Raw genomic sequence first — 57,671 nt, forward strand, 5'->3', positions numbered from 1 at the left:
TCATTAGTATTAACAAGACAAAAGTTACCACTATATGATGGATGTCCTAAGAGAGCATTAAAGGGTGGATATATCCTTAAAGATTCAAAGAAAGAAACTCCAGATGTACTACTAATGGCATCAGGTTCAGAAGTAGAATTAATCTTTAAAGCAGCTGATGAGTTATCAGCAAAAGGAATTGATGCAAGAGTAATAAGTATGCCAAGTTTTGAGTTGTTTGATGCTCAAGATGAAGCTTATAAAGAATCAGTAATGCCAAAGAGCGTAAGAGCTAGACTAGCTGTTGAAGCTTTAACATCCTTTGGATGGCACAAATATGTAGGTCTTGATGGTGACGTTGTATCTTTAGATACTTTTGGAGCATCAGGAAATGCAGATGCATTATTTAAAATGTTTGGATTTACTGTAGAAAATGTTGTTGATAAAGTAATGGGAATAATTAACAAATAAAAAGCCCACAACTAATCTATAAATATATTAAAGTGAATAGCTAATTTGTTTTAAGTTATGTTAAAAAGATGTGTATATAGTGTGTGTTAAATAAATCAGAAAAAATTAAATAAAATTAGAAAGTAGCTTGAAATATATTTATAGGTTATTAATAAATATAGAGAGGACGATAAATTTGACTATTAAAAGTGTTATGGACAAGGAGTTCAAAAAATATGGGCAAGTATTAAAAAATTATGATTGCTCAGAAATAATTGAAAAAATGAATGATACACCATTACCTAAAGATGTAATATATGAACCATCAATAAAAGAACTTGAAGCATTGGAAATAGCTAAAGAACTTCAAGCTAGAGAATATGGTGAATTACCTATTCAAATAGGATATTGTAATGGAAATAATTATTTGCTAAATGCTGTTGAATACCATAGATCATCTGAAATAAACATTGCAGCAACTGATCTTATTCTTCTTTTAGGATTACAGCAGGATATTGAAGACGATTACTCATATGATACGTCTAAAATTGAAGCTTTTAAAGTACCAAAAGGAACTGCAATAGAAGTTTATGCAACTACACTTCACTATGCACCATGCAATGTTTCAGAAGATGGATTTAGATGTGTTGTTGTTTTACCAAAAGATACAAACTTAGCTTTAGAAAATAAGCCAGAAGTTAAAGGTGAGGATGCATTGCTCTTTGCTAAAAATAAATGGTTAATTGGTCATAAAGATACAGACTTAGGTGCCCAAGGAGCATTCATAGGCCTAGTGGGAGAAAACATACACCTATAAAAAAAAGCGCTTTAGCGCAACCAAGATCATAATATTAAAGTTACAACGCATGTAAATAGTTTTAGCAAATTGATGAATAGTTTCTTATTTAATTAGTCACTACTCAATTTTCAAAATAGTGAAAAGCACAATTAGGAACTTTTTCAGCGCAACCAAGATCATAAACAAAAAATATAAATAAGCTTTAAATTTAAATTTATTATAAATTGGAGGAATATAAAATGAATAATACACCACAAGTAAAATTAGGAATTGTAGCAGTTAGTAGAGATTGTTTCCCAATGGAACTATCAGTTAATAGAAGAAAGGCAGTTGTAGAAGCATACAAAAAAACTTATGGAGATATTTATGAATGTCCTACAGCAATTGAAAATGAAAAACATATGCTAAAAGCATTGCAAGAAGTTAAAGAAGCAGGAGTTAATGCACTTGTAGTATACCTTGGAAACTTTGGACCAGAAACTCCAGAAACTTTACTTGCTAAAGAATTTGACGGACCAGTTATGTTTGCAGCAGCTGCAGAAGAAACAGGAGATAATTTAATTGGAGGACGTGGAGATGCTTATTGTGGAATGCTTAATGCAAGCTATAATTTAGCACTTCGTAATATTAAAGCATACATTCCAGAATACCCAGTTGGAACTGCAAGTGATGTTGCAGATATGATTAAAGAATTTGAACCAGTAGCTAAAGCATTACTTGGATTAAAGAACTTAAAAATTATTTCTTTTGGACCAAGACCTCAAGACTTTTTAGCTTGTAATGCACCTATAAAACAATTATATAATTTAGGTGTTGAAATAGAAGAAAATTCAGAACTTGATTTATATGCAGCATTTAATGCTCACAAAGATGATGCAAGAATTCCAGAAGTTATAGCTAGTATGGAAAAAGAATTAGGCGAAGGAAATAAAATGCCTGGAATCCTTCCAAAGCTTGCTCAATATGAAATCACATTATTAGATTGGATGGAAGAACATAAAGGTTCAAGAGAATATATTGTATTTGCAAATAAATGTTGGCCTTCATTCCAAACTCAATTTGGATTTGTACCATGTTATGTAAACAGCCGTTTATCTGCAATGGGTATACCAGTTGCATGTGAAGTAGATATTTATGGTGCTTTAAGTGAATACATTGGAACTTGTATAAGTGATGATGTTGTAACTTTACTTGATATCAACAATACTGTACCAGCTGATATGCATGATACTGAAATCAAAGGTAAATTTAACTATACATTAAAAGATACTTTCATGGCTTTCCACTGTGGAAATACTGCAGCTTGTAAATTATCTTGCGGTACAATGAAAAATCAAATGATCATGGCTAGAGCATTAGAACCAAATCAAGAACCAAATATTACAAGAGGAACACTTGAAGGAGATATCGTACCTGGAGACATCACATTCTTTAGATTACAAAGCAATGCAGATGCAGAACTTACTGCTTATGTTGCAGAAGGAGAAGTATTACCAGTTGCAACACGTTCATTTGGAGCTATAGGAGTATTCGCAATTCCTGAAATGGGAAGATTCTACCGTCACGTATTAATTGAAGGAAGATATCCTCACCATGGAGCAGTTGCATTCGGACATTTTGGTAAAGCAATGTATAATTTATTTAGATATTTAGGAGTTAAAGAAGTTGGCTTTAACCAACCTAAAGGAATGCTTTATAAAACAGAAAATCCTTTCAATAGATAATTAAATTAATGACATAAATCCTTTAAAGAGAGTAAAGTATAAAGGAACGTACAAAAAATTATAGTACGTTCCTTTTTTTATTAATATGCTCTCATTTTATTTTTATGAAGAATAGCATTTCATAGTATACTGAATTATTACTGTATTAAGCTTGTACCTATTTTATATGCTTTTTCACAATCTAAAGGAAATTGCTTTGCCCTATGAGCTGCTTTTTCCTCTTCAGAAAAGGCATCAGCTTTATATTTCGAGTAATCATCAAATTGATAAGTATTGTTAGAATACATTACTTTTGGCTTTGTAAATATACGTTCTATAGGTGCAGCTAATGTATTTAATATTAGGTTATAATTAAGTTGTTCCATAAATTCTTGTGGAACATTCATTGTATAAATAAAGGCTGTAGGCATTTTTTTAGGAGCAATTGAGGAATGGTTCTTATCATATACCAAATATGGGAAAAGCAATCGTTCTAAAAAAGCTTGTAATTGACCTGTTATATTGCTGAAATATATTGGAGAGCCAAAAATTAGTCCATCAGCTTGAGAAACTTTTTCTAACACTTCTTGAAGATCATCTTTTATAGCACATTTTCCGTAATTTTTACTTTCGAGTCTTTTACAAGCAAAGCAGCTTTTACATCCAGTGTAGTTTAAATCATACAAATTTATTATTTCAGTTTCTATTTCACTATCCTTTACAGAGTCTTTTACTCCATCTAAAGCTTTTTGAAGTAGAGTGGCTGTATTTTTATTTTTTCTTGGACTTCCATTAATTGCATAAACTTTCATTTTAACACTCCTTGTGCGGTTTATATTTTTGCATTTATTATTTTATGTTATAATTATAAAACATAAAGTTATGAATATAGAAGTATGCAGTTTTTTCTGTGTTAGTATAAAAAGTATACTATAGAATTTACAAGAGGTGTAATTATGAATGATGATGTGAATTTTGGTCAAGGATTTCCAAACACTAACGTTTATGATAATCAGTGTCTAACTATGTATCTATTTAATATTTTAGGTCAAAAGTGGAAATTGCCTATCATTTGGTATTTAGCAGAAAAAGATACTGCTAGATATAATGAATTAAAACGGAGAATTAAAGGAATTACTAATATTATGCTTACTAAATCCTTACGGGAATTAGAAGAACTTAATGTTATTCAAAGAACACAATATAACACTATACCTCCTAAAGTTGAGTATTCCTTAACTGAAAGTGGAAAATCGCTATTACCTGCTTTAAGTGAATTAAATGTATGGGTAGGGGAACATATGAAAATAGATAATATAAAGAAGAAAGAGCAATAGGTTAATATAGTAACATATTGGTGGGAGGAGATACAATGAAAAAGGAAGAACAAGTTTTAATTGGTTTTAGGGAATTATATAACAAGATGGCTTGGCTTAATAAATCTAAGATGGAAGATAGTCTAAAGGGCTATAAGTCTTCAGAAGTGCATTACATAGAATGTATTGGAAGAAATGTAGAGCCAAATGTCACAAAACTTGCTGAATCCCTTTATATGACAAGGGGAGCCATAAGCAAAATGACTAAGAAGCTTATAGAGAAAGGTATTATAGAAAGTTATCAAAAGCCAGATAATAAAAAAGAAATTTATTTTAAACTTACTGAGCAAGGACAAAAAATTTATAAAATTCATGATAAACTGCATAAAGAGTTTCAAGAAAGGGATAAAGTTGTATTTGAAAAGGTAACGGAGGAACAATTTGATAGTATGCTTACGTTTATTAATAAGTATAGTGAGCATTTGGATAAAGAAATAAAGAAACTGGACTTAGACATAAAATCAGAATAAATGCGAACATCGAATTACGAGCAGCTAAATTCTATGGAGAATAGGCTGCATTTTTATTGTTTATTATTTTGTTGACTAGGAAACAAAAAGGTGGTATGATAAATATGTTTCCTGGGAAACAAAATAAATTTAGTTAGGAGAATTAAATGGATAAATTTAAATCACACAAAGAAAATAAAATAGAAGAAACTGTAGATAAACATGCTTTGATTTTTGGCCTTATATCTGTATTTTTATGTGGAATAGGCTTCAGCATAATAACTCCTGTTATTCCATTTTTAGTACAGCCCTATGTAAGTAATGAAGGAGAGCAAGCAATAGTTGTTACGCTACTGATGTCTGTTTATGCAATCTGCGTGTTCTTTGCAGCACCTGCACTTGGAGCTTTAAGCGATAAATATGGGCGTCGCCCAGTATTAATAGTATGCCTTTTAGGTTCTGCAATTGGGTACTTAATTTTTGGGATAGGGGGAGCTCTATGGATACTATTTGCAGGCCGAATAATTGAAGGCATAACAGGTGGTGACATAAGCACTATCTTTGCATATTTTGGAGATATAATTCCTCCCCAAAAGAGAACTAAATACTTTGGATGGATGAGTGCAGTTGTAGGTGTAGGAACTGTAATTGGTCCTACTCTAGGAGGAGTACTTTCAAAGTTTGGTTATTCAGTGCCAATGTATTTTGGAGCAATAATAACTTTATTGAATGTTGCATACGGATTCTTCTTTATGCCTGAGAGCCTTGATAAGAATAATAGATTGAAAGAAATTACATTTGTAAGACTAAATCCATTTACGCAGCTTGCAAATATACTTTCAATGAAAAGCTTAAAAAGGTTGCTTATTTCAGCTTTTTTACTTTGGATACCTAATGGTTCATTTCAGGCGGTTTTTTCTCAATTTACAATGGATACTTTCAATTGGAAACCTACATTAATTGGACTAATGCTTTCAATTATTGGATTTCAAGACATCATTTCACAAGGTTTTATAATGCCAAAGCTTTTAATAAAACTTAGTGATAAACAGATAGCAATTCTTGGAATGCTCTCAGAGATTATAGGTTATAGTCTTATTGCACTATCAACTTTAAGTTCGTTTTATCCTCTTTTTATCGCTGGAATGTTTATATTTGGCTTTGGTGATTCAATCTTTGGACCTTCCTTTAATGGTATGCTTTCTAAGTCAGTAACTTCTAGAGAACAAGGAAGAGTTCAAGGAGGAAGCCAGTCCATTCAGGCTTTAGCAAGAGTAATTGGCCCGGTGATAGGAGGTCAGATTTATGTATCACTTGGACACGCAGCCCCAGCATTTATGGGGATGATTTTAATTGCAGGGGCTATAAGCGTTTTGTATAAGGGTACAAATGCAAATATGTAATTAGAAGGATGATATTTTATATTGTTGATATGATGGTTTGAAATATTATTTATGTCTTGGTTATTTATAGTGGACAAGTTTATTACATAATCATTTGTGAACTAGGTAAATTAAGAATTACAGCATTATAATTTCATAGAAGATATATTTTTGTTAAAGTATCTTCATACAGAAGAACAAATGGAATTTTTCAAGCAGTGGTTGAATAAATATTTGTAATAGATTAGCGAAATAGGAGTGAACTATAAAATGTCTAGACTGGAAAAACTAATTATTACAATGGAAACAATAAAAGCAATTGAAGATATGTCTTATTTTACTCATGTACTGATATTTGATGATTTACTTATAGTTGCACAAAAAGAAACTAATTGTTTTGTTTTGAAAACAACAAAAGGATTAATTATAATAGATGCTATTTGGCCATGTGAAGAGGCATTTAATGCAATTATTTCTGCAATTAAAGAGGTTGGGTGGAAGCCAGAAGAAATAAAAAAATTAGTATTAACTCATGGACATGTTGACCATACTGGATGTGGAAAATGGATTGTAAATGCTTTTCATGCTAAAACATATCTATCAAAAAGAGATGATATATTTTGGGAAAAGGAACCAGCAAAAAAGAATAGGCCTGAAACCTGGAAGGACTATAATATAGATGTTTATGTGAAAGATGGTGACATAATTACTCTTGGTGATAAAACAATTTATGTTTATGGGACTCCAGGGCATACACCAGGAGGTCTTAGCTTTATATTTAATGTAACAGAAAACAATAGTATATATCAAGCAGCCTTATGGGGAGGTCCTAATCCACCAAGAAACTTACCAGATATTATCACTTATATGAAGTCCTTGGATTACTTTATGGAGCAGGCAGAAAACAAAAATGTTGAGATAGCACTTAGTAATCATACAGGGGTAGATAATGGAATGGAACGTATTGCATATTCACAAAAAAGAATGAGTTATATGCCTAATATTTACTTAATTGGGCAAAGTGGATTCCGTAAATATTGTCAGGTGTTTCGGAATCTATGTTATGAAAAATTGGAAAGTATATAAGTCTTTTTGGTTAACAGGAAGACAAATTGCTTTAGATTTTAATAAATTAATGTTATTTATTTACTTTGACGCGACGTAATATATTATACTAGTGTTGAAGGGGGATTTGAAATGGAACTGCAGACCATTAGTCAAGTATCTAAGGCATTTAAAATTTCAACAAGGACCTTAAGATATTATGAAGAGATTGGATTAATCGAGAGCTTAAAAAAAGAAGGTTATGCGTATAGAACATATGATGATAGTGTTATAAAAAGACTTAAGCAAATTATGGTTTTGAGAAAGCTTAGATTGTCATTGAAAGAAATTGAACAGATATTAAAAAATAATGAAATGTCGTATGCTATAGAAGTCTTGAACGATAAATTACAAGAATTAAACCATGATATTAATGCTCTCGATAATGTGAAAAATGCAATGTTAATGTTCATTGATAAATTAATGGTTATAAATGAAAAAAATATGCTTGAAAAGGTATTAGATGATGAAACCCTTATTCATACTATTTTAGCTATAGCTGATATAAACAAATCATTTATTGCAAAGAAAATAGGAATGGAGGATTTGAAAATGGCTAATAATATATTAAATACCTTAAAAAATGTAAGAATAGTATACTTACCACCTATAAAAGCAGCTTCAATTTGTGCATATGGGAAAGAACCTGAAGATATGGCACTGAAAAAGCTTATAGAATTTATTGAGAAAAGTGAATTATTAAAATATAAACCAGATGCAAAGCTTTATGGTTTTAATAACCCTGGACAACAAGATTCAGAAGGAAACTATGGATATGAATATTGGATTACAATACCAAAAGATTTTAAAGTAATGGCACCGCTAGAAAAAAAGAGCTTTGCTGGAGGCTTGTATGGAGCTCACTGCATTAAATTTGGAAATTTTAGCGAATGGCAGCAATTAGAGAAATGGGCAAATAATAATGATGAGTATGAACTAGATTATAATAGAGAACCAGAAGGCATGTGTGGCTATCTTGAAGAGCATATGAATGTATATGAATATTTTACTACGCTGGATTCAAAAGATAAAAAGTTTGATCAAATAGATTTATTTATACCCTTGAAAAGAAAAAATAGATAGGTTTTATTTTTAAAGCAACTTTGAAAATCGTAGTTCATAATGAATTGCGATTTTTTATTCTTTACGAGGAATTTATAATGCAGCAAAATCTGTGGATAATATATGAAAAAGGCTATTTAAGTGAGTTGTGTATAAGAGAAGAATAAAAAACAAATCATATTCGCCTGCATAAAATGTTCTGATATGCAGCATAGCTGCCATTTCTAATGTGTATATTTTATCAAAATCAAATTAACCAATGGTTAATTTTTATGAACAAAAAATGATAATGCTTCAATTGTTTAAATTAGGTAGCTTTGTTATGATTTAATTAACGAAGTTAAAGTTAATTAAATGTATATATATGATGCAAAAAGAATCATTCAAGATATAAAGATTTCCAAAGAAAATCAACATTCATTGATCAGTGAGTATTGAACATTGATAATTGCAATATATAGATAAATGAGGGAGTTATTATTATGAAAATAGGTGAAATTATTAGACAATGTAGAAAGAAAGAAAATCTTACTCAAGAGCAAGTTGCTAATTACTTAAATATTAGTGCACCAGCAGTTAATAAATGGGAAAATGGAATATCTTATCCAGATATAACGCTTTTGTCACCGCTTGCACGAATTTTAAAAATTGATGTTAATACTTTATTAGCCTTTAATGAAGAGTTAACAGCTTCAGAAGTAAATAAATTTGGAAAAGAGATTAGTGAAATGGCATCAAAAGAGGGATATCAAAAGGCTTTTGAAAGAGGCAGTGATTTAATTAAACAATATTCGAATAGTGATGATTTAATATTAAGAATAGCATCAATATTAAGATTGTTTTTAGTTACATCTAAGCTTGAGGAAAAAGATAAATATGAAAGGAAAATTATTGCTTGGATTGAGTTAGTAACAGCAAGCAGCAATGAAAAAGCAGCATCTATGGCAAAGATATCATTAGCTGCAATATATAGAGAGAGAAAAGAGCATGAAAAAGCTCAAGAAATTTTAGATAAAATTCCAGACCTTGAGTTAGACACAGAGAAAAAAATACAACAGGCACTAATACTTGAAAGCAGTGAAAAAATTGAGGAGGCTTATGGAATTTGTGAGGACATACTGTTTAAGGATGCACAAGAAACAATATCTGCTTTATTTTTAATAATAAGGATGTTATTAAAAGAAAATAAATTTAGTGAAGCAGAAGAATATACAGAGCGAGCTAAAAAAGTAGCTGAAGCATTTGATTTAGGGGGATATCAAAAATATAGTTTTGATTTATATTTAGCCAAAGAAAAAAAGGATAAAGAAAAAACTATAGAACTTATTATAAATATGGTAAATGAAGCTGACAGTATGGATCATATCAAGAAAAGGCTATATAGGCATAGGAAATGGAAGTCTCTCAATAGTTGGAGTAAAGATAAGTATGAGAACTTAGCCAAAATGAGAATAAAAAAAGATAAAACTCTTGATTTTGTAAAGAATGATCCTAGAATAAAATTCCTGTTAGAATAATAGTGAAATTAGTTGGGAATCAATTATAGAAAACTCGTTCTTTGAAAATTAATAGTGTAATATTTTATGAAAATGGTATAATTAGATTAATATGGATAGTAATTTGAAATATAGATTGAAAAATAGTGTTTCACGAAAAATTATTATTTATATATTCTATTGTTAAGGAAGGAGTTGATACATATGAAATTGAATAAACTTATATTTTTTAAAAACATGGAAAGGGTGATTATGTTTTAACCTTTCTAAAAACAGGAGGATATGATGAATAATATTAAAAATGAAGTGTTAATTTTGTTGACAGAGCAATGGAATGATTGGGAAGCAAGTTATGCCATTGCAGTTCTTAATTCTTTTTCAGATTATGAGGTAAAAACAATTGCAGTTGATGATATGCCAAAGAAATCAATGGGTGGCATTAATGCATCTGTTGACTGCATCATAAATGATTATCAGAGCTTTAATAACCTTGCTATGGTTATTCTTCCAGGTGGTCTTTCTTGGGAGGAAAATGATTATGATGAGATTGCAGAATTTATTAAGAAGATAATGAAATTACAGATTCCTGTGGCTGCCATTTGTGGTGCAACCACTTTTTTATGTAAGCATGGACTACTTAATAATGTTAAGCATACAGGTGATAATCTAGAATTATTTACAAATCAAGAAGGATATATGGGAGAAGCATTTTATATTCCAGCACAAGTAGTTGTTGACAATAAAGTTATTACTGCAAATGAAACTGCAGCGGTTCAATTTGCTTATGAAATTTTTAAATTATTAGAGATTGACAATGAAGAAGAATTGAAGCAGTGGTATGATAACTTTAAAAATGGAGCAATTCGCTAGAATATAAGTAAATTCATATATATAAATTAATTTGAATATATGTTATTATATCTCAAAATTAAATGATAAAGTAAAATATCGCACTATTCGTAATGAACTGCCACTGTTTAATTGACAGGAAGCAGCTCAAAACAGAATAGATTTGCGATATTTTTTTGAAAATATTGCTTTCTACTATTAAAAAATAAATATACCAAAGGATTGAATTTGAAGGGGTGAAATATATGAAATTTAGGAATCCTATGTTAGTTGTAAATGATATGGAAAAATCAAAAATATTCTATAAAGATGTTTTAGGATTCTTAAAATATTTCATAATAGCGAATAGAAAATATATTGATAGGAGAAGAAATGAAATGATTGATTTATTTAGAGCATTTACTACAAAGGAAGATTTTTTTTATGATGGGGCATTTATTGCTAAAATAAAATATCAACAGTTTCAACCTAAATCACATAAAGAAACTTATAAAAATGAAGTTATAAAAAGTAATAGGCGACTTTGTGTAATCAACTGTAATGGATATATTGATAATGAAATTGCAGAATCATTGACAGTTTATTTAATGATGAATGTAACAGTTAAAGACTCTGTTCAACCAGAAATTATTAAAGATACTGGAACTTTATGGCGTAGTTTTTCAAAAGAAGAAATTGCAGATTTTAGTCATTTAACAGGAGATACAAATTCCATTCATCTTACAGAAAATCCAGTTGTACAGGGAATGTTTATTCTAAAAGAACTTTGTGATACAACTAAAACTAATGAAATAGAAGTGAAATATATTTACCCTGTATATGGATGTACACCAGTGTATATAAAACATGAAGGAAATCTTATCAATGGATTTAGTAATGGTATATTATGTTTCCAAGCAACTCTGATTTAAAATATTATTAAGTTTATGTTTTTTAGATGGAAGTTCGAAATTATTTTTATTGAAAATCAGATGTTGCGTAATGTTATTAAAGTATGAATCACTAAAAATAAATAGCAAATTGTAAAATCGTATTATTCAAGAGATTGAATTTACGATTTTTTTAATACGTAATTCTACTAAAGCGTGCTTAATTTATATCAAATCTAGAGACTGTACTATTAATAAATGGAGAAAAGAATTAAAAAAGGAATGATATTTAGCTGGAAAATTATGTTGTGATGAAATAGATATAATCATAAATAGAAAACAAAAGCAAGTATATCATATGAATAAAACTAAATGGCCCACTTTTAATTAATGGAGGTTTCAAATGAGTGATTTTTTAAAATATTGGTTTAGTGGTTTTGAAAAAGGATTAGAAAATTTAAACGAGGATGAGCAGTGTAAATTATTATCGGAGTGTGGAAGAGCATGTTCTGAATCATAATGATAAAACGCTAAATTCAAAAATTGGGTGGACAATTGATGGGAAAAAGCTTAAATCAAGAAATTTATCAACAGATTATACTATTGAACAAGCATTAAATGATATAAATAAGTTTCAATTAAATACTATAAATATACCTGTAATTGTTGAAGTAAATGATATTGATTCAAATAATATGTTAATTAATAAAACAAGTGAAAATAAAGCAATAGATTTAATTAAACAGTTAAAGAATAAAAATTCAAATATAAATATAATTCTAGAACCATATCCTTGGATAGCTCAAGGAGCAAAAGCAGAAACTGAATGGAAGCCAAATAATATGAATGATTTCTTTACTAATTGGAGGAAAAATAAGTAATTATGTGCATTTTGAAATAGAAGTATGCTAAAAATGGATAATGTTGTATAATAAATTATATAAATATGTGAAATAATATTATAGAAAGTGGTGAATGAAATGAGGAGATTTAGATCTTATGAATTTAAAATAAGTATATTTATACTTATAATTGCTTCGTTTATTATACCAGCTAATATAATAAATAATGGAACTTCAATAGTATATAATTTTGGATTTCCATGTAACTATTGGTCAATATACCAAGGGAATGAAGGCAGTTATCAACTTTTTAATAATATTTTTAATGGAAATAGAGGAATGTATATAAATATACTTGGTTTATTCATTAATTTAGTTGTTATTTATGGATTGGTGATGCTATTAAAGAAAATATATATTAGAGTTATTAAAAACTAAAAATAAATTATAAAAATTAAGGCTATAAACCTTGTAAAAAGTGTTTATGGCCTTTAATTAAATTTTTATTGACTCTGACCTTAGGGAAGAAATTAAAATAATTATAAAAGGAAGTTTAATAATTTTAAATGATTTTATAGGAGGTTAAAGAATGATAACAGGATATTACATTAGCAAAGACAAATCAAAATTACAGATGGATATGATAAAGAATTTATTGAAACAAACATATTGGGCAGCTGATCGTCCAGAAGAAACTATAATTAAATCAATTCAAAATTCTATATGTTATGGAATTTTCAAAAACAATGGAACTCAAGTTGGCTTTGCAAGGATTATTACAGATTATGCTACTACTTATTATTTATGTGATGTGATTATTGACAAAGAACATAGAGGAAAGGGGCTAGGAAAAGTACTTATTGAATTTATTACTAATGATGTTGATTTGAAAAACTTGCGTGGACTATTACTTACAAAGGATGCACATGGATTATATAAACAGTATGGTTTCGAAAGAGATACAGAAAAATTTATGCAAAAACCTATACTGTCATAATAGTCAGTTATGTTAAAGATAGGAGACAAGAAATTGAAATTAAAAGTTTTAGTAGATAACAACACTTATATTGATCAATATTACTGTGGAGAACCGGCTGTTTCTTATTATATTGAAGATGGAAATACAAAATTATTATTAGATGTAGGATATTCTGACTTATTTATTAAGAATGCATATGAATTAGGTGTAAATTTAAATGAAATAAATACTATTATTATTTCACATGGTCATGATGATCATACAAGAGGACTACAATATTACTTTAAAGAAAATGATAGAAAAAATATTAATGTTATTGCTCATCCAGATGCGTTTAAAGAAAAAATAAATGGAAATTTAAAAATTTCTTCTCCTATTTTACAGGAGGAATTAAAAGAGAAATGCAAATTGATTCTTTCAAAAGAACCTACAAGAATAAGTGAAAATATGATTTTTTTAGGAGAAATCCCTCAAAGCAACAATTTTGAAAAGAGGAAAGCTATTGGTAAGCAAATAGATGGGGAAACGACAGTAGATGATTATGTAATGGATGATACAGCGATTGTATATAAATGTAATAATGGAATCTATATTATTACAGGATGTTCCCACAGCGGAATTTGCAATATAGTTGAGTATGCAAAACAAGTTTGTAATGAAGATAGAGTTTTAGGAATTATAGGTGGCTTTCATTTATTTGAAGTAAATGAGCAAGTGAAGAATACAGTAAATTATCTGAAACAAAATAAAGTAAAAGAACTATATCCTTGTCACTGTACATCTTTTGCTGTTAAAGCAGAAATACATAAAGAAATACCAGTTAAAGAAGTTGGAGTTGGATTAGAAATACATTGGTAAAGAGGAATTCATATTAATATTAAATTTAATATTTGTCGAGAGGACGTGATATTTTGGTTTTTTTAATAATACTATTAATATTTGCCTCTTACATTATAATTCAAATGGCAATTGATAAATCAATAAATACTAAATTATTAAAAGAAAATAATAAGCTTTTAGTTGAAATAAGGAATTTACTTAAAGAGCAAAACGAGAAAAATAAATAGACAATAAAAGCTTATAATAAGAATATGCTTGTTGTATGTGAAGAATTTAAGGTTATCTGGAAAGAATAGATAATAATATTATTTAAGTATAATTGTAAAAATCGCAGAAAATATCAAGTATGTACGTTTGCCTTATCTTATAATTTTTTTTGAAAGATGAGGTGCTTATTATGAAAAAAACTAAGTCATATTTAAAGAATTTTGTAGGAACAAGTTATGAAGTTGGTACAAAGATTGGAAATTGGGTTTTAGCACAGCCTAATTTATTGAAAAAGGTGATTTTACCACCAAAGGCTTATCCTCAAAGTAAATTAACAGAAATATTCAATTTGCTTGACCAATATAGCAGTGGTGTAAATGAGGAAATAAAAGGTTTTGCAGATACAATTGGAATTTCAAAAGAGCAAGCTGTTTTTTATGCTATGACATATTTAGAGCGTGGATGCAGTTTGATTTCTGCAGCTCCAAACAAAACTGATTTTGGACACACTTTGATGGCACGAAACTATGACTTTAATGATGAAATGGAAGAAATGTGTTTTGCATATACAGCTATTAGTGGAAAGTATAGTCATATTGGTTCTACTCTCAACTTATTTGGTAGATGTGATGGAATGAATGAGCATGGGTTAGCAGCTTGTAAAGCTAGTAATGGATTGCCAGTTGGTAACTTTGAAGGAGGAGAAAAAGCAGGTGTGACTGGTTTCTCTTTTTGGGTTGTTATAAGAAGTATTTTAGAAAATTGCAAAAATATTGAGGAAGCTATTTCTTGGGCAATTGATGCACCTATTGGCTATAACATAAATTTAATGCTTGCAGATAGTAGCGATAATATTGCACTATTGCAGTGTATAAATGGTCATAAAGCATATCGGATTTTGCATAAGGACTCTGAGCAAAATTTTTTAATTTCTACAAATCACACTGTTTTACAGGAAGTAAAGCCATATGAAAAGATGATTATTGAAAATTCAGTAATTCGTTATAAAACAATAGAAAAAATGTTTTCTGAAAAAGAAAAAGTATCAGCAAATGACTTGAAGAATATACTTTCAACCTCTTATCCACAAGGATTGTGTTGTCATTATTATCCTGAGTTTTTTGGGACTTTACGTTCTATGTTGTTTGATACAACTGATAAAAAAATAGAAATGACATTTGGTTCGCCAAAAGCAAATGATTGGAAAACTTTTATGGTAGAAAAATTACAAGAAGAAGAAGTTATTGTAAATCTTCCATGTGAAAAGGCAGAAAAAGATTTTTACAATATTACTTATTAAAAAGGAGGAGACTGCATTGAAGGATAAGCAAATCATTGGAAGAGCAATTATATTTATTGAAACAAATTTGTATGAGCCTTTGACTGTAGAATCAGTTGCTAATGCAGTTTCCTATTCTTACTATCATTTTCATCGTTATTTTCAAGCAGTTATGGGAGAAACTATTGGCAATTATATTAGAAGCAGAAGATTGACTCAAGCAGCAAGTGAACTTATATATAGCAACAAAAAAATTTTAGATATTGCAATTTCACTATATTTTGAGTCGGCAGAAAGTTTTACAAGAGCTTTTAGAAAGAGGTATGGAATTACACCCACTGAATACAGAAAAAATGGTGTTGATAGGTTGATTGGGTGTCATCAGCCTATTGAAATTAATAAAATAGCAGAATTAGACTATTCGAATCTGTCACCAGAAATAGTGATGCTTGAACCTAAATATATTGCAGGATTTAGATTTTGCATGAGTATTGAAAATAATAACACAATTAATATGTGGGAAAAGCTAAATGCACAATTGGTGAAGCAAAATTATATTTCAATGAATAATAATAGGTATAGTATTTATGAAACAGGTGATACATGCTCCCAAAATACATTTAATAAAAATAGTGAAGCTACTTTATTTATAGGAATTGAAACAACACCTGATAATCATGTCCCAAAAGGTATGAAGTTAAAAGAGATTAGTGGTGGAAAGTATGCTAAATTTATACATAAAGGTACAGTTGAAAATTTGATTTATACTTATTATTATATTTGGGGTATTTGGTTACCTAATAGCAATTTTCAGCTTGATGATAGAGATGATTTAGAATGTTATACAGAAAAATTTTTAGGAGCTGAAAATGAAGCATCACAAATTGAAATTTATTTTCCATTAAAATAAATATTAATAATACCGACTTATAGGTATATTATAAAATAAAAATGAAAGGTGCAAATTATGGGGAAAATAAAAAAAGTATTAGTTTCATATTATTCTGGAACTGGAGGAGTTGAAAGAGTAGCTAAGGTATTTAAAGAAAGTTTAATTGAAAGAAAATGTGAAGTAATAATTCACTCAATGGACCTTTCAAAATTTACTAATTACAAAGATAAATATCAGGATATAGTGAAGGAAGTAGACCTCATTATTGTTTTATATGCAGTTTATGCCTTTGGGGCGCCTAGACCTGTGGATAGATGGGTAGAAAATTTGCCAAAAACAAATAAATTACCTGTAGTTGTTGTTTCAGTGTCTGGTGGAGGAGAGATTTGGCCAAATACATCATGTAGAGTAGCAACTATAAAAGGAATAGAAGGGAAAGGTTATGATGTCATTTATGAAAAAATGATGGTTATGCCTGCAAATATGCTTTGTAAAGTAAATGATGACATGGCAATGCATCTTATTAATAGTATACCTATGAATATTAATAATATCTTAGAAGATGTTTTTTCAGGTAAAAGGCATAGAAGCAGATTTAAAATTAGTACAAGAGTTTTGATGCCGATAACAAATGTTGAGAAAAACGCTGTAAGAAATTTTTCAAAAGACCTTATGGCAAATGAAGTGTGTACTGGTTGTGGCTGGTGTTCTTCAAATTGTCCAATGGGGAATATAGAACTTAAAGAGGATAAGCCTATGTTTAAAAATAATTGTATAATGTGTTTAAGATGTTTTTATGGATGTCCTAATAAAGCTATTCAAAATGATAAAGTAAAAGGTTTATTATTTAAGGAAGGCTTTAGTCTTAAAGAAATTGAAAAGAGAATGGAAGGAAAAGAGCTTAAACCAATTAATGAGTGTTGTAAAGGGCTTGCATGGATTGGTGTAAAGAGATATTTGTTAGGAAGAGAATAAATATTTTTTGTTATCTTTAAAACTAAAGAAATATTGAATTGGAAAGGATATCGAAATAAGATATCCTTTTTAATTGTCCGTGAAAGTATAAAAATTTCGATTATTTAAGCCAGTTATATAAACGCTTAAGAATGATATGGCTTGTAAAAATGTGATTAAAAGAGAGCTTGGCGCAGCCACTTTTGTTCTAAAAAAATATTAACAAGGCAATTTGATAATAAAGGTAGAGCCTTTTCCTAATTCGCTATTAACTTCTATTATGCCTGAGCATAAGTTGATAATTCTATTTACTAGGGCTAGTCCTAAACCATTACCCTCAGAAGAATGGGACTTATCACCTTGATAAAATTTATCAAAAATATGTTTTTTAACCTCTTGTGTCATTCCAATACCTGTATCAGAAATGGTTATCGTAATCCAGTTAGAGGAATGTCTTAAGGTACAAATAATCAATCCATTATGAGGGGTAAACTTTATTGCATTATCTAATATATTTACCCATACTTGCGACAGTAATTCTTCATTTCCATAAAAAATAGCTTCATCTAAGCTAATATCCAGGTCAATATTTTTAGATGACCATTTTGGCTCTAGAAATAATAAGGTTTGCCTAAACTGCTCATCTAATTTAAAGTTACTTTTTTCTGTGATAATTCCTTGATTCTCTAACTTTGAAATTTGTAAAATAGTATAAACCAAATTGGATAGTCTTTTTGTATTTCCAAGTATTTTCTCAATATACTCATTTCTAGTTTCTTCTGTCAAAGTATTATCTTGCAAAAGCATAGTATAACCATCTATAGAAGCAATAGGGGTTTTAAACTCATGAGAAACATTGGCAATAAAATCATTACGAAAAGTTTCAATATTATTGAGCTCACCTACCATGATATTGAAGTTATGAGACATATTTTCTAGTTCTTTTACAAGATGTTCTTCTTCGTTTATTTTGATATTAAAATTACCTTTTGCAACTTCCATTAAAGCATCACTAATTTTTAAAATTGGAAGTAATATTATTCTTCCTACGATAGCTACAACAAATATTCCAATAATCAAACTGACAAGATATATATTAATAATTGGCCAGATTACTGAAGTGGAAGTTTGGATAGGAACTAAATTAAAATAATTATTTAAACTAAAAGAAATTATAGTTGATATTAACATAATCACAAAAATTATTATTGAACAAATAAATAATGGCTTTAAAGGTTTCTTGTTATTCATGTTTATGCACCACCTTATATCCAAGGCCCCTTACAGTTATTATTTCAAAATCATCATTAAGCCTAAAACGATCTCTAAGTCGATTAATATGTACATCTACTGTCCTAATATCTGTTTCTGAATCAAGTCCCCAAAATTCATCCATAAGTTCTTGTCTTGTGAAGATACGCTTTGGATAAGAGGCTAATTTATATAGAATATAGAATTCTTTTTGGGGGAGTACGATTGATTCACCATTTTGAATTACAGATAAAGAATCATATTCTAATAAGGTTTTGCCAACATATTGCTTTTTTTCGTTTATAATTTTTGCTCTTCTAAGTAATGCACCAACTCTAAGAACCATTTCATTAACATTAATAGGCTTAATCATATAATCATCTATTCCAAGTGAAAAACCGCGCTTAATATCTTGAAAACTTTCTTTAGCTGTAATCATAAGTACTGGAAGATTGAATTGCGCATCTCGAATAGATTTAATAAGTTCAAAACCATCCATATTAGGCATCATTATGTCAGAAAGAATTAAGTCAATATATTCTTTATCTAAAGCATTGAGAGCTTCAATGCCATCATTTACACAAGTGGTTTTATATCCATTTTTAAGTAGAACAGCACTAAATAACTCGCAGAGTTCCTTATCATCCTCAACTATTAAAATATGAAACATTTAGATACCCTCCTTAATCATATTAATTATACTATATTTTAAATATGCTTTTTGGTAAATTGAAGTATACACAATTATAACTAACAAATATTAATTGAATGTAAACTCATGAAGTTAATATATTTAAAGAATTTTTAAGTTGCTTAATTTAAAATTAACATTAAAGTTTAAATTGAGTTAATAATCCTATGTTAAACTCCCCAATAAGTAATTGTGGTAGGAGGAATATTAATGGAGAAATTAAAAAATTTTAAAATAACTAATTTAATGGGATTATTAAAACAAGTTTTTACAACAGTAGCATTATTATTAATATCACTAGCAGTGATTATTGGTATAATTTCAGGTACAATACTAAAGGAGGTTACCCATTTTGATAATTCACTAGATTTGATTTTTTTGTGTATAATATCAAATATATGTATTGAAGTTATGATTTTTATTGTATTTACAGTATTTATAAAGAAGACAGTTGATGATTTTGGAAATATAGCTGATTTAATCCATTCGGGTGATCTTTCTGTTAAATTGGATTTAAAAGATAATAAATTGTTGAAAAATGCTGGTACATACTTAAATTCTATAACTGCAGAGATGAAAGGAATTATAGAAGGAACCTATAAGCTTACGAAAGCTATTGTTAGTGCGTCTTTTAATATGTCAGATAAAGTAGAACAAGCTATGAGTTCAGTAACAGAAATAGAAAAAACAATTGACCAAATTGCAGTAGGAGCTACAGAACAAGTAACTGAAATTCAAAAAAGTGTTGATAAGATAGAGAATTTATCTGATCATATAATACTTGTTAAGGATCGTTATAATGATGTAATTTTAGAAACAGATAATGTAAATAAATTAAATGGAGCTGGAATTTCCAGCGTAAGAGACCTAAGAGAAAAATCTGATGATTATAATGTAGCTTCTGAAGAAATATTTGTAGCAGTAGAAAATCTAACAGTAACTCTTCAAAATGTAGATTTGTTTGTAACAACAATACAAAATATAGCTGAACAAACTAATCTTTTAGCTCTTAACGCTAATATTGAAGCTGCAAGAGCTGGGGATGCTGGTAAAGGCTTTGCAGTAGTAGCTGATGAAGTTAGAAAACTTGCAGAAGAAAGTAAAAAATCAACAGAAGAAATAAGAAATATGATGGGAAACATAAAAAAAGATTCTGATCAAGCAATGAATGCAATGAAATTAATGCAAAATGTTTCAAAGGAACAGCTTTCATCAGTTGATCAAACTGAGAATTCTTTTAATAGAATAGCAGAGGCAATCAAATCAATTACATACAAAATTCAGGACACAAGTGAAGTAATAAATAAGATGGAGATATTAAAGAATGAAGCGTTAAATAGTATTGAACATACAGCAGACGTCTCTGAGGAAACTGCAGCTGCTAGTGAAGAATTAGCGGCAAGTGTTGAAACACAATCAATAATTTTTGGAGAAATGTCAGTATCAGCAATAGAATTAAATAGTATAGCAGCAAACATGGATAACAGCTTGAAAAAATATAAAATTAAATAATTATATTATACCTATTATTGCCTATCAGGCAGATGGTTTCAAAAAAGCACCTACAGAATAGAAAAAATCACTAGAAATATTCTAGTGATTTTTTAAACATATATGATATTATAATAAAACAATGCAAATTGTGGGTTGGGAATGTTGAGAATGTAATAGGATTTAATTACCTTTATGAAGAGTACCTAAAAATATGTTATAAAATAATATTATAAACTAATACTTCTATATAATATGCTATAATTAATTTATGAGAATTTTATATAGTATATAAAGGAGAATTTAATTATGATTGTAAAAAGTGTAACACTTTATGTGAAAACAGAGCATATAAAGGAATTTATTGAAGCAACTAAAGAAAATCAAAACAATTCATTAAAGGAAAAAGGAATTATATGCTTTGACTTTTTCCAATGTAAAGACGATTCAACGAAATTTTTACTTTATGAAGGATACAAAACAGAAGAGGATGTAAATGAACACATTAAAACTCAACATTTTAATAAATGGATAAATACAGTTGAACAGTGGTTTTTAATGCCAAGAGATAAAGCTACATATATTCCTGTTTCCTAAATAGAAGAAGATTTAAGGTGAAATAATTACTTAAAGGTTATAAAGGAAGTGATTCAAATAAGTAAACGATGTGAGTGGGTTACAAAAGAAAATTTATATATTGAGTATCACGATAAAGAATGGGGAGTACCAGTATATGATGATAGAAAACTATTTGAAATGCTGTGCTTAGAAGGTGCTCAAGCTGGTTTAAGCTGGTGGACTATTTTACAAAAAAGAGAAAATTATAAACTAGCTTTTGATAATTTTGAGGCGGAGATAATTGTAAACTACACAGAAGAAAAGTTAGAAGAATTGATGGAGAATAAAGGTATTGTTCGTAACAGAAGAAAAATTGAAAGCGTTGTGACCAATGCAAAAGCTTTTCTAGAAATTCAAAAACAGTATGGCTCTTTTTCTAATTATATATGGAAGTTTGTAGATAATAAGCCAATCATTAATTCCTGGAACAGTATAAAAGAGCTTCCAGCTTCAAATGAATTAAGTGATAAAATGAGTAAACAATTAAAAAAAGATGGTTTTAAATTTATAGGAAGTACAATTTGTTATTCTTTTATGCAAGCAGTAGGAATGGTTAATGATCACACCACTGATTGCTTTTGTTATAAAAAATTAACTTAGAGGAGGAAATATTATGAGCTTTAAAGAAGGATTTTTTTGGGGCGGAGCTACAGCTGCAAACCAATGCGAAGGTGCATGGAATGTAGATGGACGTGGACCTGCTATGACAGATGTTACAACTGGAGGTTCTGTAAAAGAGTCTAGAATGATAACTTATATTGATAAAGATGGAAAGCCGGGAAAAGCAGGAAGAGGTATGAAAATTCCTGAAGGAGCAAAATATGCTGTTTTAGATACTGAATTATATCCTAATCATGATGGAATTGATTTTTATCACTATTACAAAGAAGATATAGCTTTATTTGCTGAAATGGGCTTTAAAATGTTCCGTATGTCTATCTCTTGGTCCCGTTTATATCCAAAAGGAGATGAAGAAATTCCAAATGAAAAAGGTATTGAATTTTATCGTAATGTATTTAAAGAATGCCAAAAACACAATATTGAGCCATTAGTTACAATTTGGCACTTTGATACACCACTTTATTTAGAAGAAAATTATGGTGGATGGACAAATCGTAAATTAATTGAATTCTATGAAAGATTTGCGCGTACTTGCTTTAATGAATACAAAGGACTAGTTAAATACTGGTTAACCTTTAACGAAATAAATAATACTGTAATGTTCCTAGAGATGTTTGGCAATAAGGCTACGGATGAAATGTATAAAGATGGATATCAAATTTTACATAATCAACTTGTTGCAAGTGCTAGAGCAGTTCAAGCTGGTCATGAAATAGATAGTGAAAACATGGTTGGATGTATGATTTGTGGAATAACCTTCTATCCAGGAACTTGTGATCCAAAAGACATCTTACTTAATCGTCACACTTGGGAAAAAGGCATATTCTATTGTGGAGATGTTCAATGTAAAGGAAAATATGGAACTTATGCAAAGCGTTTATGGGCAGAGCATAATGTGAAATTAGATATTACAGAACAAGATTTAATTGATTTGAAAAATGGTACAGTAGACATGTATTCATTTTCTTACTATATGTCAAACAACGTTACAACTCATGATACTAAAGACATGGTAGGAGGAAATTTTTCAGCTGGAGCACGTAATGAATATTTGACTTATTCTGATTGGGGCTGGGCTTTAGATCCAGATGGACTTCAATATTATTTAGAAATGATTTATGACCGTTATGAAAAACCATTATTAGTAGTAGAAAATGGTTTAGGAGCTTTTGATACAGTAGAAGCAGATGGTTCTATTCATGATCCATATCGTATTGATTACTATCGTGAGCACATTAAAGCTATGGAAAAAGCAGTTAATAATGGTGTTGACCTTATTGCTTACACAACTTGGGGCTGTATTGACTTAGTTAGTGCTGGTACTGGAGAAATGAGAAAGCGTTATGGCTTTATCTATGTAGATAAGCATGATGATGGAACAGGTACCATGGCCAGAAGTAGAAAAGATTCTTTCTATTGGTATAAAAAAGTAATTGGATCAAATGGTGCAGATTTAGAATAATAAAAGAGAGTATATTTCTGTATTGGTAATATAAGATGAACTTGTAAAGTCAGTTGATATTCAATACAAATAGTTAAATGAAATTTTAGAGTGGGAGGAATCTCACTCTTTTTTAGAAGTTAATCATAATAATAAGAAAGGTAGGAGTATATGAAAGAAGTACTGGTCAAACATATACAAGCATTGTACTAAATTAATGTATTTGGTGCAGTGCTTTTTTATTTAGCAAAAATTAAAGAATATATTTAAAGGCAATGTAAATTACGGAGAAAAGAAATATTGTTTAGAGAGAAAATTTAAATTTTATGTTCACATTTTGTTATATGTGGAAGTTATATATATGTGGTACCATTAAAAGTAAAAGATGTGGGGGGATGAACATTAAGGATGAAGTATGTAATTTGATAAAAAAATATTTATCACTAATATATAAGTATTTGATTTCAATAGGAGCATCCAAAGAAGATGCAGAGGATATTATTCAAGAAACCTTCATTAAGACTTATGAAAATATTGATATATTAATTGATGGAAATATTAAGGCATGGATGTTTAAGGTTTCTATTAATAGGTTTTACACATTGTATAAAAAGAGTAAGGTTAATCTAAGCCTAACAGATGAATTGTCAGCTACTATTGAAAGTGATTTTAAAATAATGCATATAGATAATGCTTTGGAGGTTAATAGAGTTCTATCATTAATGAAAGAAAGTGAAAAAAATCTATTAGTTTTAAAATATAGTATGGGCTTATCATATAGGAGCATGGGAAATATTCTTAATATTGAAGAAGGTTCAGCTAAGACTTTATGTTATAGGGCACGAAATAAGTTTAAGAAAATATGGGAAGGTGAAAAGTATGAGTAAAGAGATTGATGATATATTTTCAGATAATATGGAAGATGAAATAAAGAATGAAGTGAGGAAGAAAAGAAACAAATTAAATTTGAAGTTAATTATAATTGCAATTATTTCAACGTTAGCTATAGTCATTGGCGGTAGTATACTGTTAGAATTTGAAAGCGATAAGTATATTGAAACTTCCTATGCTAAAGATAAAAAAATGCAGGAATTGGAGTATATTGTAAGATATCCCAATGAATATATAGGGAAAGAAAGCTGTAGAGAAATAGGATATTTTAAATATGAAAGTACTTATGACATATCAAAAAGAATAGGAGGCAGAGTTATTTTTGCTGGTTCTTCAACCGATTCTTCAAGTGGACTTGGTAACAAAGGCTTTTATAATAAAGAATCACATATTATAAGTAATATTCCTTTAAGTCAGGATATAAATAAAAGAGATAGCAATGCTTATGGTTTAAGAGAATTACACTTTTTTTATCCATATGTGCATTATGGTAAAGATATATATAATTATGAAACAGATAAAAATAAAGTTACAGAAGATGAATTAAAGACAGGGAAAGAAAATATTATTAATGATTTTCATTTTCTAAATGAAATAGAAGATAATAAAATAGTAGAAATGGGGTTGTCTTTTGATAAACAATACACTTATGAAGAAGTAAATAAAATGCTTGATAGTAATTTGATAACATTTTATTGGGTTGATAATAATTCAGAAGAAGAAAAGAAACATATAATTGAATACGTTAATCCTGCTTTTGATGTTGTTGGAATAAAATCAATGGATATGGCTGGAGAATATCATGATAATGTAGACGAAAGAATGTTACATTTCAAAGACGCAATTAACCAATTAAGAAATTTAGGAGATACAGAGTATATTAATAATATTGATGAAAATAATATTAAAATAATAGGAGCTGTAGTGGTAGGAAGTTCAAAAGAACTTAAAGCTATTCAAAATAATCCTATGATAAAACATGCAGTGCTTGGAACTGTAGTTGATAAATATTAATGGGGACTGCCCTATGGTGATACTTACCAGGTGGCAGTCAAGGTAGTCTATCTTTAAAAAAAGGTATAGACTACTTTTTTTCTAATTCATTATTAAAATAAGCAATTTCTTTAAATCAAATATTTCACTAGTATTAAATATTTCTTCAAGATCATAAAGGGTCTTTTCTGAATTTTCTATTTCTTTAGAATACATATGTGTTATGTCTATTTGATCATTTATATCAAAGTTATAATTATTATCAATCCAGCGTACAACATTTAATTCTTTAATAACAAGATAGCTCATGACAGCTAATGTAACTTTTGAGTATAATTCTTCATCGAAAATAGCTTTCATAAAATATTGGAATATGAAATATACCATTATATGTTCATATTCGTAAGTTTTATTTTTATAGTATTCATTAAAAGCATTATATTGTTTTTCATAAAAAGTAACATCATTTATTTTATAAAAACAGTTAATAGCGTTTTCTATTATTTTGGGCCAGTTATCATTAATAGGATTAAGCTTTCTATATATATTCATGCATTTACCCACATTATTATACTTATCAGCTTGTTTGGTTTTATACTTATTAAATTGACTAATAAGCTCTTTTTGATAGAGCTCCTTAGAATAGTTATTTACTATCTCAGTAATCTTAGTTAAATTATTTTTATTTAGTTCTCCCTGTATATCATGAGCAAAATTAATTAATAGTGCAATTCTACACTTAAAAGCTATAGAATGATTTTGAAGCATATCTAAGGCCACTTTTCTAGCTGACATTAGTTCCATGGAAATATCAAAATTTATATCATCATATATATCTATCATTTCATTATCTTCTGAAACGTCAAAAGTAATTGGTTTTGAATCTTTAAGAATTAATCTTGCAGCCTCAGGACAGGACAAAGATATTCCTATCTCACGGATATCACTATACTCCTCTATGAATCTTGGGTATGTCTTACAGGTATAACATAAACTTTCTTCTCCAAGTTCAGTATAGATATCGCAGAGGTTATTTTTATTTAAAAATGGACAATTATTATTTTTCAATATAAAGCCAGACTCTCCATCTTCATATAAGGTTAAGTTAGCTTTTAGCCTTTCACCAAACTCACCACATACCTTCTTATAATGCTTATTGGTCTCTTCATCAATTATAATTTCCCATCCGGCACAACAAGTATCGGTACATTTTGAAGCTATGCATTTAAAATCTTTATAGTAATGGGGGACTATTGTTTTCATGTAAATTACCTCTTAGTTTTTTAATTAAGGCATACACCTATAAAAAGAGCAGCTATGCTGCAATACGGATCATTTCGCCTATAAAAAGAGCAGCTATGCCACAATAGGTCACTCTTTTGCATATAAGAACATCTCATAGCATATTTGCTTGATATGCTTATTTAAATATGTCAAAGTTCCATTATAATATAACATTAAACCTAACACTTAGAAAAGTATTTTAAAATCACAAGAACAAATTGTGGTTTATTATTTTTGGAATTGTATAATTATAGTAAAGATATATAAGTACGCAAACCTAAATTTATGATATAATCGAGGTAAGAAAATGAGGCAGATAGAACTATTCAGGAATGGAGGAAGTTTAATGAATAATACTATTACAAGAAAAGAAGCAGTTGATTTATTGAAAAAATATAATAAGGAGCAATTTCATATATTACATGCTCTTACAGTAGAAGGGGTTATGACATGGTATGCTGAGCAATTAGGTTACAATAATGAAACAGAATATTGGGGAATTGTAGGACTTTTACATGATATTGATTTTGAAATGTGGCCAGAAGAGCATTGTGTAAAAGCACAAGAATTATTAAAAGATGCAGGAGTAAGCAATGAAATGATTAATTCTATCTGTAGTCATGGATATGGAATCTGCGTTGATATTAAACCTGATCATATAATGGAAAAAGTGTTATTTGCTATAGATGAATTAACAGGGCTTATAGGTGCAGCTGCAAGAATGCGCCCATCAAAAAGTGTTATGGATATGGAACTTTCAAGTTTAAAGAAAAAATTTAAAGATAAAAAGTTTGCTGCTGGATGTTCAAGAGATGTTATAAAAAAAGGAGCAGAAATGCTTGAATGGAGCTTAGACGAACTACTAGAAAAAACAATTATGGCAATGAGAGCTTGTGAAGATACAGTAAATGAGAGTATAAAAGAGTTTGAATAGCAGGCAATAGTACAGAGAGGAAAAGTCTTAAAATGAAATTTAAAGTTACTGATAAAATAAAAAAACAAGATGAAGAAAGTATTTTTAAGAATTTGTTAGAATACAATTTAGCTAGGATTGAAGATAAAAATCCAAAAGATTTAGGAGTTTATTTAGAAGATGAAAAAGGTGAAATGATAGGAGGCTTGATTGGAAATACTCATGGTAATTGGCTTACTATAAAATTTTTATGGGTAAGTGAAAATGTGAGAGGTCAGAGCATAGGAAGCAAGATTTTAAAAAAGGCAGAAGAAACAGCTAAGGAAAGAGGCTGTAAGTACGTTTTCTTGGATACATTTAGTTTTCAGGCACCAGAGTTTTATAAGAAGTATGGTTATGAAGAAAAATTTGTACTCGAAGAATATCCAATAAAAGGCAAACGGCATTATTATACAAAAACTTTATAGAGTAAGTTGAGATATCCAAAAGGAGAAACTAATGGAATAGAATATTATACAAAAACTCTATAGATTAAAAAGAATTTTAATTTTATAAAAACAATAGAGGAAAGTGATTTATTTGGAATAGCAAAGTATTGCTGTTTTTCTTAAATTTATGAGGGAATTATGATTAGCTTATTATTAATGAAACAAATTGTTGTACTTTTTTTAATTATGATTATGGGAATAATATTAGTAAAAACAAAATTGTTAAAAGCAGAGGAAAGCAAAAGTCTTTCAATTGTTTCAATTTATTTGGTAATGCCTTGTGTAATTATCAATGCCTTTCAGATTAAATATACTGAAAGTATACGTAATGGATTGATTCTTGCTGTTATTGCAGCTGTATTGATTCACATTGCATTATTGATTTTAATAACAGTACTTGGAAGGATATTTCGCTTAGATGCAGTAGAAAAGGCATCAATAATGTATTCAAATTCTGGAAATCTTATTATTCCAATTGTAACTTCTATATTGGGGAAGGAATGGGTGATTTATTCTAGTGCTTTCTTGTCTGTACAATTAGTTCTTTTATGGTCGCATGGAAGAATGCTGCTTTGTGGAGAAAGAAAAATAGATCTTAGAAAAATTTTTTTGAATATAAATATGATTACTATTTTAGTTGGAATAGTATTATTTGTTACAGGGATTCAATTACCGGAAATCATCTCAAAGACTATGGAATCAGTAAGTGTGATGATAGGTCCTATTTCAATGATCATGATTGGTATGCTTATTGGAAATATGAAGTTTAAACAAATATTTGCTTATAAAAGGATTTATATAGTAACTTTTCTTAAGATGATATTGTGCCCATTTATAATTCTGCTTCTACTTAAATATAGCGGAATGCCGAATTTATTAACGGATGGTAAGGTGATTTTGCTTATAAGTCTGCTGGCAACACTTACGCCTTCAGCAGTAACAATTATTCAAATGGCTCAAATTTTTGGGAAGAATGAAGAATATGCTAGTGCTATAAATGTTGTTACTACTATTGTTTGCATTATAACAATGCCAATTATGGTGTGGATCTATCAGCTTTAGGACATGTTGATTGCTCTGATATTTTGAGGTGATGATAACAAGTGTGTTAGAATAGACTAATGGAATGTTATTTACATAAACTATGAATTAAAGCTGGGGATGTGAGTTACTTTGATTAAAGATATAATTTGGGATTTTGATGGGACATTATTTGATACATATCCAGGAACGGTTAATGCATTTATAATTGCTCTAAAAGATAGTGGTATAGAAGAAACAAGTGAAAATGTATTAAATAACCTTAAAATATCTGACAGCTATGCAGTTACATATTTTAAAAAGTTATATGATTTAGATGAGGCTTTCAATGATAAATATAATGCTTATAAAAAAGATATAAAACCAGAAATGATTAGACCATTTCCATTTGCAGAGGAAGTATGTCGGCAGTTTACAGTGTTAGGTGGAAGGAACTATATTATTACACATAGGGGTGAATCAACCTTAAAATTCCTTGAGCATTACAGTATGAGACAACATTTTACAGAAATAGTTACAAAACAGCATGGTTTTAAACGAAAACCTGACCCTGAAGCATTTATATATCTAATTGAAAAGTATCAGATTAATAAAGCCTCAGCAATGGTAATTGGTGATAGAGAATGTGAAATTTTAGGCGGAAAATCAGCAGGAATTAGTACCTGTTTATATAATACTAATAATATAGAGATTAGTACAGAGCCTGATTTTTATATAGAATCTCTGGAAGAAATAATTAATATAATAGACTAAGTTGATATGTGATATTTGACTTATGAATATAATGGAACCAAACATAAAACGAAGTCAAGCAACAAAATTTAAATGAGTTTAAAGGCGATAAACATTTACAAACCAGATGTTTATCGCTTTATTATGTTATGTCGGTTTATGAGGAGTGAAGCTTGGTTTTAATAAAAATAAAAAATTACTTTAAAATAAAGGATGAAATTGATCGGTTATGTTAAAAATTATGTCAATTTGAATATAAATGTATATTATGGTAGAATAATGTTTGCGGGATTTATTATGCCCAAGAAATGTAAATTAATAAATAGGGGAAGTATTATATGTGGGGAGAAGAAGGAACAATTAAATTTGATTACGATTCTGTTCAGAAAGCATACACAGCTATGCATAAAATTTATGATGAAGCAGCTAAAGTTTTAGAAAAATTAGTGCAAGATAGTAAAAATGCTGAGGAAAAAATGAAAGGTCAATATAGAGGCGCTTATAGTGATAAAAGTGAAGATATTTTCAAAGAATTAAAAAAGAGTATTGAAAATATAAACAAGCTTAGTAAAAAAGTAGAAGAAACCTCTAAAGACTTTTTAAAGCAGGATATGATTTTAGCAGATTCATATGGAAAAGCTGAGTAAGGAGAATCGTTTATGTCAGATCATCATAAAGAGAGAATACGAAGAGAAATTCGTGAGTGTAGAGCAGAAGTAGAAAAATATTCTGAATATGAATATGAAATGAGATGCGCAGAAGATTACTGTAAACAAGCAGGAAATGGAATAAGCTTATTAATGAGTGAACAATATGAAAATGTTAAGATGCATTGTATTGAAGCAATTGGTGAAGAGGATGATTTACTAAGTGCATTAAAGGTTAAGCACAGTAATTTGCATGATATCAATTTAATGCTTTTGGAAGACATACAAGATGGAATACATGGTATTCAAGAAAAAATAGAAGAACTTAGGGAACGAATCCAAATGTTACTGGAAGAGTTATAGAAGGAGCTAATATTATGGCAGGGATTTTAAGCAGTAATTTTTATATTGATAATTCATCACTAGATAGCCTTAAAGATAGCTATAATACTTCAATAAAAAGTTTAACTGATTTGTATTTTGATTTTGAAAATGAAGTAAACAATTTAGAAAGTAATGAATTATGGAAAGGTGAAAGTTTCGATAAATTTAAAGAGAACTTTGATAGCTGGAAAATGGAGTATTTAAAAAGTTTAAGCGAAGTAGTTGAATTGAAGGAATTTATAGAAGAGGTAAAGGCAACTTCTGAAGCATTAATTAATCAAAGGGACAATTTGAAAACTTCATTGGAGGTATAAATATATGTCAAAAGACGTTTTTATGGCTAATTACAGTGAGTGTAGGGACACAAATAGAGAAATTGAAAGTAATCTTAATTATATTGAAGAGATTCTAGCAAGGTTAAGAAAAATGGACAATTGTGTTCAAAAAGTAAATGTGCCATCAAATGTATGGAATAGTGGAAATTATGAAAGTGATTATTCAACAATGAAAAGATACTTAAATGATGAAACCACAAGGTATAATAATTTTCATAAAGCATTTGATGGATTTCATACACCACTTGAAAAGATAGATGCAGGTTTAAAATCAAGGTTAGAAAATTCGCTGAATTTTATAGAAGAAAATAAAGAATATGGAATTTATGTATCTGTTATTAAGGGAAGCCAGATAGATGAGCTAGAAAATGGTATTTATAATGAACTTATAAGCAGAGGTGTAAGTAAAGAAGAGGCTATAAAACTTTCAGCTCTTACAAACGAGAATACACAAAATTTACTAAAAGAATTATTGGCACTAGATGAAAGTGAGCTGCAAAGTAAGATAGATGAAATAAAGCATAAAACCAAACAAAGTCCAAGTGAATTAGTGCTTTTAGATATTTTAAGCTTAAATCAGCCAAATACTTATAGTGATACATTAAAAGATTTAGCAAAAGAATTTGCTAGAGGAGGATTTACAGGAGTTCTGCAGAGCGGTATGCTTGGGAAAGCTCTTGATAAATATAATCTTGATATAAAATCCTTATCAGGAGAAATTAATAAACTGGATAGGGAGATTATTTCGAGTCAGTTGGGGGCAAAAAAGATTAATCTTAAAACAGAAGCTATGGATCAGTTAAAGGCAATTAGAGATTCTAAATTATCAAAAGTAAGTAAATTTGAAACAACACTAGGAAATATGGCTACAATTAGCAAATGGTTAGGAAAAGCTAGTACAGCGTATAATATTGGAAAAATAGGTTACACAGAGTGGAAGAATGTTACTGAAAATGGCGCTGAATTTAATGATGCTGTTGTTGATGCAGGGATTGAATGGGGAAGTGTGGCATTTAGTGCATATGCAGGTGGAAAAATAGGAGGAGCAGTTGGAACCGCAATGGGTCCTGGTGTAGGTACAGCAATAGGAGTAGGAGCAGGTTTTGCTGGTGGGGCTGCAGGCGGATTCTTATATGGAACTCTTGTTAAACCAACTTTAAATACTGCGTACAAGGATGTTGTAAAGCCAACTAGAGAATGGATTGTTGAAAAGGAAAATAATGTTAAGGATTGGTGGGATTCATTATGGTGGTAAAGAATATTTTCCCAAAAGTTAATTATCCCGATGATAAAAATGATATTAAACATATTATAAAGGAATATGATAAGGTTCTAGAATATAAGTTATATGGATCAGTGTTAAAAAATCAAAAATCTGGAGGATATATTATACAATTAATTGTGGCAATGGCTATAATTTATATTTTTAAGTGTTCCTGGATCTCTTTTTGGATAAGATCTTTGTATTTTATTCCTTTGATTATTTCAATTGTATATAATATTTGGATAGCAATAAAAGCTAAGAAGAACAATTTTAATGAAGAAAAAATGTTATATAAATTTAAAATGTCTGAAATAATATTGATAATTGCATTAATTTACGGAGGAACATTTTGTTATGAGACAGTGATATTTGACAAATGGGATAATAAAAATTACTTTGTCTATTTTAGTATATTAGTTTTATTTTCAGTATTAACTTTTATGAAATTTAGAGTAGAAGCACCAAAAAAGTTTATTAAGCAATATCAATATACAGATAATAAAATTAATTCATATAATATGATAATAATTCCAATTGTGCAATTATTAGTGAGTATAGCATATTTTGAAAAACCGTATTTTTTACTTTTAATAGGATCTTCTGTTTTTTTAGTGTTTTTTTTAGGAGTGATTTCATATACATTTTTTGAATATGAACAGTATGACAAAATACAAGAATTAAAAAAAGAAATTAATTATATACCTAAGGAGAGAAAGAAATGAATAGATTGTTACCGGTAGGTAGTGTAGTAATGCTGGATTTAGATATAAAAGAAAAAGTAATGATTATAGGGCGACTTATGAAAATGACAGAAGAGGATGGTACAATTTGGGATTATTGTGGATGTATAATTCCCCAGGGATTACAAAACCCTGAACAAATTAGGCTATTTAATCACAAAGATATAAGAAGGCTTCTTTTTGTTGGATATCAGGATGAAGAAGAATTAGGATATTCACTAGCACTTTCAGAAGAGAAAGAAAAGAATAAATAGAAGTATGTAATTTGTAACAAAGCATTATACTAAAACTAGGATTTGCATTAATAGAGGAATACAGGTACTAATATTATGAAGAAAATAGTGATAATAAGTTTTTTAACAATAAGTTTATTTTTAAATGGGTGCAGTTCATTTTCTCAAAAACCATCTAGTAATTTAAAGGAAAATACGGAAAGTGTTTCAGAAGAAAATAATAAAAAAGAATTAAAGTTAAAAGGGATGGTAGTAGAACGGACAGAAGATGAATTTGTATTTGCGGCTATATCTGAGTCGGGTATGAATACATATATGTTTAAATCACCTGAAGATGATAAAAGAAGATTAAGTAAACTAAGAAAAGGAGATGAGATAATCGTAGAAGGGACTGTTGATGGAACTAGTACAGAAGGGAAAATCACATTTTATCTGAAAAAACTTGAAATAGACACGAAAAAATCATATAAAAATGAAGAGGAGTCAGAAAAATATAGACAAGAAAGTCTAGTAGCATATGCTGATTTAATAAAAGAAATAGAAGATGAATATCAAAATATTAAAGTTAGTTATATAGTAGGGAAAAATCAGAAAAAGATTATGTCAATTGAAATGCAGCAACTTTTAAATCAAGAGTTGACATTAGAAGAAATCGAAAAATTAACAGTTGAAAAGGAAATTAGACTTAAAGATGATAATATACATATAATACTAATATCTGTTAAAGAAAAAGATAAAGATGTTAGAATTATCTCGTTTTCATTAGAAAATGGGATATATGTTAAGATATTGGATCAATTTACATAGAGTTACTAAAGCTAGAAGATTTTTTATGTAAATTACAAAAGAGGATAAAGAATGGGTGAGATTATGTTAATAAAGCATGTTTTTCAAAAAGTGGATTATCCAAGAGATAGAAAAAGTATAGAACATATTATAAAAGAATATGATAAAAATTTAAATCATTTATTAGTGGTAAAAGAATCAAATAAGCTAGGAAAATATGTGTTATATATTATGAGTATTTTAATAATATTTTATGTTTTCAATTGTTCATGGGTTTCAATTTTTGTTAGACTTCTATATATAATCCCTTGTGCATTAATAATAATTTGTAATTCAATTTTGATTTTACAAATAAAAAAACATAAAGAAAATAAAAAACTTCAATATAAATATAAAGTTTTCGAGCTTATATTTATTAGCATGTTTATTTATATTGGTACATTTTTTATTGAAAGTATTCTTTTTAGTAGAAAATGGGGAGATGAAAATTATTTGGAGTGGTTCTATGTTTTAGTAATATTATGTATAGTAACTTTTTTAATGGCAAGGGTTAATGCTCCTAAAAAATTTATAAAAAAGTTTCAATATCAAGAAAATAAATTATATACTCCAAGTTCGATTTTGACAAGTATTACATCGTTACTTATTTGTATATCATATTATAATAAACCATATTATCTTGTATTAATAGTTTCGTATATTATTTTGATTTTAATGTCTGGCTTAGTAACGTATATCTTTTTTGTTTATAGACAATATGACAACATCCAGAAACTAAAAAATGCTGATTACAAATTTTAAAGTTTATTTGTAAGCAGCATTTTTTATGAACACATAATAAGGTATTGTAAGACTTGTTTGTATCAAGATAACCATTAATCTAATAAAACTATTTTAATAGTAATGGAGAAATAAAATTAAAAATCTTTTTTAAAGTGAGTTTTTTCTTTAGAATAGCAGTGGAATAGCACATGCTTTTTTGACTTGCATATTTTTGGAGGGTATTGTTTTTAAAGAATACAAAATCAACAAGCTCCATTTCATCTTTTGTTAAATTTTTTAGAGCTAGTTTTAAATCTTCATAATCACATTTCTCACAGAGGAGATCTTCTAAAGATATGTCCTCAGAAGGCAGTTCTTTTTCAAAGTCATCACAAAAGCTTAATGTTTCATAACCGTTTATAAAGCTCTTAGATTTAATCTTTCTTATTAAATCATTCACGTTATTCTTTATAGCATTAGTGGCATAGGCAACAAATCTGTGTTTCTCAAGATTGTACACGGAGACGCATTTGAACAGTGAGTGATAACATTCATTTTGGATATCATAAAAGTCATATCCATCAATGAAGGTTCTTTTAGAAATATTAAGAATTAAAGGTCTAAATTCCGAAGCTAATTTTTCTTTTGATAGCTCATCATTGTTTTTGCATTTGATTACTAAAGTTTCAACATAATCAAAATCCATAGAAATCCTCCTTTTTGGTTCAGTTACGAGTTATAATTCACAAATATTGTCAAAAATGTTAATATTATAAGTATATATAGTATATATGGTTTAGTTTGGATGTAATATAATAAAATTTAAAAAAGTAAAAAATATTAAAATCAATGGATTATCTTTAATAAATCATTTAAAATTGATATTAATCACAATAAAAATAAAATAAGCAATATATGAACTACTTGGGGAGGAAACTTAATGAAATCAAAATTAATAGATCTTTTAAATAAGAGAATTTTAGTCTTAGATGGGGCTATGGGAACTTGTATTCAAAATTATAAATTAGAGGAAAAAGATTTTAGAGGGGACTTGAAATTTTCTTGTAATCAAAAAGGAAATAACGATATTTTAAATATTACTAATCCAAAAATAATAAGAGAAATTCATGAGGCTTATTTAGAAGCTGGGGCAGATATAATTGAAACTAATACTTTTAATAGTACGAGTATATCGCAAAAAGATTATGAAATGGAAAATAAAATATATGAACTTAACTTTGAAGGGGCTATGCTTGCTAGAGGAGCTGCTGATAAATTTACAGCAGAAAATTCAGATAAGCCTCGTTTTGTAGCAGGGTCTCTTGGGCCTACAAATAAGACTGCGTCTTTATCTCCTGATGTTGAAAATCCAGGGTATAGAAATATAAGTTTTGATGAATTGGTAGAAGCTTATAAAGAGCAGACAGAAGGTCTTTTAGATGGAGGCGTAGATTTAATTCTTATAGAAACAGTTTTTGATGCCTTAAATGCCAGGGCGGCACTTATGGGAGCAAAGGCTGCATTTTTAGAAAAAGGTAAGAATTTACCTATAATCATATCTGGGACTATAGCTGATAAAAGTGGAAGAATTCTTTCAGGTCAAACTTTAGAAGCTTTTGCAAATACTATGGTAGATGAAAGCATAATTGCCATAGGTTTAAATTGTTCCTTTGGTGCAAAGGATTTAATACCTTTTGTAAAATATTTATCAAAAACACAAAATAGATTTATAAGCATTTATCCAAATGCAGGTCTTCCAAATTCCTTTGGGGAATATGATGAGAAACCTGAAGAAACAGCTGCTTTAATAGAAGCTTTAGCAAAAGATGAATGTATTAATATTGTTGGAGGCTGTTGTGGTACAACGCCAGAGCATATAAAAGCAGTTAGTGAAGCTGTAAAAGATAAAAAGCCAAGAAAGATGCCTGAGATTGAAAGGGAAACAGTTTATTGTGGGTTAGAAGCCTTTAGAGCTAATAAGGAAAATAATTTTATTAATATAGGTGAAAGAACTAATGTTGCTGGTTCAGCAAAATTTGCAAGATTAATTAGAGAAAAAAACTATGAAGAAGCTTTAGCAATAGCTAAAGATCAAGTTGAAAATGGAGCTCAAGTAATAGATATAAATTTTGATGATGCTCTCTTAGATGCTAAAGAAGAAATGGATAATTTCCTAAAGCTTTTAGCAAGTGAGCCTGAAATCTCAAAAGTTCCAGTAATGATCGATTCTTCTAAGTTTGAAGTTCTTGTAACTGGACTTAAAGCTTTGCAGGGAAAGCCTATAGTTAATTCTATAAGTCTTAAAGTAGGGGAAGAAGAGTTTAAAAGACAGGCGTCTATTATAAAAGCCTTTGGAGCAGCGGTTGTAGTTATGGCTTTTGATGAAAATGGGCAGGCAGATACCTATGAGAAAAAAATAAGTATATGCAAAAGAGCTTATGACCTTTTGGTAAAGGAAGTTAAATTCCCTCCAGAAAATATAGTTTTTGATCCAAATATCCTAACAATTGCGACAGGTATTGAAGAGCATAATAATTATGCCGTGGATTTTATTAATGCTACAAAATGGATAAAGGAAAACTTACCTTATGCAAAAGTAAGTGGTGGTGTAAGTAATCTTTCCTTTGCCTTTAGAGGAAACAATGTAATAAGAGAAGCTATGCATTCAGTGTTTTTATATCATGCAATTAAAGCTGGAATGGATATGGGGATTGTTAACCCAGGAATGATACAAATCTATGATGAAATAGATAAAGGATTATTAGAAAAAGTTGAAGCAGTTATTTTTAATAAAAGTGAACATGCAGCAGATGAACTTTTAGAATTTGCAGCAAGCTTCAATAAAGTTGACAATAAAACAGAAGAAAATAAAGAAGCTTGGAGAAATGAAGACGTCAAAGAAAGATTAAAACTTGCTTTAGTAAAAGGTATAGATAAATATATTAAAGAAGATGTAGAAGAAGTAAGAGTAGAATATATCAAATCCATAGAAGTAATAGAAGGACCTCTTATGGATGGTATGAATGAAGTAGGTAAGCTTTTTGGTGATGGAAAGATGTTTTTACCTCAAGTAGTTAAAAGTGCTAGGGTAATGAAAAAAGCTGTTGAAGTTTTAATGCCATATTTAGAAGAAGAAAAAAGCAGCAGTGGAAGTATTAGTGCAGGAAAAGTAGTATTTGCAACAGTAAAGGGAGATGTTCATGATATAGGAAAAAATATTGTATCAGTGGTGCTTTCTTGCAATAACTTTGAAGTAATTGATCTTGGAGTGATGGTTCCAGCAGAAGTTATTTTAGAAACAGCCAAGAAAGAAAATGCAGATATTATTGCTTTAAGTGGGCTTATAACTCCATCTTTAGAAGAAATGGCTAATGTAGCTGAAGAAATGGAAAAGCAAGGCTTTAAAATTCCACTTATGGTTGGAGGAGCTACAACTTCAAAGGCTCATACAGCAATTAAAATTGCTCCTAAATATTCAGGTGGTGTAATTCATACAATGGATGCTTCAAAAGCTGTTGAAGCAGCTAAATTTCTTTTAAATAATGATAAAAAGGCTGATTATCTTAAAGGCGTGGAAGCTGAATATGAAGCAATTAGGGAACTATTCAATAAAGTTCCAAGAAAATTTGTACCATTAGATTATGCAAGGAAAAACAACTTTAAGCAAGAATGGGCTGAGGTGCAAATAGATAAACCTAAAAATTTAGGTATAAAGAAATATCTTGATTTTCCTATAGGAAAGTTAAGAAAGTATATAGATTGGAGCTTCTTCTTTATTGGTTGGGACATGGGAATTCCATATCCACAAATCCTTGAAGACTCCAAATATGGAGAAGAAGCAAAAAAATTATTAGCTGATGCTGAGGAAATGCTTGATAAAATTGAAAAGGAAAATATCTTAAAGGCAAATGCAGTCTTTGGTATCTTTGAAGCAAATTCTATAGGCGATGATATTGAAGTTTATAATGGCTCAGAAGTAATTAAATTTAATCTTCTTAGACAGCAGGAGGAGAGAAAAGATAACACTTATATGTGTCTATCAGACTTCGTAGCACCTAAGGCTTTTGGAATAAAGGATTATATAGGTGGTTTTATTACTACGGGAGGAATAGGTGCAAAGGAATACGCAGATAAACTTAAAGTTTCTGGAGATGATTATGGAGCAACAATGGTTATTTTGCTTGCAGATAGGCTTGCTGAAGCTTTTGCAGAATATATTCACCTTGAAGTAAGAAGAGAATTTTGGGGTTATTCACCAGAAGAGAATTTATCCCTTGAGGACATATTTAAAGGAAAATATAGAGGAATTAGACCTGCAATTGGGTACCCTTCCTTAAGAGATCATTCAGAAAAGGTTAAATTGTTCAATTTGCTTGATAAAACTGGTGAACTTAAAGTAGAGCTTACAGAAACCTACATGATGTCACCAACTGCAAGTACTTGTGGTTTATATTTTGGAAATAAAGCTGCCAAGTATTTTGATATTAATAAAGTGGATAATGATCAGTTTGAGGATTATGCAGAAAGAAATGGCAGAGATATAAAGGAACTTAGAAAATTAATGTATACACTTATAGATTAAGAAAAGGAGAATTCAGTATGATTTTAGTTAATTGTGCTTGGAAACAAGAGGATATTATTAAACACGTTGAAAATATAGTTGTTGATAATGAAAAAGCTTTTAAACTAGTCAAGGTTGAAGGGATTAGAATACTATTTGATACTCAGGTAGAAGATATGAAAAGCATAAAATTAATAAAGGCAGCAATAAAAAATATTAAGGGTTATCAGGCCTTGGCTGTAGATGTTGTGCCTGTTGTTAATAACAGTATGTTTGAAGGATATACAAAATTGTTATAAAAACTGATTATATAAAGTATATTAAAACCTTGAAATGAGATTGTATGACAATTAAATGATTATGTGGTAAAATATAGAATATACTTATATAAGGAGGAATTAGATGTATAATAAAAAAATGAAATTATTAGGTTTATTAAGCTCCTTGGCTGTTGTAGGAAGCCTTACATTAGGAACAGTTAGTGCAAATGCAGCTACAGTTGCTCAAAGCCAAAGTGAAACATATTCTTATAATAAAAAAGCATATGTAAATAATCCAGAACTTCAATTTGATTTAAAAGTAAGAACTTCTCCAGATTTAAATGGAGAGGCAGATGGATATTTATATAATTTTGAAGATGTTAAAATATTAGGTAGCGTAGTAGCTAATGGAACCTTATGGGATAAGATTTCATATAAGAATGGCATAGCATATGTAAGTGATGCATACATAATGCATTATAATTCACCATCAGATAATGTTGTTGCTATAGCAAGAAACATTACTAAGCAATTTGAAGTTGGAAATGCAAATCAAATTGCAGGAAATTTTGATGGACAAGGTTTATCCTTAGGATATCTTCAATGGTGTATAGGACAGGGTACCTTACAGCCACTGCTTAATAGAATGGATAGAGAATATAATGCTGAAATGAAAAGTATTTTTGGAGCTAATTATGATAGTATACATAATATGATCCTTGATACAAAGGAAAATCAACTTGCATGGGCAAAAGCTATTAATACTTTTGACAATAAAATTATGGAACCTTGGTATTCACAGTTTGTAAATTTATATAATAACCAAGATTTTATTAATATTGAAGCAGATGCTACAGCTTACAAAGTTGGACAAGCTATGATTATTTGTGATAAGTATAATTTAAAAACTGTAAGAGGTTTTGTACTTGCCTTTGATATAGCCGTTCAAAATGGAAGTGTTAGTGCAGAGGCTGCAAAAGTTGTTGATACAGCTTTAGCGCAAAATCCAAATATGAATGAGAAAGATTTATTAAAGGTTATAGCAAATGCTGTGGCAGATACAGCAGTTACAAATGCCAACGATATTCGTTTAAGAAAAATGGCTATTGTTAATGGAAATGGAATTGTTCATGGTTTCTCTCTTGATTTAGATAGAAATTATGGATTAAGTGATATAAGCTGGAGATAGAAAAGTAATATATTCAAGTGTAGAGTTTTAGTGAAATTTCCTAAAACTCTACACTTTTAATTTTGGTAAAGATTAATTTACTAAATAGTATTGTTTATATTTTATAGATTTCTATATATTGCGACAAAATAGTATTTAATTATGATGAAAATAAAGAAAACATTGCAAATTTGTTAAAATTGTATTAGTATGAAACAGTGAAAATTAAAATTTTAATGATTATGACAATAGAAGAATTTGTTTAATAATTCATTTGATTACAAAATACTTGCAGGGAGAAAGCATTTTTATTAATGCTTTTTGACTAAGGTGGAGGGATAAAATGGAACAATCAACATCAGAAAAACAAGACTTATCGAGAGGGTTAAAAAATCGGCATGTACAGTTGCTTGCCATTGGAGGTGCAATTGGTACTGGATTATTCCTTGGTTCAGGTAGGTCTATTCACTTGGCAGGACCATCTATTTTATTTTCATATATTATTACTGGAATAATTTGTTTCTTTATTATGCGTGCTCTTGGAGAATTATTGCTTACTAATTTAAACTATCATTCCTTTGTGGATTTTGTATATGATTATTTAGGAAGCGGAGCTGCCTTCATTACTGGATGGACTTATTGGTTTTGCTGGGTTTCAGTTGCCATGGCGGATGTAACGGCAGCAGGCCTATATATACAATACTGGTTTCCAAGTATACCACAGTGGGTACCAAGTCTTATAGTACTTGTTGTTTTATTAATTATGAATCTGACAGCTGTTAAGTTGTTCGGTGAAATGGAATTTTGGTTTGCTTTAATTAAAGTAGTTGCAATATTAGCGTTAATTATTATTGGAACTTTTATGATTATTAAAGGATTTTCAACAGATACAGGTGTATCTAGCTTTTCAAATCTTTGGAGTCATGGAGGCTGGTTTCCAAATGGAATTAGTGGTTTTATACTTTCTTTCCAAATGGTTGTGTTTGCTTTTGCAGGTATAGAATTAGTTGGATTAACAGCTGGTGAAACTGAAAATCCAGAAAGTGTTATTCCTAAGGCTATTAACAATATTCCAATTAGAATTATTATTTTCTATATTGGAGCTCTTGCAGTAATTATGAGCATATACCCTTGGAATTCAATTAATCCAGATAAAAGTCCTTTTGTACAAGTTTTTGCAGCAGTTGGAATTGCAGCAGCAGCTAGCATAGTGAATTTTGTTGTATTAACCTCAGCGGCATCTGCTTGTAATAGTGGTATTTTCAGCACAAGCCGTATGATTTTTTCTTTGGCTAAAGAAAATAACGCACCAGAGTCAATGAAAAAACTAACAAATAATAAAGTCCCTGCAAATGCTACCGTATTCTCAGCAGCTGTAATATTGATTTCAATTATTTTGAACTATGTTATGCCTGAAGGTGTATTTGTATTGATTACAAGTATATCAACCTTTTGCTTTATATTTATTTGGGCAATAATAATTATCTGCCATTTAAAATACCGTAAAGCTAATCCGGAACTTGCAGCTAAAAGTAAATTTAAAATGCCTTTGTATCCAATAATAAACTATGTAATTCTAACATTTTTTGCTTTTGTTATAATTGTTTTGGCATTTAATGAAGAAACACGTATTGCATTATTTGTAACACCTGTGTGGTTTATAGTGCTTGGTATTATTTATAAGGTAGTAAAATCAAAATAGAAAAGAAGGGAAGCACAAGTAAATGAATTTTAGTGTGAGCAAAGATTATATACAAAAGGAACTTGTAGCTACTAAGGATAAAAGAAGAAGTATATCCAAAATAAAAACTTTATTTAATTTAAGAGAAAAAAATGAATTTACCCTAGATGATCAAACTTGGGACGATTTACAAATGGATGAGGTCTTTTGTGAGCTTGATAGGACCTATTCTGCAGAAGGCGAAGCTGCATTATATACTATGCTTAGAAACCCAATTATGGATGAAGAAGAATTAAAAGTTAGAGGTAAATTAATAAATATATTTAAAGAAAACATAAATTTAACAGTAGATTTACGAAGAATATTTTATGATATGATTTATGATAAAAAAAATAGATTGATAGATATGATGGAGAGCTTAGTACCTGCTCAAAAATTTAAATACTTTCTTTATTCTTTTTTAGGAATTCTACCAATTTTGATTGTAGCAGCTGTTATTATTTTTAAATCACCAGAATTAATGATGTTGTTAATGATGGATATATTACTAACAATACAGATACACATTAAAGAAAAAGATAATATTAATTCAATTGGATTGACTGATTTAAGAGATTTGATAAATGCTGGCAAAAGAATATCACAAATCAACAATAATGAAATTGAAGCCTATAATATTAGAATAAATGAATTGCTGAAAAAAGTTAAATCTATTGATAATGCTACATATTTGATTAAAATTATAAATTCTTTTGGCGGATTGCTTGAAATGTGTTCAATTCCATTTTTGTTAGAGGAAATTACATATTACAAAGTTAATGAAGAATTGATGTTAAAAAAGGATATGCTCCTTGAGCTATACTATTTAGTTGGTGAGCTTGATGCGTTAATTTCAATTTCAATTTATGAAAATAATAATAAAGATAATTGTAGTACACCAAAGTTTATAGAAGAGATTTCATTGAAAATAAAAGATGGAATTCATCCTCTTCTTAAGGAACCAGTTGCAAATTCAATTAATATTTGCAGAAAAGGGATTGTTTTAACTGGGACAAATATGTCAGGAAAATCCACATTTTTAAGAATGGTAAGTACTAATATACTCTTAGCTCAAACCTTTAATTTTGCCTTAGCTAAGGAATATGAAGGGTGCTTTTTGAATATAGTTTCCTCAATAAGCCCTAAAGATGATATAACTAATGGAAAAAGTTATTATATGGCAGAAGCAGAATCAATTTTAAGAATAATAAAAGCTTCTGAACAAGAAATACCAGTTTTTTGTCCAATAGATGAAATTTTTAGAGGGACAAATCCCCTTGAAAGAATTTCTTCTTCTGCTGAAATTCTTAATTATATTAATAAAGGAAGAGCAATTTGTATAGTGGCAACTCATGATAGGGAACTTTCGGATATGCTTAAGGAAAATTATGATTTCTACCATTTTAGTGAAGAGGTAGATAATGAAAATGGATTGAAATTTGATTATAAGCTTAAAAGAGGAGTATCTAAAACAAGAAATGCAATTAGGCTTTTAGAATATATTGGCTATCCTAAAGAAATAGTAGAAAAATCCTACAAGAGAATTGAAGGAATGGAAGGATATATTTAAATATACACAATTTCATCAAAAGGTAAATAAAATAATATGTGAGTTAATAATTTGATGAGGTAACAAATGTATCTAATAAGAATATATCTTACAAATGGAGTGATAATTGATTTAAACTGCGAACAATACGAGGTGTCCCAAAGTAGGACTACTGGAGAGGTATCTGGTTATTGTTTTAAAAATGCAAATAAGTGTATTGCCTTTTTAGATAAAACTCAAATTATAGCAGTTACAGGAGAAAAAATACAAGCACAAACATAAATGAATACAATATGATTTTTTATCGCAAATTCAAGGTGATTTGAATTTGCGATATTTTTATTCTATAAATTATAATCAAGCAAAATCAGTGGATAACTTTTGAATTAGCAGAAACACACAGTCAGCGAATTAGATAGAATTATTACATATAAGAATTTTACTCTGTTTTCCTAGTTGATGATGACTCTACAAATACAAACTTATCAGGTCTATGACGAGATTCAGTATACTCAAAAAGCTTGCCAGAATCAGTATAAGCATAGGTTTTAACTATTACGACACAATCATAGGTTCCTAAATCTAAGTAGCGCTTATCTAATTCTGTTGCATGTTCAACAACAATAATTTTTTTAGATGCAAGAATTTTAGTATGTAAATCTTTTTCTAAGTATTCATAAATTGATTTTTGCGCTATTTCGATAGTTAAATCTTTAGCTACTTCTGCAGTAAAATAATTAATATCAAGAATTATAGGTTCATTATCAAGGAATCTTATTCTATGAAGATGATATACTTCAGTATCAGGCTTTAGTGCAGTTTTTTTTGATAAGTGCTCATCTATGATTAATTTAGAAAAATTTACGACACTGGTGGTGAATTTCTTTTTTAATTTTAATTCTTGAAGTCCTAATAAATTTCCAATAGGAAGTTCTATGGATTCTCTGCTATCTAATATTATGACACCTTTACCTTTAACACTTTTTACATAGCCATCCTTGCTTAATTCAGCAATAGCTCTTCTGACAGTATTTCTGCTACAACTAAAGGTATCAATTAATTCCATCTCGGTAGGAAGCATCATAGAAGCATCATATTTACCATTATTAATATTATCTTTTAAGGCATGATATATATCTTTAAATTTTACATTGGGCAAAATAAACACTCCTCCAAAATATGTCTAAATAATTATGTTTAGTTTTATTATACTTCACTTTTGAAAATAATAAAAAGTATTTATTAAAAAAACTTGATTTGTATTTATAATATGAACAAATTTTGACGATTATCAATATTTGTTTAAACATATTCATAATAGAATTGATATGGAAAAATAGCTAATATACGAGGATACATAGAATTACTTGAAATTTGTTTAAACAAATTTTCAAAAATATATTGACGATATGTTCAAAATAGAATATTATGAGTATGTAAACATTTAAAAAAGAAATTTAGTATAAATATCTAAGTTCTAAAAATACTAAATGTTTGTTCAATTGAACTTATACTAAGCAGATCTGTATTAATTTTAAAACGAAATTTATTTGGAGGTATTATTAATGGGTAAATTTGAAAATGACTCTAAAGAATTATTGAAGTATGTTGGTGGAAAAGAAAACATATCAGCAGTTACACATTGTGTTACAAGAATGAGATTTGTATTAAATGATCCAAGCAAAGCAGATAAAGAAGCTATCGAAAAATTAAAAAGTGTTAAAGGTACATTTACTCAAGCAGGTCAATTTCAAGTGGTAATAGGAAATGAAGTGTCGGTATTTTACAATGATTTTATTAAAGTTTCAGGAATTGATGGTGTAAGCAAAGATGAAGTTAAAAATGTTGCCAAAAATAATATGACTTTTATTCAAAAGTTAATGGCTAATATAGCAGAAATATTTTCCCCACTTATTCCAGCTATCATTGTTGGAGGTTTGATTTTAGGTTTTAGAAATATTATTGGAGATATGAAGCTACTTGAAGGTGGGACAAAGTCCTTAGTTGAAGTATCACAATTTTGGGCTGGAACAAATAGTTTCTTATGGTTAATTGGAGAAGCTATATTTCACTTTTTACCAGTGGGCATAACATGGTCTATAACAAAGAAAATGGGAACAACTCAAATTCTTGGTATAGTACTAGGTATAACTTTAGTTTCACCTCAACTTTTAAATGCATATGCAGTAGCAGGTACACCAGTAGATAAAATTCCTTTCTGGAATTTTGGATTTGCACAGGTTAAAATGATTGGATATCAAGCGCAAGTCATTCCAGCAATCCTAGCAGGTTTCACTTTAGTATTCCTTGAAAGAGGAGCAAGAAAGATAAGTCCAGCATCAATATCCATGATAGTAGTACCATTTTTAGCTTTAGTACCAGCAGTTTTAATTGCACATATAGTAATTGGCCCTATAGGTTGGGTAATTGGTTCAGGTATTTCACAAGTAGTTTATGGTGGACTTACATCATCCTTTGGAGCAGTTTTTGCAGCAATCTTTGGATTCTTATATGCACCACTAGTTATTACAGGGCTTCATCATATGACCAATGCAATAGATCTTCAGCTAATGGCACAATTTAATGGAACCTCTCTTTGGCCAATGATAGCTTTATCAAATATTGCACAAGGTTCAGCTGTACTTGCAATGATATATTTACAAAGAAAAAATGAAGAGGCGCAAGAAATTAATGTACCAGCATGTATTTCAGCTTATCTTGGAGTAACAGAACCAGCAATGTTTGGTGTAAATTTAAAATACAGCTTCCCATTTTTATGTGGAATGACAGGCTCAGCAATTGCAGCAATTATTTCAGTTGGAAGTGGGGTAATGGCAAATTCAATTGGTGTTGGTGGACTTCCAGGAATATTATCAATTAAACCTGCATTTATGATGACATTTGCAATATGCATGGTGGTAGCAATTGTAATTCCTTTTGTACTTACTGTAATTGTTGGTAAGAAAAAAGGGATAAAATAGAGTTAAAGAAAGGGAAATTAATTATGAAGGATTTTAAGAAAAGTACCGTCTATCAAATATATCCTAAATCATTTTATGATACAAATGGTGATGGCGTTGGAGATTTAAATGGAGTAATAGAAAAATTAGATTATTTAAAAAATTTAGGTATAGATTATATATGGCTTACCCCTTTTTATCCTTCACCTCAAGTGGACAATGGTTATGATATAGCAGATTACTATAATATAGATCCAAACTTTGGTACTCTTGAAGATTTTGAGAAATTAGTTGAAGAAGCTAGAAATAGAAATATCTATATAATGCTCGATATGGTCTTAAATCATACGTCGACGGAGCATCAGTGGTTTAAAAAAGCATTGAATGGTGAAGAAAAATATAGAGCATTTTACTTTTTTAAAGAGCCAATAAATAATGCAGAACCAACAAATTGGGAATCTAAATTTGGTGGAAATGCTTGGCAGTATGTTGAAAAGTTTGATGAATATTACTTGCATCTTTTTGATAAGACTCAAGCAGATTTAAATTGGGACAATGAAGAGGTTAGGAAAGAGATTTATTCTATAGTTAACTTTTGGATAAACAAAGGCGTAAAAGGCTTAAGGTTTGATGTTATAAATTTAATATCAAAGCCAGAAAAGTTTGAAAATGATTTTAATGGTGACGGAAGAAGGTTTTATACAGATGGTCCAAGAATTCATGAATATCTTAAGGAACTTAATCAAAACACCTTTGGAAAACATGAAGATATTATAACTGTTGGAGAAATGTCCTCCACATCACTTGAAAATTGTCTGAAATATTCAAAGTCACAAGAAAATGAATTATCAATGGTATTTAATTTTCATCACTTAAAGGTTGATTACAATAACCAAAATAAATGGGAATTGAAAGCATGTGATTTTAAAGCTTTGAAGATGTTATTTAATGAATGGCAGCTAGGTATGGAAGAAGGTTGGAATGCTTTGTTTTGGTGCAACCATGACCAACCACGTATAGTTTCTAGATTTGGAAATGATAGAAAATATCATAAAGAATCTGCTAAAATGCTGGCAACAATGCTTCACTTACTTAGGGGAACACCTTATGTGTATCAAGGTGAAGAAATTGGAATGACTAATGCATATTTTACAAATATTAATCAATATGTTGATGTTGAAAGTTTGAATTATTTCAGAATACTAAAAGAACAAGGAATAGCTGAAGAAGATATATATAAGGTTTTACAAGAGCGTTCAAGAGATAATTCAAGAACACCAATGCAATGGAATAAGTTCTTAAATGCAGGTTTTAGTGATGGAAAACCGTGGCTTAGTGTGAATGACAATTATAATGAAATTAATGTTGAGGATAGTTTAAAGGATAAAAATTCAATATTTTATCATTATAAAAGACTAATTTCTTTAAGAAAGGAATATGATGTTGTAGCTTATGGAAACTATGTCCCTTTATTAAATGAAAATAATAATGTTTTTGCATATAAAAGAGAATATCTCGAGGAGTCTTTAATTGTAATAAATAATTTTTATGAAACAGAAGTAACTGTTGTTCTAGATATTGAAGAATTAGAAAGCTATAAGTGTATTATTACAAATTATGAGGAAAGAAATTTAAAACAAATATTTTCTTTAAAACCATTTGAATCTATAGCATTTTTAAAAATAAATTAATATAGAATATAAGGCTTTATTTATCAAAGGCTGTACACTTTATTTGATATGCTTTTTATAGTAGAAGGTTAAAATTAGAAATCATCTACTATAAAGCGAAGATATTAATTATGGTGCTACAGCCTTTAAAATTTTCTTTTAAGTTGGCAAATAAAGGATTATAATTAAAGGGAACACTAATTATTATATTGAATGTAAGTTTTTGTTATAAAAGGGAGTTGTTTTGTATTGAAAGTAAAACAATTATTGAGGAGTTTGATGAATAATGAAAACAGAACAAGGATTAGTAATTGAAGTGAATAAAAATGTTGCCAAAATTAAAGTTGGAAGACATAGTGAGTGCAAAAATTGTGGCGCTTGCCCAGGGAACAATGGTATTATTATTGAAGTAGAAAATAAAATAGGAGCAAAAATTGGACAGAGGGTTGTTTTTGAGGTGAAAGAGACTAATTTTATTACTTCAGTATTTATAGTTTTTGTTTTACCATTGATTGTATTATTTATTGGGGTACTATTAGGAGAAGTCATTGGAAATCTTTTGGGTTTAAATGTATGTTTCTTGCAAATCGCTGGTGGATTTATTTTTGTTGCTGTTGCTATTGGTGGTGTGAAAAAGTTTGATAATTATATTGCAAAAAATCATAAATCAATGCCTCGGATTACTAAAATATTATGAAGTATGATAAAATAGGAGAAGTACCTTTAATAATTAGTTTATTCTGATTAAAGGTTTTCGTATAACAATGGAGAAGATAGGAGTAAGCAGATGAAGAAATTTGTATACGTATTAATGGCTTGTGTTTTTGTTGTTTCAAGCTTTAGTGCATGTGGAAATAGTAAAAATAAGTATTATGAAAAAAGCAATATAGTTATGGACACTGCAGTGACTTTAAGTGCTTTTGGTCCAAATGCAAAAGAAGCAGTTGATGAAAGTTTTAAAAGATTAGATGAAATTGAAAAAATGGCGAGTACAACTATAGAAACAAGTGATATTTATAAAATAAATAATTTTTCGGGGAAAGCCTATGTAAAAGTTCATCCTGAAATATTAAAAATGGTAAAAACTGCTGTACAATATTCTAAATTAAGCAATGGTGCTTTTGATATTACTACAGGCCCTATAATTAATTTGTGGGGAATAGGCACTGATAATGAAAGACTACCGTCAGTGGAAGAAATTAAAGCAAAGCTTCCATTAGTAGGATATGAAAGAATTAGCATAAACGAAGCAGAAAGTAGCATTATGCTTAAAGATGCAGGTATGGCAATCGACTTAGGAGGAGTTGCTAAGGGCTTTGCTACTGATGAAGTTTTGAAAATTTATAAAAAATATAATATTGAAAATGGATTAATTAATTTAGGGACAAGTTCTTTATATGCTGTTGGTAAAAATAAAGAAAATAAAGATTGGTCAGTAGGAATCAAGCACCCAAGAAGTGACGATTCTAATGCATTTCTAGGCGTAGTTAAAATATCAAATGAAGCATTATCAACATCTGGAGATTATGAAAGATATTTTATAAAAGACAATAAAAGATATCATCACATCATGGATCCTAAAACTGGATATCCAGTGGATAATGGAGTTGTAAGTGATACAATAGTAATAAATGGTGATATTGAAGATAATGGAATGATAGCTGATATATTAACAACAACAGTATTTTCATTAGGAGCAGAAAAAGGAATTGAATTATTGGATTCTATGCCACAAGTGTCAGGTGAAATTACCACATCAGAGAATAAAATATATACTTCACAAAATTTTAAGGAAAGAATAACTGACTTAAATAAAGATTTTAAATATGCAAACTAGATATAATTAAATCAAAAACCAAGCATTTGAAATTTTCTTTTGTAAAATATTCAAATGCTTATAATTTTTTGAAATTAAATATTGTAAATTATAATTTATAAATTTTTTTGCCTTTAAATTATAAAGAAGAATTGTATGTCTCCTCATAATATATTAACTTATAATGAGTATGTAGAGATGTTTAAAATAAATGTTGTTAATTTAGTGGATGTGTGGATTATAATAATACACCAGTTGATTTGTAGTTGACTTTACCTATGTCACGAATTTTAAGGAATCTGAATTCAATACACAATCTTTTGCTTAAATCCATATAATTAATTTCTTTTTTAGTAAGAAATAGTATGAAAAGTGAAAGGTATTTTTCTAAATATTTTGAGGCAACGCCATGATATTTTTTAAGCCATTTTTCTATAATAATCTGGAATGACCATATTAACTTATCACTCTGAACTTCTTTTATACGCTTTTTATTATGTGCTTTTGCAACTAAAGAAATATAACGGTCACCATATGGAACTATATAAGCTTCCTTTTCAATTAGATAATAAATTTTTTGATTAAAGCTAGGTAAATGCCAATGACATCTTGAAATTGGCTTCACTATTATAGAGTCATCGTAATCTTTTGCAGCTACAACCCAAATATTATGACGCACTGAAGGAATAATATTTCTGCAGCCTTTAAAATTTTCAAGTATTAATTTTTTTGCAATATGGACATCACCACTTAATATTGCGGGAATACTATCAAAAGTTAGTCCGTGTAAAACTTTGTGTCTCCAATAAAAAGCTGTAACTAAGCTTATTTCCAATTTCTCAGCACAAAATCTTAAGGATTTTCTTTCAAGTACATATTCCACGAATTTAGTCCATTTAATGGGGTCCTTTTTTGAGTAGCTCCATAGAGAATTCGATGCAGAAGAGAAGGTTTTATCGCATTCTTTGCATTTATATCTTTGAATTCCTTTGAATGAACCGTATTTTATGTAATGTTTCGAGCTGCAAGTAGGACATTTTTCAATATTTCTATTTAAATAGATAGTACTTTTTATCAAATTATTAATATTAGAATTTAATAAATTAAAATTGCTATCAGTTTTTATCAAGTAAAACACCTCAATTCACTACTAAAATATAAATTAAATATTCAAATCCTCTTAATAATTGCCTAAATATTAAGTTTCTAAACATTACCAACATTTATTTTAAACATTTGAACATATAACTTTTTATTGAGTATAGAGTAGTTATACATAGTGAATAAGGCATTACTATTAGTACAATTGGAATAATAAAATAAAATATATTTAGAACTAGATAGAATTAAAAATACAAGAGTTGACATTTTTAATTAACAGAATACACTTAAAGTAGGACAATAAATTATTAAATAAATAATTTATTGGTAGAAAATTGGTGACATTATAATTTAAAGTATTTAAATTAGGGATTTATTATATTTAAGGGTGTGGGGGAAATTGAATATTGAGATGTGAGGTTGGTAATTATGAAAAGAGTTCTTATTGTTGATGATGCAGCTTTTATGAGACAAATGCTTAAGAAAACGCTTGAAAAGAACGGATTTGAGGTGATTGGGGAAGCTGAGAATGGTCTAAAAGCAGTTGAAATGTATAAAAAATTAAATCCAGATATTGTTACTATGGATATAACAATGCCTGAATCAGATGGAGTTGAAGCTTTAAGTGAAATAATGAAGTATGATTCTAATGCTAAAGTTGTTATGATGAGTGCAATGGGGCAAGCACCCAAAATTAAAGAAGCGGTTCTGCTGGGGGCAAAAGGATTTATAATTAAGCCTTTTAAAGAGGAGCCTTTTATAAAAATTATAAGTAGACTTTAAAAAATTGCTTTTATGAGGAGAAAATATTAATTATCTCCTCATAAAGGCTTTGTTAAAATTTTGAAAAATGATTTCTGTAATATATAATTTAACTTTAACTATAACTATAACTATAACTATAGATCTTACTCTAAAGTTATTTATTTATATATAAGTTATTGAAGTAAGATAACCTAGATAAATGCTGTACTATAAAATTTGAAGCTATACCTATAAAAATACCTGTTCCTAGTCCTGCAATGGATAATATAGGAAGATATAACATGACACCTATGTTTTGGACTATAAGAGATGCCACTATTAATTGACCAACATTATGGAAAAAAGCTCCAGCAGCGCTCACTCCAATTATACTTACTTTATCCTTAAAAATTTCTTTGACAAAAATCATAACAAAATAGCTAAAAATTGCTCCGACAGCACTGTACATAAATGTTGAGAGGTTGCCACCGAATATTGTTGATAATAAAAGTCTGAGTATTATAATTAAGAAAGCATCTCTTTTGCTATTTAAGGTATATAAAGCTATAACTGTGATTAAATTTGTTAGGCCAAGTTTTGCCCCAGGAGCAATAAATGGAACTGGAATCATACTTTCTACTGTATAAAGAACTAAAGCTTGCGCTACCAAAACGCCTATAAAGACTATACGAAAAGTTTTGCTCATGTCATAACACCTCTAATCATCTGATGCAATATCAGTACTTTTAATTTCAACCATCATTTTGTGCGGAAGGCATACTATAATTTTGCCTGGATCAGTGATAAAACCAGATTTTTCACAGATTTTATCTTTGCAGTCTGCATCTACTACCTTAATAGATTGATCTTTAATCTCAAGGGTATTATAGCCATAGGCTGTTTTTATATCGATTGTTTCATCTCCTCTATGTTCTGATAGAGGGATTTTTTTAATAAGTTTACCATCAACAGTTATTTCTGCATAAGTTCCATTATAATTTTTTCCAAGCATTACTCCTAAAATTAGTTCAGGAATAAAGGATAAACATATTAAAAAAGCTATTATAATTATATCCCATTTCTTAAACATATTTGTCATCCTTTAATTTAAATTCTGCTTTGTTGTTTGATTAATCCTTTTCTGTACGCTGACAATAGTAATTTTAATTCATCTATTTGTTGATTTAAGGCAATACCTATATCTGTATCGCCAACGGTCTTTCTTTCTACTACTTGCTCAAGTACAAGGTAGGAAGATAATATATCGGTTTCTTCTTTAATAGCCTTTTCTGTAGATTCAAAAGGTTGATGTGATACTAATTGAAGTCCAAAAGAATTATAAATTAAAGTGTATCCAGCAAGTCCTGTTTTTGGCTGATAAGCTCTCGAAAATCCCCCATCAATAACTAACAACCTTCCGTTAGCTTTTATTGGACTTTCACCATTCTTTTCCTCAACCGGAACATGACCATTAATTATATGTGACTCTTGAGAATTAAGTCCAAATTCTTTTAGAATATTATTACACACTTCTTCATTATTTCTAAAATTAAAATAAGGATCTTTTTTCTCATAATGTGTTTCTTTTTCTTCAACAAAATATTGCTCGAATACAGTCATTCTATCCTTCCCAAACAATGGAGAAGAAGCACCACACCATAAATACCACATAATATCTGCTTTATTTTCTTTTGAATCCATATCGTCTTTAGAAAAATAGGCTTCTCGAGCAAGCATATCTAAATTATCTAAAAGATCTTTTCCTTTATGTTCATGTTCACCTATTTTAACAGTTCTAAAAGTTCCATCTTCATTTAGTGGTATGCATCCATGATAGAGAAGATTAGAATTAAAAGTTGTGTATAAACTCCCATTTGAAAATAAAAACCTAACATGCTTATTATATTTTTCGCTATTCATAAAACAAGATTTTAGTTTTTCAATTAATTCTCTTTCTTCTAGGGTAAGCTTGTACGGATTTTGTGGATCTATAGTTGGAAAATTGGAATCTTTTAATTTATAAGTTTTCTCATATAATTCAATTGTTCCATCAACATAATTAATATTATTTAGCACTAAGCGATGCTCCATATTAAATTCATGATGTCTTGAAATTATTTCACCTTCTAATTTAAACAATATTATTGCTATAGATTTATGCATCTTAGCAATTAACTGAATTTCATTAACACTATATTTTTTATCATAATCAATTCGTGGCAAAAAGATGTTGCAAGGGTCGTCATTATATAAATCCATAGAAAAGGTTGCTAAAGGTAATAAGTTTATGCCATAACCATTTTCTAATGTGTCTAAGTTTGCATATTTTAAGGAATTTTTAATGACATTAGCAATACAAGCTTCTGAACCACAAGCTGCTCCCATCCATAAGATATCATGATTTCCCCATTGAATATCTACTGAATGATAATTTACCAAAGTATCCATTATAATATCAGCACCAGGCCCTCTATCAAATATGTCTCCAAGGATATGAAGTCTATCGATAACTAATTGCTGTATTAGTTTTGATATTTCAACTATAAATTCTTTAGCTCTGTCAATATCAATGATGGTTGTGATAATTTGCTCATAATACTCTGTTTTATCAATTTCTCTAGGCTGTTCGTGGAGCAATTCTTCAATAATGTATGCAAAATCTTTTGGAAGAGCTTTTCTAACTTTAGAACGCGTGTATTTGGAAGACACATATCTAGATAACTCAATTAACCTGTGAAGAGTAATTTTATACCAGTCATCTATATTTTCTTCTTGTTTTGAGATTAATTCAAGTTTTTGTTCAGGATAATAAATTAAAGTTGCTAAGCTTTTTTTTTCACTTTGTCTTAATCTATTACCAAATACATCTTCAATTTTTCTTTTAATAACCCCAGAAGCATTTTTTAAAACATGTATGAAAGGTTCATATTCTCCATGAATATCTGTGAGAAAATGTTCTGTACCCTTAGGTAAATTTAAAATTGCTTGAAGGTTTATAATTTCTGTTGATGCCTCATTAATTGTTGGATATTGCTTTGAAAGTAATTTTAGGTAATTTAAATTTTTGCCTATTTCATCATTTGATAATTCGTTTTTAAGCATAAAGTCTCTTTCCCTTCATTAAAAAATAAAACATATTTTAAGAATACTATAATAATTATAACACATAGAATAATCAGTTAAATGGGTAATATAATTTTCTAAATTAATAGAAAATTAGAAGATATAGATTGAAATTTTACTCTAAGTAAGATAAAATAATATCGGGAACACGTGTGCACAATGATTGATTTTTTTAAAAAGGAGAGTAATAGAATTATGAAAATGGACATAAGATATTCAAATCATCCGGAGGACTCAAAACATTATGATACTGAAACATTAAGAAAACATTATCTAGTAGAAAAGGTTTTTGTGGAAGATGAAGTAAACTTAGTATATAGCCACAATGATAGAATTATATTTGGTGGAGTCACTCCAGTAAAGGAGACATTAAAACTTGGGGCTTCAAAGGAATTAGGTACAGATTATTTCCTTGAGAGAAGAGAGCTTGGAGTTATTAATGTCGGTGGAGAAGGAACAATTAAGGTAGATGGAGTAGAATATAATTTGAAATTTAGAGATGGATTATATGTTGGACAGGGAGCTAAAGATATAGAATTTACATCAGTAGATGGAAAGAATCCAGCAAAGTTCTACATTAATTCTGCACCAGCGCTTAAATCATATCCTACAGTAAAAATTGACTTAGAAAAGGCTAATAAAATTAAATGCGGCGATGAAATCAATATGAATAAGAGAACAATCAATCAATATGTTCATCCAGCGGTTTGTGATAGCTGTCAATTAGTAATGGGATTAACAATTTTAGAACCAGGAAGTGGATGGAATACAATGCCATGTCACACTCACGAAAGACGTATGGAAGTATATCTTTACCTTGAAGTTCCTGAAGAGCAAGTTGTATTCCACTTAATGGGACAAGGTCAAGAAACAAGACATATTGTAATGAAAAATGAGCAAGCTGTAATTTCACCAAGTTGGTCAATTCATTCAGGTATAGGAACTCAAAATTATTCATTTATTTGGGGAATGTGTGGAGAAAATAAAACCTTTGATGATATGGATCATATAAAAATTGAAGATTTAAAATAAAATTAAGTTGCTAGCATGTAATACAAAAATATTACATGCTGTTTTTTTATGAAATTTTTTAGAATTTTTAGAATAATATAGAGAGGCATGGCGAAAAACGTTGAAAGGGAATATCATGAATGGTAAAATATTAGTATATATAATGATTAGTACATTTATTCACATAAGTTGAATATTTAAGAGGTATAGATTATGAGGATTACTTTTAGAATAAAATTATTTTTATTTTGTGTATTTATTATTTTATTAACAGCAATTCCAATTGCTACGATTACTTATAATGATATATATAATTCATTGAAAGGGGAGATGTTATTACATAGTAAGGAACAAATATTACAAATTGATAATTCTATCAACGGAATTGCAAATCAGTTAAAAGCAAATACAGTATTTCTAGCAAATTCCAATGAAGCTAGAAAGGCTGATCAATCTATATCAGCACTATTTAACATACCTAATGTTGAAAATAACAAAAAGTATTCAAAACAGCTTCCTGGTATAGAAGGCTCTATATATAACGAATTGGAAAGTTATGGGGAGTCACATCCTGAAACTACATATGTGTATATAGGCACAAAATGGGGAGGATATATCCAGTGGCCAGATGGGTTAGGTGCGGGTAATTTTGATCCGAGAAAAAGGCCATGGTATGCTCCAGCTGTAGAAAATCCAGACAAAGTGATAACTTCAGATCCTTACGTTTCTGCAATTGATAATAGTAATAATATAATAATAAGTTTTTCAAGTGCTATAAAGAATGAAGCTAACGAAGTAATTGGAGTAGCTGGAATTGATGTGAGTTTAAATAAATTATCAGAAATTGTTAGAAGTATAAAAGTTGGAAAGG

General features: G+C 29.1%; 59 protein-coding genes (2 of these 59 cut by a window edge). 49 read left to right on the top strand and 10 right to left on the bottom strand.

Annotated elements, in window-relative coordinates; all coding sequences use genetic code 11:
- The 3 genes from tkt to L3B98_RS08925 form a co-directional block, all read left to right on the top strand.
- Positions 1-450 carry the 3' portion of a transketolase gene (tkt, locus tag L3B98_RS08915; protein ID WP_238916363.1) on the top strand. 1,542 nt of this gene lie to the left of the window's left edge, so 450 of the gene's 1,992 nt are visible here — the last part of the coding sequence; its start codon lies beyond the left edge, outside the window; the stop codon is at positions 448-450.
- Between the two features lie 175 nt (positions 451-625).
- The gene (locus L3B98_RS08920) at positions 626-1,246 is read left to right on the top strand and encodes a DUF4867 family protein (protein ID WP_238916364.1); all 621 of its coding nucleotides are present in this window, start codon (positions 626-628) and stop codon (positions 1,244-1,246) included.
- Positions 1,247-1,467: 221 nt separating this feature from the next.
- Positions 1,468-2,952, top strand: a complete 1,485-nt coding sequence (locus tag L3B98_RS08925; protein ID WP_238916365.1) for an L-fucose/L-arabinose isomerase family protein — start codon at positions 1,468-1,470, stop codon at positions 2,950-2,952.
- 137 nt (positions 2,953-3,089) lie between these two features.
- On the opposite strand, the gene L3B98_RS08930 is transcribed toward L3B98_RS08925, so the two are convergent.
- Entirely contained in the window at positions 3,090-3,743 is a 654-nt protein-coding gene (locus L3B98_RS08930; RefSeq protein WP_015392445.1) for a flavodoxin family protein, read from the bottom strand.
- A 144-nt stretch (positions 3,744-3,887) separates the two neighbouring features.
- Here L3B98_RS08930 and L3B98_RS08935 point away from each other — a divergent pair, with 144 nt between their 5' ends.
- From L3B98_RS08935 to L3B98_RS09005, 15 genes are all read left to right on the top strand, one after another.
- Positions 3,888-4,268: a helix-turn-helix domain-containing protein gene (locus L3B98_RS08935; RefSeq protein ID WP_238916366.1), complete on the top strand. Its 381-nt coding sequence runs from the start codon at positions 3,888-3,890 to the stop codon at positions 4,266-4,268.
- Positions 4,269-4,303: 35 nt separating this feature from the next.
- Positions 4,304-4,777, top strand: coding sequence for a MarR family transcriptional regulator (locus L3B98_RS08940; protein WP_015392447.1), 474 nt, complete (start codon positions 4,304-4,306; stop codon positions 4,775-4,777).
- Between the two features lie 146 nt (positions 4,778-4,923).
- A complete protein-coding gene (locus L3B98_RS08945) occupies positions 4,924-6,159 on the top strand; it encodes an MFS transporter (protein ID WP_077362426.1) in 1,236 nt (411 codons plus the stop codon).
- 249 nt (positions 6,160-6,408) lie between these two features.
- Positions 6,409-7,224 (top strand): MBL fold metallo-hydrolase, encoded by an 816-nt coding sequence (locus L3B98_RS08950; RefSeq protein WP_238916367.1) that lies wholly within the window; start codon positions 6,409-6,411, stop codon positions 7,222-7,224.
- A gap of 111 nt (positions 7,225-7,335) precedes the next feature.
- The gene (locus tag L3B98_RS08955; RefSeq protein WP_238916368.1) at positions 7,336-8,325 is read left to right on the top strand and encodes a MerR family transcriptional regulator; all 990 of its coding nucleotides are present in this window, start codon (positions 7,336-7,338) and stop codon (positions 8,323-8,325) included.
- A gap of 461 nt (positions 8,326-8,786) precedes the next feature.
- Positions 8,787-9,821, top strand: a complete 1,035-nt coding sequence (locus L3B98_RS08960) for a helix-turn-helix transcriptional regulator (protein ID WP_238916369.1) — start codon at positions 8,787-8,789, stop codon at positions 9,819-9,821.
- 264 nt (positions 9,822-10,085) lie between these two features.
- Positions 10,086-10,670 carry a type 1 glutamine amidotransferase family protein gene (locus tag L3B98_RS08965; RefSeq protein ID WP_238916370.1) on the top strand — a complete coding sequence of 195 codons (585 nt, stop codon included), beginning with the start codon at positions 10,086-10,088 and terminating at the stop codon, positions 10,668-10,670.
- 356 nt (positions 10,671-11,026) lie between these two features.
- Positions 11,027-11,560, top strand: coding sequence for a MaoC family dehydratase (locus tag L3B98_RS08970; RefSeq protein ID WP_238916417.1), 534 nt, complete (start codon positions 11,027-11,029; stop codon positions 11,558-11,560).
- Positions 11,561-12,012: 452 nt separating this feature from the next.
- Complete coding sequence (locus tag L3B98_RS08975) at positions 12,013-12,399, top strand: hypothetical protein (protein WP_238916371.1); 387 nt, start codon at positions 12,013-12,015, stop codon at positions 12,397-12,399.
- Between the two features lie 99 nt (positions 12,400-12,498).
- On the top strand, positions 12,499-12,798 hold the full coding sequence (locus L3B98_RS08980) for a hypothetical protein (protein ID WP_238916372.1): 300 nt from the start codon (positions 12,499-12,501) through the stop codon (positions 12,796-12,798).
- 151 nt (positions 12,799-12,949) lie between these two features.
- Complete coding sequence (locus tag L3B98_RS08985) at positions 12,950-13,357, top strand: GNAT family N-acetyltransferase (protein ID WP_238916373.1); 408 nt, start codon at positions 12,950-12,952, stop codon at positions 13,355-13,357.
- A 33-nt stretch (positions 13,358-13,390) separates the two neighbouring features.
- The gene (locus L3B98_RS08990; RefSeq protein WP_238916374.1) at positions 13,391-14,197 is read left to right on the top strand and encodes an MBL fold metallo-hydrolase; all 807 of its coding nucleotides are present in this window, start codon (positions 13,391-13,393) and stop codon (positions 14,195-14,197) included.
- 379 nt (positions 14,198-14,576) lie between these two features.
- The gene (locus L3B98_RS08995; protein WP_238916375.1) at positions 14,577-15,686 is read left to right on the top strand and encodes a C45 family peptidase; all 1,110 of its coding nucleotides are present in this window, start codon (positions 14,577-14,579) and stop codon (positions 15,684-15,686) included.
- Between the two features lie 16 nt (positions 15,687-15,702).
- Positions 15,703-16,575 (top strand): AraC family transcriptional regulator, encoded by an 873-nt coding sequence (locus L3B98_RS09000; RefSeq protein WP_238916376.1) that lies wholly within the window; start codon positions 15,703-15,705, stop codon positions 16,573-16,575.
- Positions 16,576-16,632: 57 nt separating this feature from the next.
- The gene (locus L3B98_RS09005) at positions 16,633-17,532 is read left to right on the top strand and encodes an EFR1 family ferrodoxin (RefSeq protein WP_238916377.1); all 900 of its coding nucleotides are present in this window, start codon (positions 16,633-16,635) and stop codon (positions 17,530-17,532) included.
- Positions 17,533-17,730: 198 nt separating this feature from the next.
- Here L3B98_RS09005 and L3B98_RS09010 read toward each other — a convergent pair whose 3' ends face one another.
- On the bottom strand, positions 17,731-18,762 hold the full coding sequence (locus L3B98_RS09010; RefSeq protein ID WP_238916378.1) for a HAMP domain-containing sensor histidine kinase: 1,032 nt from the start codon (positions 18,760-18,762) through the stop codon (positions 17,731-17,733).
- Positions 18,755-19,432 (bottom strand): response regulator transcription factor, encoded by a 678-nt coding sequence (locus L3B98_RS09015; protein WP_238916379.1) that lies wholly within the window; start codon positions 19,430-19,432, stop codon positions 18,755-18,757. Before L3B98_RS09015 ends, L3B98_RS09010 begins: the two co-directional genes overlap by 8 nt.
- 231 nt (positions 19,433-19,663) lie before the next feature.
- Here L3B98_RS09015 and L3B98_RS09020 point away from each other — a divergent pair, with 231 nt between their 5' ends.
- From L3B98_RS09020 to L3B98_RS09045, 6 genes are all read left to right on the top strand, one after another.
- Positions 19,664-20,965 carry a methyl-accepting chemotaxis protein gene (locus L3B98_RS09020; RefSeq protein ID WP_238916380.1) on the top strand — a complete coding sequence of 434 codons (1,302 nt, stop codon included), beginning with the start codon at positions 19,664-19,666 and terminating at the stop codon, positions 20,963-20,965.
- 288 nt (positions 20,966-21,253) lie between these two features.
- Positions 21,254-21,541 carry an antibiotic biosynthesis monooxygenase gene (locus L3B98_RS09025; RefSeq protein WP_077362466.1) on the top strand — a complete coding sequence of 96 codons (288 nt, stop codon included), beginning with the start codon at positions 21,254-21,256 and terminating at the stop codon, positions 21,539-21,541.
- A gap of 48 nt (positions 21,542-21,589) precedes the next feature.
- Positions 21,590-22,162, top strand: coding sequence for a DNA-3-methyladenine glycosylase I (locus L3B98_RS09030; RefSeq protein WP_238916381.1), 573 nt, complete (start codon positions 21,590-21,592; stop codon positions 22,160-22,162).
- A 13-nt stretch (positions 22,163-22,175) separates the two neighbouring features.
- Positions 22,176-23,645 carry a family 1 glycosylhydrolase gene (locus L3B98_RS09035; protein ID WP_238916382.1) on the top strand — a complete coding sequence of 490 codons (1,470 nt, stop codon included), beginning with the start codon at positions 22,176-22,178 and terminating at the stop codon, positions 23,643-23,645.
- Positions 23,646-24,019: 374 nt separating this feature from the next.
- The gene (locus L3B98_RS09040; protein ID WP_236907818.1) at positions 24,020-24,511 is read left to right on the top strand and encodes a sigma-70 family RNA polymerase sigma factor; all 492 of its coding nucleotides are present in this window, start codon (positions 24,020-24,022) and stop codon (positions 24,509-24,511) included.
- Positions 24,504-25,529, top strand: a complete 1,026-nt coding sequence (locus L3B98_RS09045; protein WP_238916383.1) for an anti sigma factor C-terminal domain-containing protein — start codon at positions 24,504-24,506, stop codon at positions 25,527-25,529. The genes L3B98_RS09040 and L3B98_RS09045 overlap by 8 nt, the downstream gene beginning before the upstream one ends.
- Before the next feature lie 81 nt (positions 25,530-25,610).
- Here L3B98_RS09045 and fliB read toward each other — a convergent pair whose 3' ends face one another.
- Positions 25,611-26,771 (bottom strand): flagellin lysine-N-methylase, encoded by a 1,161-nt coding sequence (gene fliB, locus L3B98_RS09050; RefSeq protein WP_238916384.1) that lies wholly within the window; start codon positions 26,769-26,771, stop codon positions 25,611-25,613.
- Between the two features lie 367 nt (positions 26,772-27,138).
- Between fliB and L3B98_RS09055 the strand changes: the two genes are divergently transcribed.
- The 12 genes from L3B98_RS09055 to L3B98_RS09110 all read left to right on the top strand — a co-directional run bounded on the left by L3B98_RS09055 (position 27,139) and on the right by L3B98_RS09110 (position 35,156).
- Complete coding sequence (locus L3B98_RS09055; protein ID WP_238916385.1) at positions 27,139-27,726, top strand: hydrolase; 588 nt, start codon at positions 27,139-27,141, stop codon at positions 27,724-27,726.
- A 32-nt stretch (positions 27,727-27,758) separates the two neighbouring features.
- On the top strand, positions 27,759-28,172 hold the full coding sequence (locus tag L3B98_RS09060) for a GNAT family N-acetyltransferase (RefSeq protein WP_238916386.1): 414 nt from the start codon (positions 27,759-27,761) through the stop codon (positions 28,170-28,172).
- Between the two features lie 159 nt (positions 28,173-28,331).
- Positions 28,332-29,255, top strand: a complete 924-nt coding sequence (locus L3B98_RS09065) for an AEC family transporter (protein ID WP_238916387.1) — start codon at positions 28,332-28,334, stop codon at positions 29,253-29,255.
- A gap of 111 nt (positions 29,256-29,366) precedes the next feature.
- Positions 29,367-29,987 carry an HAD-IA family hydrolase gene (locus tag L3B98_RS09070; RefSeq protein ID WP_238916388.1) on the top strand — a complete coding sequence of 207 codons (621 nt, stop codon included), beginning with the start codon at positions 29,367-29,369 and terminating at the stop codon, positions 29,985-29,987.
- A 317-nt stretch (positions 29,988-30,304) separates the two neighbouring features.
- Complete coding sequence (locus tag L3B98_RS09075; RefSeq protein ID WP_238916389.1) at positions 30,305-30,613, top strand: WXG100 family type VII secretion target; 309 nt, start codon at positions 30,305-30,307, stop codon at positions 30,611-30,613.
- A 12-nt stretch (positions 30,614-30,625) separates the two neighbouring features.
- On the top strand, positions 30,626-30,976 hold the full coding sequence (locus L3B98_RS09080) for a hypothetical protein (protein WP_238916390.1): 351 nt from the start codon (positions 30,626-30,628) through the stop codon (positions 30,974-30,976).
- A gap of 14 nt (positions 30,977-30,990) precedes the next feature.
- Positions 30,991-31,311 (top strand): hypothetical protein, encoded by a 321-nt coding sequence (locus L3B98_RS09085; protein ID WP_015392476.1) that lies wholly within the window; start codon positions 30,991-30,993, stop codon positions 31,309-31,311.
- A 4-nt stretch (positions 31,312-31,315) separates the two neighbouring features.
- Positions 31,316-32,587, top strand: coding sequence for a hypothetical protein (locus tag L3B98_RS09090; protein WP_238916391.1), 1,272 nt, complete (start codon positions 31,316-31,318; stop codon positions 32,585-32,587).
- On the top strand, positions 32,578-33,318 hold the full coding sequence (locus L3B98_RS09095) for a hypothetical protein (RefSeq protein WP_238916392.1): 741 nt from the start codon (positions 32,578-32,580) through the stop codon (positions 33,316-33,318). Before L3B98_RS09090 ends, L3B98_RS09095 begins: the two co-directional genes overlap by 10 nt.
- Positions 33,315-33,590, top strand: a complete 276-nt coding sequence (locus L3B98_RS09100) for a DUF4176 domain-containing protein (protein ID WP_015392481.1) — start codon at positions 33,315-33,317, stop codon at positions 33,588-33,590. Before L3B98_RS09095 ends, L3B98_RS09100 begins: the two co-directional genes overlap by 4 nt.
- A 75-nt stretch (positions 33,591-33,665) precedes the next feature.
- Positions 33,666-34,376, top strand: a complete 711-nt coding sequence (locus L3B98_RS09105; protein WP_238916393.1) for a hypothetical protein — start codon at positions 33,666-33,668, stop codon at positions 34,374-34,376.
- A 51-nt stretch (positions 34,377-34,427) separates the two neighbouring features.
- Entirely contained in the window at positions 34,428-35,156 is a 729-nt protein-coding gene (locus L3B98_RS09110) for a hypothetical protein (RefSeq protein WP_238916394.1), read from the top strand.
- Positions 35,157-35,244: 88 nt separating this feature from the next.
- Here the strand turns inward: L3B98_RS09110 and L3B98_RS09115 are convergent, their stop codons facing one another.
- The gene (locus L3B98_RS09115) at positions 35,245-35,823 is read right to left on the bottom strand and encodes a sigma-70 family RNA polymerase sigma factor (RefSeq protein WP_238916395.1); all 579 of its coding nucleotides are present in this window, start codon (positions 35,821-35,823) and stop codon (positions 35,245-35,247) included.
- A gap of 234 nt (positions 35,824-36,057) precedes the next feature.
- Here L3B98_RS09115 and metH point away from each other — a divergent pair, with 234 nt between their 5' ends.
- The 6 genes from metH to L3B98_RS09145 all read left to right on the top strand — a co-directional run bounded on the left by metH (position 36,058) and on the right by L3B98_RS09145 (position 44,657).
- Complete coding sequence (gene metH / locus L3B98_RS09120; protein WP_238916396.1) at positions 36,058-39,699, top strand: methionine synthase; 3,642 nt, start codon at positions 36,058-36,060, stop codon at positions 39,697-39,699.
- 17 nt (positions 39,700-39,716) lie between these two features.
- Positions 39,717-39,977 carry a hypothetical protein gene (locus tag L3B98_RS09125; RefSeq protein WP_238916397.1) on the top strand — a complete coding sequence of 87 codons (261 nt, stop codon included), beginning with the start codon at positions 39,717-39,719 and terminating at the stop codon, positions 39,975-39,977.
- 103 nt (positions 39,978-40,080) lie between these two features.
- Positions 40,081-41,127, top strand: coding sequence for an SH3 domain-containing protein (locus L3B98_RS09130; protein ID WP_238916398.1), 1,047 nt, complete (start codon positions 40,081-40,083; stop codon positions 41,125-41,127).
- 322 nt (positions 41,128-41,449) lie between these two features.
- Entirely contained in the window at positions 41,450-42,808 is a 1,359-nt protein-coding gene (locus tag L3B98_RS09135) for an amino acid permease (RefSeq protein WP_238916399.1), read from the top strand.
- A gap of 22 nt (positions 42,809-42,830) precedes the next feature.
- Complete coding sequence (locus tag L3B98_RS09140) at positions 42,831-44,396, top strand: DNA mismatch repair protein MutS (RefSeq protein ID WP_238916400.1); 1,566 nt, start codon at positions 42,831-42,833, stop codon at positions 44,394-44,396.
- A gap of 66 nt (positions 44,397-44,462) precedes the next feature.
- Positions 44,463-44,657, top strand: a complete 195-nt coding sequence (locus L3B98_RS09145; protein WP_015392490.1) for a hypothetical protein — start codon at positions 44,463-44,465, stop codon at positions 44,655-44,657.
- Positions 44,658-44,814: 157 nt separating this feature from the next.
- On the opposite strand, the gene treR is transcribed toward L3B98_RS09145, so the two are convergent.
- Positions 44,815-45,534, bottom strand: coding sequence for a trehalose operon repressor (gene treR, locus L3B98_RS09150; protein ID WP_015392491.1), 720 nt, complete (start codon positions 45,532-45,534; stop codon positions 44,815-44,817).
- A 406-nt stretch (positions 45,535-45,940) separates the two neighbouring features.
- Between treR and treP the strand changes: the two genes are divergently transcribed.
- The 4 genes from treP to L3B98_RS09170 all read left to right on the top strand — a co-directional run bounded on the left by treP (position 45,941) and on the right by L3B98_RS09170 (position 50,842).
- Positions 45,941-47,356, top strand: coding sequence for a PTS system trehalose-specific EIIBC component (treP, locus tag L3B98_RS09155; protein ID WP_238916401.1), 1,416 nt, complete (start codon positions 45,941-45,943; stop codon positions 47,354-47,356).
- A gap of 23 nt (positions 47,357-47,379) precedes the next feature.
- Positions 47,380-49,026 (top strand): alpha,alpha-phosphotrehalase, encoded by a 1,647-nt coding sequence (treC, locus tag L3B98_RS09160; protein WP_238916402.1) that lies wholly within the window; start codon positions 47,380-47,382, stop codon positions 49,024-49,026.
- 265 nt (positions 49,027-49,291) lie between these two features.
- Positions 49,292-49,702 (top strand): SoxR reducing system RseC family protein, encoded by a 411-nt coding sequence (locus tag L3B98_RS09165; RefSeq protein ID WP_077362511.1) that lies wholly within the window; start codon positions 49,292-49,294, stop codon positions 49,700-49,702.
- 90 nt (positions 49,703-49,792) lie between these two features.
- On the top strand, positions 49,793-50,842 hold the full coding sequence (locus tag L3B98_RS09170; protein WP_077362513.1) for an FAD:protein FMN transferase: 1,050 nt from the start codon (positions 49,793-49,795) through the stop codon (positions 50,840-50,842).
- Positions 50,843-51,059: 217 nt separating this feature from the next.
- Here the strand turns inward: L3B98_RS09170 and L3B98_RS09175 are convergent, their stop codons facing one another.
- Entirely contained in the window at positions 51,060-51,899 is an 840-nt protein-coding gene (locus L3B98_RS09175) for a hypothetical protein (RefSeq protein ID WP_238916403.1), read from the bottom strand.
- A gap of 452 nt (positions 51,900-52,351) precedes the next feature.
- Here L3B98_RS09175 and L3B98_RS09180 point away from each other — a divergent pair, with 452 nt between their 5' ends.
- Positions 52,352-52,705, top strand: a complete 354-nt coding sequence (locus L3B98_RS09180; RefSeq protein WP_077362517.1) for a response regulator — start codon at positions 52,352-52,354, stop codon at positions 52,703-52,705.
- A gap of 136 nt (positions 52,706-52,841) precedes the next feature.
- On the opposite strand, the gene L3B98_RS09185 is transcribed toward L3B98_RS09180, so the two are convergent.
- Genes L3B98_RS09185 through L3B98_RS09195 form a run of 3 tightly spaced genes read right to left on the bottom strand, consistent with a single transcriptional unit; the run spans position 52,842 to position 55,768 of the window.
- Positions 52,842-53,372 (bottom strand): Gx transporter family protein, encoded by a 531-nt coding sequence (locus L3B98_RS09185; RefSeq protein WP_015392498.1) that lies wholly within the window; start codon positions 53,370-53,372, stop codon positions 52,842-52,844.
- A gap of 12 nt (positions 53,373-53,384) precedes the next feature.
- The gene (locus L3B98_RS09190; protein WP_015392499.1) at positions 53,385-53,756 is read right to left on the bottom strand and encodes a NusG domain II-containing protein; all 372 of its coding nucleotides are present in this window, start codon (positions 53,754-53,756) and stop codon (positions 53,385-53,387) included.
- A 17-nt stretch (positions 53,757-53,773) separates the two neighbouring features.
- The gene (locus tag L3B98_RS09195) at positions 53,774-55,768 is read right to left on the bottom strand and encodes a fructose-1,6-bisphosphatase (RefSeq protein WP_238916404.1); all 1,995 of its coding nucleotides are present in this window, start codon (positions 55,766-55,768) and stop codon (positions 53,774-53,776) included.
- Positions 55,769-55,984: 216 nt separating this feature from the next.
- Here L3B98_RS09195 and kduI point away from each other — a divergent pair, with 216 nt between their 5' ends.
- Together kduI and L3B98_RS09205 are read left to right on the top strand one after the other, a co-directional pair.
- On the top strand, positions 55,985-56,821 hold the full coding sequence (kduI, locus tag L3B98_RS09200; protein ID WP_238916405.1) for a 5-dehydro-4-deoxy-D-glucuronate isomerase: 837 nt from the start codon (positions 55,985-55,987) through the stop codon (positions 56,819-56,821).
- A 192-nt stretch (positions 56,822-57,013) separates the two neighbouring features.
- Positions 57,014-57,671: the start of an EAL domain-containing protein gene (locus L3B98_RS09205; protein ID WP_238916406.1), read on the top strand. Its footprint extends 2,282 nt past the window's final position; only the first 658 of its 2,940 coding nucleotides appear in the window; it begins with the start codon at positions 57,014-57,016; its stop codon lies off the right edge, out of view.

Origin of the sequence: Clostridium sp. YIM B02555, from assembly GCF_022320955.1 — a bacterium.
Lineage (GTDB): Bacteria > Bacillota > Clostridia > Clostridiales > Clostridiaceae > Clostridium > Clostridium saccharoperbutylacetonicum.

Excerpts from the sequence above, each read along its gene's own strand:
- L3B98_RS08925 (WP_238916365.1), top strand. The coding sequence starts at position 1,468 with ATGAATAATACACCACAAGTAAAATTAGGAATTGTAGCAGTTAGTAGA.
- L3B98_RS08930 (WP_015392445.1), bottom strand. The coding sequence starts at position 3,743 with ATGAAAGTTTATGCAATTAATGGAAGTCCAAGAAAAAATAAAAATACA.
- L3B98_RS08935 (WP_238916366.1), top strand. The coding sequence starts at position 3,888 with ATGAATGATGATGTGAATTTTGGTCAAGGATTTCCAAACACTAACGTT.
- L3B98_RS08940 (WP_015392447.1), top strand. The coding sequence starts at position 4,304 with ATGAAAAAGGAAGAACAAGTTTTAATTGGTTTTAGGGAATTATATAAC.
- L3B98_RS08945 (WP_077362426.1), top strand. The coding sequence starts at position 4,924 with ATGGATAAATTTAAATCACACAAAGAAAATAAAATAGAAGAAACTGTA.
- L3B98_RS08950 (WP_238916367.1), top strand. The coding sequence starts at position 6,409 with ATGTCTAGACTGGAAAAACTAATTATTACAATGGAAACAATAAAAGCA.
- L3B98_RS08955 (WP_238916368.1), top strand. The coding sequence starts at position 7,336 with ATGGAACTGCAGACCATTAGTCAAGTATCTAAGGCATTTAAAATTTCA.
- L3B98_RS08960 (WP_238916369.1), top strand. The coding sequence starts at position 8,787 with ATGAAAATAGGTGAAATTATTAGACAATGTAGAAAGAAAGAAAATCTT.
- L3B98_RS08965 (WP_238916370.1), top strand. The coding sequence starts at position 10,086 with ATGAATAATATTAAAAATGAAGTGTTAATTTTGTTGACAGAGCAATGG.
- L3B98_RS08970 (WP_238916417.1), top strand. The coding sequence starts at position 11,027 with ATGATTGATTTATTTAGAGCATTTACTACAAAGGAAGATTTTTTTTAT.
- L3B98_RS08980 (WP_238916372.1), top strand. The coding sequence starts at position 12,499 with ATGAGGAGATTTAGATCTTATGAATTTAAAATAAGTATATTTATACTT.
- L3B98_RS08985 (WP_238916373.1), top strand. The coding sequence starts at position 12,950 with ATGATAACAGGATATTACATTAGCAAAGACAAATCAAAATTACAGATG.
- L3B98_RS08995 (WP_238916375.1), top strand. The coding sequence starts at position 14,577 with ATGAAAAAAACTAAGTCATATTTAAAGAATTTTGTAGGAACAAGTTAT.
- L3B98_RS09005 (WP_238916377.1), top strand. The coding sequence starts at position 16,633 with ATGGGGAAAATAAAAAAAGTATTAGTTTCATATTATTCTGGAACTGGA.
- L3B98_RS09010 (WP_238916378.1), bottom strand. The coding sequence starts at position 18,762 with ATGAATAACAAGAAACCTTTAAAGCCATTATTTATTTGTTCAATAATA.
- L3B98_RS09015 (WP_238916379.1), bottom strand. The coding sequence starts at position 19,432 with ATGTTTCATATTTTAATAGTTGAGGATGATAAGGAACTCTGCGAGTTA.
- L3B98_RS09020 (WP_238916380.1), top strand. The coding sequence starts at position 19,664 with ATGGAGAAATTAAAAAATTTTAAAATAACTAATTTAATGGGATTATTA.
- L3B98_RS09025 (WP_077362466.1), top strand. The coding sequence starts at position 21,254 with ATGATTGTAAAAAGTGTAACACTTTATGTGAAAACAGAGCATATAAAG.
- L3B98_RS09035 (WP_238916382.1), top strand. The coding sequence starts at position 22,176 with ATGAGCTTTAAAGAAGGATTTTTTTGGGGCGGAGCTACAGCTGCAAAC.
- L3B98_RS09040 (WP_236907818.1), top strand. The coding sequence starts at position 24,020 with ATGAACATTAAGGATGAAGTATGTAATTTGATAAAAAAATATTTATCA.
- L3B98_RS09045 (WP_238916383.1), top strand. The coding sequence starts at position 24,504 with ATGAGTAAAGAGATTGATGATATATTTTCAGATAATATGGAAGATGAA.
- fliB (WP_238916384.1), bottom strand. The coding sequence starts at position 26,771 with ATGAAAACAATAGTCCCCCATTACTATAAAGATTTTAAATGCATAGCT.
- L3B98_RS09055 (WP_238916385.1), top strand. The coding sequence starts at position 27,139 with ATGAATAATACTATTACAAGAAAAGAAGCAGTTGATTTATTGAAAAAA.
- L3B98_RS09060 (WP_238916386.1), top strand. The coding sequence starts at position 27,759 with ATGAAATTTAAAGTTACTGATAAAATAAAAAAACAAGATGAAGAAAGT.
- L3B98_RS09065 (WP_238916387.1), top strand. The coding sequence starts at position 28,332 with ATGATTAGCTTATTATTAATGAAACAAATTGTTGTACTTTTTTTAATT.
- L3B98_RS09075 (WP_238916389.1), top strand. The coding sequence starts at position 30,305 with ATGTGGGGAGAAGAAGGAACAATTAAATTTGATTACGATTCTGTTCAG.
- L3B98_RS09080 (WP_238916390.1), top strand. The coding sequence starts at position 30,626 with ATGTCAGATCATCATAAAGAGAGAATACGAAGAGAAATTCGTGAGTGT.
- L3B98_RS09085 (WP_015392476.1), top strand. The coding sequence starts at position 30,991 with ATGGCAGGGATTTTAAGCAGTAATTTTTATATTGATAATTCATCACTA.
- L3B98_RS09090 (WP_238916391.1), top strand. The coding sequence starts at position 31,316 with ATGTCAAAAGACGTTTTTATGGCTAATTACAGTGAGTGTAGGGACACA.
- L3B98_RS09095 (WP_238916392.1), top strand. The coding sequence starts at position 32,578 with ATGGTGGTAAAGAATATTTTCCCAAAAGTTAATTATCCCGATGATAAA.
- L3B98_RS09100 (WP_015392481.1), top strand. The coding sequence starts at position 33,315 with ATGAATAGATTGTTACCGGTAGGTAGTGTAGTAATGCTGGATTTAGAT.
- L3B98_RS09105 (WP_238916393.1), top strand. The coding sequence starts at position 33,666 with ATGAAGAAAATAGTGATAATAAGTTTTTTAACAATAAGTTTATTTTTA.
- L3B98_RS09110 (WP_238916394.1), top strand. The coding sequence starts at position 34,428 with ATGGGTGAGATTATGTTAATAAAGCATGTTTTTCAAAAAGTGGATTAT.
- L3B98_RS09115 (WP_238916395.1), bottom strand. The coding sequence starts at position 35,823 with ATGGATTTTGATTATGTTGAAACTTTAGTAATCAAATGCAAAAACAAT.
- metH (WP_238916396.1), top strand. The coding sequence starts at position 36,058 with ATGAAATCAAAATTAATAGATCTTTTAAATAAGAGAATTTTAGTCTTA.
- L3B98_RS09125 (WP_238916397.1), top strand. The coding sequence starts at position 39,717 with ATGATTTTAGTTAATTGTGCTTGGAAACAAGAGGATATTATTAAACAC.
- L3B98_RS09130 (WP_238916398.1), top strand. The coding sequence starts at position 40,081 with ATGTATAATAAAAAAATGAAATTATTAGGTTTATTAAGCTCCTTGGCT.
- L3B98_RS09135 (WP_238916399.1), top strand. The coding sequence starts at position 41,450 with ATGGAACAATCAACATCAGAAAAACAAGACTTATCGAGAGGGTTAAAA.
- L3B98_RS09140 (WP_238916400.1), top strand. The coding sequence starts at position 42,831 with ATGAATTTTAGTGTGAGCAAAGATTATATACAAAAGGAACTTGTAGCT.
- L3B98_RS09145 (WP_015392490.1), top strand. The coding sequence starts at position 44,463 with ATGTATCTAATAAGAATATATCTTACAAATGGAGTGATAATTGATTTA.
- treP (WP_238916401.1), top strand. The coding sequence starts at position 45,941 with ATGGGTAAATTTGAAAATGACTCTAAAGAATTATTGAAGTATGTTGGT.
- treC (WP_238916402.1), top strand. The coding sequence starts at position 47,380 with ATGAAGGATTTTAAGAAAAGTACCGTCTATCAAATATATCCTAAATCA.
- L3B98_RS09165 (WP_077362511.1), top strand. The coding sequence starts at position 49,292 with ATGAAAACAGAACAAGGATTAGTAATTGAAGTGAATAAAAATGTTGCC.
- L3B98_RS09170 (WP_077362513.1), top strand. The coding sequence starts at position 49,793 with ATGAAGAAATTTGTATACGTATTAATGGCTTGTGTTTTTGTTGTTTCA.
- L3B98_RS09180 (WP_077362517.1), top strand. The coding sequence starts at position 52,352 with ATGAAAAGAGTTCTTATTGTTGATGATGCAGCTTTTATGAGACAAATG.
- L3B98_RS09185 (WP_015392498.1), bottom strand. The coding sequence starts at position 53,372 with ATGAGCAAAACTTTTCGTATAGTCTTTATAGGCGTTTTGGTAGCGCAA.
- L3B98_RS09190 (WP_015392499.1), bottom strand. The coding sequence starts at position 53,756 with ATGTTTAAGAAATGGGATATAATTATAATAGCTTTTTTAATATGTTTA.
- L3B98_RS09195 (WP_238916404.1), bottom strand. The coding sequence starts at position 55,768 with ATGCTTAAAAACGAATTATCAAATGATGAAATAGGCAAAAATTTAAAT.
- kduI (WP_238916405.1), top strand. The coding sequence starts at position 55,985 with ATGAAAATGGACATAAGATATTCAAATCATCCGGAGGACTCAAAACAT.